Genomic DNA, 57,671 nt, shown 5'->3' with positions numbered 1-57,671 from the left:
AATGACTGCTAATCCAGAAATACATTACACGATGGAAGAATTGTCTGGGCAGTTTGACATATCTGTGTCTGCGTTAAAACATTGCTTTAAGGGTGTCTATGGAACTGCCATCTTTACATATATGAGAAATTATCGTATGGACATGGCTGCCACACTTCTTACCCAAACGGATGAATCCATCACGTCTATTGCCGGTAAGGTAGGGTATGCCAATAGCAGCAAATTTTCGGAAGCATTTAAGAGCATAAAGGGAAAAACACCGCTGGAATATCGAAAAATCAAAATCTAATTAGAGTGAAACGAAACTGCGTGGAGTGGCAGAGCATCAAAAAAAATTTTAGAATAGAGAGTGTCAGGAAATGACATTCTCTATTCTTTTTTTAGGAGGAAATGCACCAATGAAGCAAAAAAGCTGGATTAGTATTGTGTTTTCTTTTGCTGCCCAGTGTAGGCTGAAAATAATATTATCTGTTCTATGTGCCATTATCTCTGTAATAGCAGGGCTGGTTCCATATTTGAGCGTATATCAGATCATTACGCAATTTATAGGCGGTGCGCCAATAATGGAAACCGTCTGGATGTGGTGCTGGATTGGTTTGGGCGCTTATGCCTTGCGCTTTGTGTTCTATGGAATTTCCACAACACTTTCGCATATCTCGGCTTATACGATTTTAGAAAATATTCGTTTAAGTCTGGCTCAGCGCTTGATGAAAGCACCTCTGGGAACGGTCTTGGGGGAATCTGTCGGAAAGCTGAAAAATGTATTGGTAGACCGCGTTGAAACGATTGAACTTCCGCTGGCCCACATGATACCGGAATGTATTTCAAATCTTTTGCTCCCCATTGCAGTATTCATTTATTTGGTCTGTGTTGATTGGCGTATGGCGCTATCTATGCTGATTACCGTTCCGATTGCCTTTGTTGCTTACGCGATGATGATGAAAAACTTTAATCAGCAATACGCCGACTATATGGAATCCAACAATTATGTCAATGGCGTAATTGTTGAATATGTGGAGGGAATCGAAGTCATTAAAGCGTTCAATCAGTCCTCCACTTCCTATGAAAAATTTGCACACGCTGTCGAGTCTTTTAAGGACTACACGTTGAAATGGTATCAAAGCACTTGGAAACTGATGAATTTTGGAAGTGCGGTTTTGCCATCCACATTTTTAGGCACACTTCCCGTTGGCCTATTGCTTTATTACAACGGCACTCTTACGCCGCAGGATTTAGTAATCTGTTTGATTCTGTCCCTTGGCATTGTTGGCCCACTTATGAACTTTACTACCTATGTGAATGAAATGAAAACTGTGGAGTATGCCGTACATGATGTTGACAAGCTGTTAAGCGTATCAGAACTGCCCGATGAAAAAACAGATGTAAGGTTGACCCACTATGACATTCATTTACAAGAGGTGGCCTTTTCTTACGATCAGACACAGGAAAATAACGTCCTGTCACATATCAGTTTGGATATTCCAGAGGGTAAATTTACGGCTTTGGTTGGCCCCTCTGGAGGCGGCAAATCTACGATTGCGCGTTTGATTGCCCGCTTTTGGGATGTATCGGACGGGAGCATTACGATTGGAGGAACAGACATCCGCAAAATTCCCCTGTCGCAGTTGGCAGATACCGTCAGCTTTGTTACACAGGATAATTTCCTGTTTAACTGCTCTATCAAAGAGAATATCCGCCTTGGGAATCCGCAGGCCAGTGACGAAGAAGTATTCGCTGCCGCTAAAGCCGCCTGCTGTGACGAGTTTATTTTGAATCTGGAACACGGATATGACACAATGGCCGGTGATGCCGGAAACCGCCTGTCCGGGGGCGAGAAACAGCGAATTTCTATTGCACGAATGATCTTAAAAAATTCGCCTATCGTAATTTTGGACGAAGCCACAGCATTTACCGATCAGGAGAATGAAGAAAAAATTCAGAGGTCAATCGCGGCACTGACAAAGGGGAAAACCCTGCTTGTGATTGCTCACCGCCTTTCTACAATCAAAAATGCTGACCAGATTATTGTGTTGAAAGAGGGCGAAGTGCAGGCCAGCGGAACACACCAGGAATTGCTTGCGGAAAATAGCTTGTATCGGGATATGTGGAACGCGCATATTGGTGCAAAGAATTGGTCTGCCGGGTCAAAGGAAGGGAGGTAACAGATATGTTCAAGATTGTAAAACGTCTGATTGATTGGACTGGACAATACAAGAAGCGTATTTATATAGGCTTCATCTATGCTTTCCTGCATAGCATTTTCACCGCTATTCCGATTATGCTGGCGACCTATGGTTTAAGTGCTGTTTTGGATGATTTTAATGGGAAGTCAGAATTAAATCCCGCTACAATATGGCTCCTGCTCATTGCTATGATTGTTTCCGTACTTGGGCGGTTTCTGTTTTCCTACTTACGGGCCATTACACAAGACAGCGTAGGATATGAAGCAACCGCAGCAGAACGAATCCGATTGGGGGATATTCTGAAACGTGTGTCCCTCGGCTTTTTCAGTCAGAATAATATGGGCAAATTATCCTCTGCCGTGACTACCGATCTGTCATTTATGGAGATGTTTGCCACGAACATGATAAATACAGTTGTCAATGGCTATATAACGGTGATTGTTCTGATTTTGTGTCTGGCGTTTTACTGCCCCCTTGCGGGCTTCATTTCGCTGATCGGTGTGCTGCTGTCTGCGCTCTTTCTAAATCTTCTGGAAAAACACAGCCACAAAAACGCACCTGTTCATCAAAAGGCACAAGATGATATGGTGGAAAGCTCGATTGAGTATTTGCGTGGTATGCAGGTAGTAAAGGCATTTAAGCAGGATGGCGTTGCCATCGAGGGTATTCGCAAGGCTTATAGCGACAGCAAAAAAATCAATATAAAAATCGAAAAGGAATATATGCCATATAACTGTCTGCACCTCTTTTCTCTGAAAGCCGTTTCCATTGCCGTTGTTGCAGTATCTGCATGGCTGACCTATTGTGGCAGTATGGATTTGCCGGTCATGTTGATGATGGATATGTTTTCTTTTATGATTTTCAGTAGCGTAGAGGCCATGAACAATGCTGCTCATGTGCTGGAGATTATTGACGCAACACTCTCAAAACTGAAACGAATTGAAAATGCCAATGTCATTGATAAAGATGGGCAGGATATTAAGCTGAAAAACGCTGATATTCAATTTGATAATGTGTCCTTTGCGTATGACGAAAAGCCCGTACTGAAAAATGTCAGCTTTCAAATTCCACAAGGTAGTACAACCGCGATTGTCGGGCCGTCGGGCAGCGGCAAGACTACAATCTGCAATTTGATTGCAAGATTTTATGATGTAAACGCAGGAACTGTATCTGTTGGAACCGTGGATGTCCGTAGAATGACCTGTGATAGCTTGTTGTCAAATATCTCTATGGTATTTCAAAAGGTTTATTTGTTCCATGATACAGTTGAAAATAATATCCGGTTTGGTAATCCTGCGGCCACTCATGAGGAAATTGTAGAAGCTGCAAAAAAAGCCAGATGCCATGATTTCATTGAACAGCTTCCGGATGGATATAACACGGTCATTGGCGAAGGCGGTTCAACCCTTTCCGGCGGCGAGAAGCAGCGTATTTCCATTGCCAGGGCTATCTTAAAAAATGCGTCTATTGTTATCTTGGACGAGGCTACGGCAAGTATCGACCCGGAAAATGAGCATTTAATTCAGCAGGCTATCAGTGAACTTACAGTCGGTAAAACTGTTATTGTAATTGCACATCGGCTGGCAACGATAGAACACGCAGATCAGATTTTAGTCGTAGATGCAGGGCAAATCGTACAGCAAGGAACACACACTGAACTGATTCAGCAAAACGGCTTGTATCGTCGGTTCATTGACATCCGTGAACAGGCCGAGGGTTGGAGTATTGCATAGCACCTACACAGGAGAAACAAAATAAAACTTCGTGCGTCGGGCGAGGATTATCTGGAGGCTATTCTCATGCTCCAAAAAACAAAGGTATGGTGCGCTCCGTTGATCTTGCCCGACATATGGGGTTCTCCAAACCGAGTATTAGCCACGCAGTGAAGGTTTTGCGGGAAGGCGGCTTTTTAACAATGGATGAAGAATTTTTCATTTTCGGGCAATGGACCTGAAAATCCGAAAAATCGCAAGCGGGTACTCGCTTGCTATCGAAACCCTACCTTCTATTTCTCCCTCTACTAATACTACAATTAGAAGGTGGAAAAATGGCTGTATCCGCAAAGAAAAACAGAAAAAGGCCACGGCTGAACCTCCATTCATGGTGTGATCCATCATGGCCCTGGCTACACAAGGAATACAAATTGACTTTTCCGGGTTGGTGTTGTAAACTATGATTAGTTTTGACTAACTATACTATAAGGAGGGCGCTCATACATGACAGATATGGAAAAAGTAAAGATTCATGGCGTCCCGGAAACCATGATGCAGACTCTGTTTGCCCGGGCGGCCCATTCTCAGAAGAAGGAACATAAATTTTATGATGCGAAGGCTATAGAGATCGTGAAGCAGCTGGACTATGACTTTTCCAAGGCGGAGAAGGATGCTGCCATGAGCAGCGGTGTGATTGCCCGCACCATTCTGTTGGATCAGATGGTGGGTGCCTTTTTAGAGGAACATCCGGATGCAACTGTTGTTAATATCGCCTGTGGCCTGGATACACGGGTCTACCGGCTGGATAATGGACAGGTTCGCTGGTACAATCTGGACCTGCCGGAGGTGATCGACATCCGGCGGCGTTTTCTGAACGAACATGGGCGTATCTCCATGATCGCCAAGTCCGCTATGGATGAGAGCTGGGCAGCGGAAATCGAAGATCCGACGGGCGAAGTGCTTGTTGTGATCGAAGGGCTAGTCATGTACTTAACCGAGGCGGATATAAAGAAAATTCTATTCATTATCTGTAGCCGGTTCGAACATACGGAGATCATTATGGAGATTATGAATCCTTTTATCATGCGGCACATGAAGGAGAAATCGATTGAGGCCAGTAAGGCTCGTTTTACCTGGGGTCTGAAAAGCGGGAAGGAACTGGAGAACATGGTGTCGGGGCTTACATGGGCCGAGGATGTGAGTTTGGTCGAAGGGATGAAGGAACTGTATCCTGTCTATAAGTTGCTTGGATGGATACAGCCTGTTAAAAACCTTTCTAACAAGCTGGTAATACTGAGAAAATAGGATAGATATAAACTGCCATTCAGCTTTGTCATAGGAGATGCGTCAGCCATGGAGAAATTGAATTATTTAAGACAGGACAAAAAAATACCGGGGAAGGAATCCTTTGTGACCTATGTGGATTTTCAGGTAAAGGATGGCACCGCCGATATGTGGCTGTATGACATTTTTCCGGGAGTACAGCTCATGGTTGTAGATTTTTCTTCTGAGAGCTGTTTCCGAAGCGGTGAAAAGCAGAATGTAATCGGGATCAATCATTGCCGGAAGGGGCGGTTTGAATGTGCGTTTGACAGCCGGAATTATCTCTATTTGGGAGAAGGCGATATTACCCTGAACAGCCAGATGCACCCGCCAATCGCGTCTTCCTTCCCCTTGAACTACTTTTATGGGTCCACTATTATTTTGTTTCCGGAGGTCATGAAGGATGTACCGGAGCTTCAGGCCTTTCAAATCAGTGCGGAGGCAATCACAGAGAAATATTCTCTTGAATCAAGATCCCCGGTATTTCGCCGCAATGCGGAAATAGAGCATGTATATCAGGAACTGTATACACATCTGGATCGTCCGTCTCTGCCCTTTTTGCGGCTGAAGATTTTGGAGCTCCTTTATCATTTCCAATTCAGACAAACTCTTTTTGAGGAGAACCAGCACTATATTTCGGGAGTGACCGTGAAGCGGATCAAGCATGTCAGGGAGCATCTGGTACAGGATATGGAACACCGGACCAATCTGAAGGAACTGGCATTGGAGCACAATTTAAGTCTGACACAGTTAAAAGATGGATTCAGGCAAATTTATGGCGAATCACCTTATGCATATTTGCGTAGTTACAAAATGCATCGGGCGGCACAGCTTTTGCGCCAGTCAGATAAAAAAATCAGCGAAATTGCGCTGGAAATGGGTTATCAGAATCCAAGCAAATTTTCAGAGGCATTCCATGCGGTGATAGGCTGCAGACCAAGTGCCTATCGAAAGGAAAAAAAGTAGAAGAAAATCATAGTGACACCTTCCGAATGGAGGTGTCATTTTTTGGCTTTTTGGAGCATTTTGCAGAAGGCATGGCTTTTCGGAGTGGCAAAAGAATCTTTCACATGGTAATATGTACGAGTTAGTAAAGACTAACAAAAGATGCAGAAAGGAAAGAAATACATATGAAAACAAAACTTACAACAAAGGATTTAATTACCGCAGGCGCCTTTGGTGCAATTTATTTAGTGCTGCTCACGGTGTTGTCTTCAGTCCTGACCATTGTTCCAATCCTCTTTCTGGCAACGCCGTTGATTGCCGGCATCATACTGGGAACTGTGTATATGCTGTATGCCACCAAGGTGCCGCGCACCGGTGCAATCCTGGTGCTGGCGCTCCTGGTGGGGCTGATTACGTCCATGGCAACCATTTATCCGCTGATTTTTGCAGTTGTATGGGGATTAATCGCTGAACTCATTACCGCAAAAAGACGCAAATCTGCAGGTGCTCTGGCAGTCAGCTACTGTGTGTTCAACCTGACTTCTATGGGTCCCTTCTTTGCCCTTATTCTGGCAAAGGATGCCTTCTTAGAAAGTTGTGCAGGGTACTATGGAGAAGAATATATCGCAACGCTGGATAAGCTGACGCCTAGCTGGATTGTTCTTGTGCTGATTGCTTTGGCTTTGGTGGGCGGATTGCTTGGCGGTCTGTTTGGAAGAAAGATCCTGAAAAAACATTTTGTGAAAGCCGGTATTACAGCGTGAACCGCGAAAAGATTTCCAGTGGTCTTTTGGATCCGAGAAGTAAGCTGGCGGTATTTATTGCCGCCTGCCTTTCGGCATTTTCCGGGTTGACACATCCGCAGGAATTTGTCCTTCTTGCCCTGTGTGTGGGGATAACGCTTCTGTGCCAGAAATGGAAGAGGGCTTTTTATACCGGTCTTATCTTTGCAGTTATGTTTTTTTGCGATCTGTTTCTAGCACCGCGATTGTCAGGGATACTGCAGAATATCATCATGCTGGCATGTCATTTCTGCCGGTTTATTTTACCGATGTTTGCAGCCTTTTATATTGTGACACAGACTTCCAGGATTGGGGAATATATCAGTGCATTTACTCAGATGCATCTGCCAAACGAGGTCATCATTCCTCTGGCGGTGATGCTCCGTTTTGTCCCGACTATCCAGGAAGAATGGCAGATGGTGAATCAGGCGCTCCGATTAAGAGGGATGGCGCTGACATGGAAAAATGTTTTTCGTCGTCCGCTGCAGATGATGGAATATATGCTGGTTCCCTTTTTGCTGCAGTGCTCGGTTATCGTGGATGAGATGTCAGCTGCTGTTATGGCGCGGGGGTTTGACAAAAATATGCCGCGAACCAGTTATGCGGAGGTTCAGATGAAGGCTCTGGATTGGTGTATAATAGCTGTTTCTGCCGGACTGCTGTTCTGGAATCTTTGTTTCTGAGGAAGGGAGGAGATGTTTTGATCAAACTGAATCATGTTTCCTTTTCTTACCAGAACGGGGAAGCAAATGAAATGCAGGTGCTGTCTGATGTAAGCTTTCAGGCATCACGCGGAGAATGTGTGGTACTTTGTGGGAAAAGCGGATGTGGGAAGACGACCATGCTTCGCCTGGTAAACGGTCTTATCCCACATTTTTATGCCGGGAAACTGGAGGGGAATGTCCTTGTAGGCGGACAGGAAATGCAGCAGACACCGTTGCCCCAAACGTCCCGGATTGTGGGAAGTGTCTTCCAGAATCCCCGTACCCAGTTTTTCCATCTGGATACGACCGGAGAGATGGCTTTTAATCTGGAAAATCAGAATCTCCCCCGCCCGCAGATGAAGAAGCGTCTGGAGGAGGTGTCCTATCGTCTGAACCTGCAGGAGCTGATGGACCGGAATATTTTTGAACTGTCAGGCGGCGAGAAACAGCAGATCGCCTGTGGCTCCGTTTATGCGGCTTTACCGTCGGTCATCGTTATGGATGAGCCTTCTTCTAATCTGGATATGGAGAGCATCCGAAAACTGCAGAAGTTGATCCGCATGATGAAGGATGAAGGAAGAACTGTGCTGATTTCAGAGCATCGGCTGTGGTATCTGGAGGGAATCGCTGACCGTTATGTGCTGCTGGAGGATGGCCGGATCAGGCAGGAATTTACGCCGGAAGCAGCGGCCGATCTTTCGCTGGAGAAGCGCAAAGCGTTGGGACTCAGGGCCGTAAAGCGGGAGCAGCTTTATGAGCTGAGGCCCGATATGGGGCTGATAAAACAAAAGAGTACCGGGCTGGAAATAGATGGGCTTCAGTTTAGCCGCCAGATGCGCCAGGTACTGAATGTGCCGCATTTAGAAATACCGTCAGGGGCAATCGTAGCGGTGATCGGAGAAAACGGTGCCGGGAAATCCACTTTCAGTCTTTGCCTGGCAGGTCTTTTGAAGCATACGGGTACAGTACGGATCGACGGCAAGAAGATCGCGCATAAAAAGCTGCCGGAGCAGGTCTACCTGGTCATGCAGGAGGCAGGACATCAACTGTTCAGCGATACGGTATTGGGTGAATTGACCTTGAATAATCCGGCACTGTCAGAAGAAAAGGGCAAAGAGGTTTTGACAACGCTGGGCTTAAATGGTATGGAGAACCGTCACCCTGGCTCCCTCTCCGGAGGTCAGCAACAAAGGCTTTCTCTGGGAACAGCTCTTTGCATGAAGCGAAAACTGATGCTCTATGATGAGCCGACCAGCGGTCAGGATGGAGAAAATCTGCTGCGGACAGCGGAACTGATCCGTGCAGCCAATAAACAGGCAGCCAGTACCCTGATCGTGACACATGATCCGGAGCTGATCTTGCGCTGTGCGACCCATATTCTGCATATCCACGCAGGGGAAGTAAAGAAATTTATACCGCTTGATGAGAGAGGAGTGATTTATATGAAGAAGGTATTTGGAGAGGATGCGCAGACAAAGAAGCCGCAGAAAACCGGTATTCCGCGCCTGTTAGAGTTTACAGGACGGCATCGTCCCCTACTGGGCGCTGCGCAGTTGTTGTCCGGCATCAGCGCCTTGTTCCTTCTGGGACCGTTTGTGTGTGTTTATTTTGCGGCCCGTGTGCTTTTAACAGGACTGACCGGAGGAGGTTTTGCTATCTCGTCCCTGGTGCAGTGGGGCGTGTGGGCATTGGCGCTGGAACTGGCCGGGCTGATCATTAATTTTGCGGCACTTATGTGCTCCCATACCGCAGCTTTTCATACAGAAAAGAATTTAAAAATGGCAGCGCTCCGTCATTTGTCCAGGATGCCAATGGGGTATTTTGAGGAAAATCCCAGCGGAAAGCTAAGAAAAATCATTGATGAAAACAGCGCCCAAATGGAGACTTACCTTGCCCATCAGCTGCCGGATCTGGTGAGCGCTCAGGTCACGACGGTTGCCAGCCTTGTGCTGATGCTGGCTATGGACTGGCGCATTGGCCTTCCACTGATCGTTCTGATGCTTGCAAGCTTTGCCTGCCAGATGACAATGATGGGCGAAAAAACCATGAATTTCATGAAGCGCTATCAGGACGCTCAGGAGGAAATGAACCACGAGGCGGTGGAGTATGTCCGGGGAATCTCCGTGATAAAGGTATTTGGACAGTCGGTACATTCGATACGGCGCTTCAAGGAAGCGATCAATGCTTATCGGGATGACGCACTGGCCTTTACTATGGCCTGCAAGCCCGGATATGTGGGCTTCAATACTGTGGTCAATGCCGCTTTTCTTGTGCTGATCCCTGCCGCACTCATCGGCATGACTTCGGCGGGAGATTTGACTGCCTTTATAGAGAATTTCCTGTTTTATCTGATTTTTGCACCTGCATGCGCATCTGTTCTCAACAAGATCATGTACATGAGCAACTATAAGATGCAGGCTATGGAATCTATGCGGCGGATTGACACAATTCTGCTTGCCAGAGAGCAGTCAGAGGCACAGGAGCCGCAAATGGCACAGGGCAGCGACATTTGCTTTGAGCATGTGACCTTTACCTATCCCACAGGAGAACAGCCTGCGGTTTCAGATGTCAGTTTTACAGCAAAAGCCGGAACCGTTACGGCACTGGTGGGACATTCCGGCTCCGGCAAGACCACCATCGGGACCCTGGTCCCCCGCTTTTATGATGTGCAGGAGGGGCGTATTACGCTGGGCGGCGTGGAACTTTCTGAGATTTCCCGACAGGAAGTCATGGGAAAGATTGCTTTTGTCTTCCAGAATCCCAAATTACTGAAAACAACACTGGAGGAAAATATCCGCGGCGGCTGCAAAAATGCCAGCCGGGAAGATATCCTGCGGGCAGCCCGTCTGGCACAGTGTGATGATATTCTGGCAAAGCTGCCGGAGGGCATTGACAGCATCGTGGGCGGGAAAGGCGTCTATCTTTCCGGAGGGGAAGTACAGCGGGTGGCTATTGCCAGAGCAATTCTGAAGGACGCACCGGTCATCATTCTGGATGAAGTCACGGCATTTGCCGACCCCGAAAATGAGGTACAGATTCAGGCAGCCCTGAAGGAACTGACAAAGGGAAAAACAGTCATTATGATTGCGCACCGGCTGTCCACCATTCAGGATGCGGATCAGATCCTGGTAATGAAAGCAGGGAGTCTGGTAGAACAGGGAACGCATCAGGAACTGCTTGGTAAGAATGGCGAGTATGCCCATATGTGGGCAGATTACAATCAGGCAATCGCCTGGAAGATTGACCGGAAAGAGGAGGTGAAACCATGCTGAAGAAATTATTCGCATTAAGCGATCAGGGGGAACGGGAATTAAAGCACGGGATTGTGGCAACTACGATAGGACATTTGTGCATCATGGCTCCCATTTCCCTCTTGATGCTGGTGACCATGGGACTTCTGAACAGGCTCTGCGGGGAGACTGGACTGACAATGCAGCCAGGAGTGATAGTTCTGATGGCGGCGGTTCTCTTACTTTTGATCTTCATAACCCAATGGGTTCAGTATAACCTGACTTATAAAGTGGCTTACGAAGAAAGCGCTAACCGGAGAATTACCCTGGCGGAAAAGCTGCGGCGGCTCCCACTGGCATTTTTCGATCAGCGTGATCTGTCTGATCTGACAACAACCATGATGGGTGACTGCTCTAAACTGGAAAGAATTTTTTCCAATGCGGTTCCCAGTCTCTTTGGAACAGTCATTATGTTTGTGATTGTGTCCGTGGGGCTTTTGATCATGGATTGGCGCATGGGGCTGTGCATTGTTCTGCCGGTACCGGTAGCTGCGCTTATTTTGATAGTGGCCAGAAAGGCCCAGACAAAAGCGGAAAGCCGCAATTATGACGCTCACCGTGCCGCTTATGATGGGGTGCAGGAATATCTGGATACCATACAGGAGCTTCGCTCCGCCGGTCTGGAACAGGAATACCTGGATGGAGTTGAGAAAAAACTGGATTATGTGGTAAAGTGTGCGTTTCGTAATGAGCTGGCTCCAGGTACTGCTGTGACGTTGGCGCAGCTGACAGTACGCTTTGGGCTGGTGGCAGTTCTGCTGGTTGGAGGTCTGTTGGTAGCTCAAAATATGCTGTCCGTCAATATGTTTATTCTTTATCTGTTGGTAGCAGGCCGTGTTTATGAACCCTTTGGTTCCTGCTTTATGCTGATGGCGGAACTGTTTTCTGCATTTGTCAGCATTGAGCGGACGAAGAAGATGGAAGCGACAGTGGAGCAGACTGGTCAGCCTGTTTGTAAGAACAATGGGTACGACATTGAGTTTAAGGATGTTTCTTTTTCGTACAATGATGAGCTTGTACTCAATGGGATTTCCTTTGTAGCGAAACAGGAGCAGATCACTGCGCTTGTAGGCCCTTCCGGCAGCGGAAAATCTACTGTTTCCCGTCTGGCAGCCCGGTTCTGGGATGCAGATGCCGGTCAGGTACTGCTGGGTGGCGTGGACGTGACGACTGTGGAGCCGGAAACGCTGTTTAAGAATTATGCCATCGTCTTTCAGGATGTGACCCTTTTTGACGATTCCGTTATGGAGAACATCCGCCTTGGTCGGGCGGGGGCGACAGATGAGGAAGTGCTGGCGGCAGCCAGGGCAGCTCAGTGCGAGGAGTTTGTTTCCCGTCTGCCTGGCGGCTATTACAGCAATATCGGTGAGAATGGCTGCGCCCTTTCAGGAGGCGAGCGGCAGCGTATCTCTATCGCCCGGGCGATCCTGAAGGATGCGCCGGTAGTTATTTTGGACGAAGCCACAGCTTCCATGGATGCGGAGAATGAGAACTTGGTTCAGCAGGCACTGTCCGTGTTGCTGCAGGGGAAAACTGTACTGGTTATTGCGCACCGTATGCGGACGATTGCAAACGTCGATAAGGTTGTTGTCCTGGAACAGGGCCGCGTCGCAGAGACGGGAACGCCGGAGGAACTTCTGAATAAAAAGGGAGTGTTCTATCGTTTGGCTGAAGCACAGACGGTACATCGATAGAGCTTCGGGAATCAGAAAACAATGCAGACAGGTATGACAAAGGGAGTCAATGAAAATGAATCAGATGAGTGTACTCGTAACAATATCTTTTGCGATTTATTGACGAGCCTCGGTGTGGATGAAAAAACCGCTATGGATGATGCCTGCCGTATGGAACATGCTGTTAGTAAAAAGAGTTTTTTGGCCCTTATGATGCTTGCTGAAAATCTCTCCAATGTTTGAACAGAACAGTTACAGACAGCTAATAAAAGAGTAAAAGATGGCCGCCTATGAGGAAATTATCCTTTTGAGCATCCTCCCCAAGAAGGAGGTCTACACAATCGAATACTCTTGCCCGATAAAGGGGCGTGGACAGTCAAAGCACTGTCCACGCCCCTTTTTGATTCGACAGCTTTCTTCAGCATTTGCTACGACATTTTGGCAAGTGTTGAATGAACTTGAACAGGACAACAATCAAGCAATCTATTACTTCAGATATCCTGTATATACAAAGAGAAGAAAAATAAGTGCTATAATATTAACTGTGTTGAAAATGTAGGAAAAAGGTGTGTGCAAGATGAAAAATGTGCTTTTTATATTGCGGCTACAGAGAAATTATCTGAATCAGAAAAGCATGAAATTGAAATGGATATAAAGAATGCAGAGATTTATCTTAGAAATAGTGAAAATGAAAAGCACAGAAAAATCACAACGACACAACCAGAATACTTTGATGGGATAAGAAGCATTCCTATAAATCAAATTGAAGTTCCACCATGTTTTAAAAAGAATAGGCCAGCAGAAAAGAAAATTGATTCTATGATTGAATATTATAAAGAACGTGGACATTTTGATAAGCCTGTCACGGTTGTATTTCGGAATGATAAGTATGTATTAAAAGACAAATTTTTACGATACTATAGAATGGTTCAGAATGGAAAGTCAGACCGACCAATGAAAAGAAAAAGAAACTGAAAAAGAAGCTGAGCGAATATCTGAAAAGAGGAAAAGCAGTAGCGAGACCACTTGCAGTTACAATTAAAAGGGTAAACGAGATTGTACGAGGGTGGATAAATTATTTCAGAATTGGAAAGATGAAACAGTTTGTGAAAGAACTCGGGGAATGGCTGAGACATAAAATCAGAGTAATTGTCATGAAGCAATGGAAGAGAACCAAAACCATTTATCGGAATCTAAGCTATCTGAACTGGAAACATAAGAACAGATTTAGCAATAAAGAAATATTTAAAGCTGCAAATTCGAGACTGGGTTGGTACAAAAGAAGCGGAATGAACGTGGTGAATTTCATTATCAGCAAGGATTTACTTGAAAACAGGATAAAAGATGGAGCTGGTCTGCTCAATCCCTTATCCTATTACTTAGTTAAAGTTGGAATATAAATTGTAGAGCCGTATACGAGACCCGTACGTACGGTTCAATGGGAGGGGCGAAAATATTTATTTTCCCTCTACCCTATTTACGATATAGTTTCTTTTACCGCGGCAACAGCGATTACCGGTTACCAGAATTCCAGCGTCTCTTTCTACAACACTGCACCCCCTTTTGATTAGCGTTTTTTTCTCCGCACCTCTTGCAAACCAGAAAGAAGCGCGGTATAATATGACCAGAAGAACCGAAATGGTCATATTTCAGGGAGGGTGCGACCTTGGCTTTTACCGATTACGAAACTGAGCAGCTCCGCAAGGCGTTGCTGAAGGAAACGAGACATTGTGCTGTCACGCTGGGGATGAAGAAAACCTCCGTAGAGCAGCTGACGAAGGCGGTCGGCATTTCAAAGGGCTCGTTCTATAAATTCTACGAATCCAAGGAAATGCTTTTCTTCGCGGTTTTGGAGAACGTTCACTCCGATCTTTACGGAGTGGCTGACCATGCACTGAGCGAAGCAAACGGCTTGCCGCCGTCGGAGCGTGCGGCAAAGGCGGTTCTTGCCGTCTGCCGGCGGCTGTCCGATACCGGCGACATGGTTTTCATTGAAAACGATGCGAAGCTGCTTTTGCAGAGACTGCCGGAGGACATCAAAAATGTCCATTACCACGATGACGAGACGCACATTCGTCTACTTTTGGAGAAATATGACCTTGCGCCGAATCGCGGCATCTCTTTGGCTGCCGCCACGGTACGGGGACTGATCTTGACTGTTTCCCACAAGGAGCAGTTTGGAGAACTGTACCCGCAGGTGCTGGAAACGCTGGTGTACGGCGCTTGCAGGGAGTTATTTAAATAAACGGAAGGCCGCAGAGATGCGGCTTTTCCGAAATACGGCGGTTAGCACTCTCTAACTACACGACTGTGCGTATCGGTTAGGCGAATCTAATATCGAAAGGAATGATAGCGATGCCGGAACACAAGAACTTCTGGGACAAAAATGCCGGTCGGTACGACCGCTTTATGCGAAAGGATCGGGCAGCGTATGAGGAGATGTGTGCGCACATCCGGCCGGTGGTGAAAGCAAAAACGGTGTTGGATCTGGCGACCGGCACGGGGCTAATCGCAAAACATATCGTAAACGCAGCGGCACACATCGAGGCGACGGACGCTTCTGCGGAAATGATTGCGGAAGCCAAGCGGGACAATCACTCGGCGAAGCTGCACTTTTCCGTGCAGGATATGTTCCGCCTGCCCTACGCGGATGAATCTTTTGATGTGGTGATCGTGTCAAACGCACTGCACATCGTGCCGCAGCCGGAGAAAGCCCTGCAAGAAATCAAGCGGGTTCTGAAGGATGACGGCGTGTTGATTGCGCCGACCTTCACCCATGCCGGAAACTCTTTTTCCGGCATGGTCAGGGCATTTTTTATGAGGATGGCAGGCTTTCCTCTCCGCAGCAAGTGGACGAGCGAGGAATATCTGACTTTTCTGCGGCAGAACGGCTGGACGGTGCGGAAAAGCGCTGTTTTGAAGGCATCCTTCCCGCTGACCTATGCGGAATGTGTGAAATCGGAGGTGTGATAAGATGTCATTTTTTGAGAACACCAGAAAGCCTGTGGGGCTTGGCGGGAAAATCATGGTCGCCATGATGAATCTGGGGCACAGTCCTGTGGCACGGTGGGGACTTCGCTTTTTGGAGCTTACTCTGGACGCCAAGGTGCTGGACTGCGGCTGCGGCGGAGGGGCGAACATCAAGAGACTTCTGAAAAAATGCCCGGAGGGTATTGTCAAGGGCATTGACTATTCCCCTGTCAGTGTGGAGAAATCCAAAAAGGTCAACGAGGCCGCCATAGCGGAGGGCCGCTGCACCGTTCTGCAAGGCAGCGTGGCGGATATGATCTTTGCAGGCGACTGGTTCGATGCGGTAACGGCCTTTGAAACCGTCTATTTCTGGCCCGATCTGCCGCAGTGCTTCCGGGAGGTTTACCGGGTGCTGAAGCCCGACGGGAAATTACTCATCTGCAACGAAAGCAACGGCGATACGGACAAGGACAAGAAGTGGACGGAGATCATCGGCGGCATGACCATCTACAAGGACGCCGAGCTGAAGGCGTATCTGGAGCAGGCGGGCTTTCACGATGTGCAGATACACAAAAAGAAAAGCTGGCTGTGCATCACGGCACGGAAATGAGGGGGGCTAAATCATGAGTATCTTTGCATCTATCTTACGCAGCGTATACAAGCTCTCCGGTGCGAAAAAGGCGTTCGCCTTGCCGGAGGATGCACTGCGAAAGGAAATTGAAAAGCAGAACCGGCATCGTGGCGTTTTTACGCCCACCGACCGCAAGGTATATTATGAAACGATCGCGGTAAACGGCTTTCCCTGCCTGATCGTGCGAGAGCATCCGAAGCCGTCCGAGCGCGCTATTCTCTATTTCTTTGGCGGCGGCATGGTGATCGGCCCCGATAAGGGCGACCTGCCTGTGATGCGCAAGCTCTGCCGCGAGACCGGCTGTGATGTGTGGTTTCCGTTTTACCCGCTCTGCATGGAACACTGCATTACTGAAACATACGCGATGGTGTACGAATGTTATCGAAAAATAATTACACTGTACGGCGGCGGAAATGTCAGCACCTGTGGTTTTTCCTCTGGCGGTGCGCTGGCTTTGGGGATCGCGGCGCACAACAACGCGCAGCCCGAGCCGCTGCCGCAGCCGAGACACATCGTCGTTGTATCCCCCGGTGAAGTGCCGTGGAACGATGCGGAAAAGGCGCGGATGCAGGCGCTCAATAAACGGGACGTTTCCATCGACTATGCCTTTATGGTGACAGTGGAAAAAATCATGCGGCATGGCTGCGAGAATGTGCCGGACTATATGCTCTCCGGCTCCCGGGGAGATTTTACCGGCGTAGGCGATATTCACTTCTTCTATTCTGCCGACGAGGTGCTCTACGGTGCTTTGCCGGACTTTGAGGAAGCCTGCAAACGAGCAAATGTCCCCTATACGGTGTCCGCCCGCCCGAAGATGGTGCATTGCTACTGTATGCTGCCGATCTTCAAGGAGGCAAAAGAGGACTTTGCGAAAATCGTGGACATTTTGAAAAAATGAAATCGGAAACGGTCGTGTGATGATTGAAACACGGAGGAAGAACCATGGAACGAAAAGAAGCCATTCGCAGTGCATACCGAATGACGGGCGGCAATAATTTTTATGATGGCATCATGATCACCTGCTCTACCCTGAGCGGGAAAGCGGTGTGCTGCTTGGTGTGGGCAATGAACAAGGCGGAAAACGATGCCTATCTGGAAAAGGCAATGTCCGGTATTCCGGAGCATTTCTCCGGCAAGCTGTTGGAAGTGCCGGTGGGAACAGGGATTCTGACCATGCCGGTTTATCGGACTATGCCGGAGGCGGACATTACCTGTCTCAATTATTCGCCCGATATGATGAGGCAGGCACGGGAAAAGGCTGACTGCCTGCACCTGAAAAATGTAACCTTCCGGCAGGGAGATGTGGGGGCGCTTCCCTATGAAGACGATACTTTCGACATCGTTTTGTCGCTGAACGGCTTTCATGCTTTTCCGGACAAGGAAGCCGCCTATCGGGAGGTTTTCCGGGTTTTGAGACCCGGCGAGACATTCTGCGGCTGCTTCTATGTGAAGAGCGAGCACAAGCGGACGGATTGGTTTGTCCGGCATGCTTATGAAAAGGCAGAGTTTTTCACACCGCCCTATGAAACGGTTTCCAGTCTGAAAGCACGGCTGGATGGAATGTATACGGATGTGGACATGGGAAACCTGAAAAGCATGGCATGGTTTGTCTGCCGAAAAGCGGGTTAAATCTGAGATGGTCTCATGCACGCAAGAAAGAACAAGGAGGGAGGCAATCAGATGAAGGACAACGAGCTTCTATTCGACCGCAAAAGCCATGTGCTGTATTCAAAGCCTTGCAAGAAAGAGATACGGGCGAAGATCGCCCTGCACTACCCGGAAGCAGAGCGGGAGGCGATATGGGAACAGGTACAGCGGCAGTACGTGGTCTTTCTCTCCGACTGGCGCACCGACTTGGGCGGCAAAAAGAACTTCCACAACGACGTAGGAGGCACCTACGACTGCATCGCCATCATGAGCTATTATTTGGTCTGCAAAGCAGTTACTTCGTTCCGTGAAATCGAAGAGATGGAGGAAAATCTGATTCTTCCGACTTTCCGCAAGCTGAAATTTGTGGACTGCAACAAGCCGTTCTGGCGGAAGCTGATGTACAAGGCGTTTGTTCGTGCGAAAAGCGGCTGCGATAAATGGCACGATTACGAGATGGCGGTTGCGCCTTATGAAACCGACAAGCCTATTTATTATGAATTTACGGCGTGCCCGGCAGCGGAGTTTGCTATCAAGCACGGTCTTACGGATATTATGCCCACCCTGTGTAATGTGGACTTTGCGTCCATAGAACTGCTGCACGCAAGGCTGGTGCGGACGACCACCTGCGTGGACGGCTGCCGGTGCGACTATACCATCTGCGGCGATAAAGACCCATACTTAAAGGAACATCCCGAATATCGGGATGAGGCGGGCTTCAGGAGGAATCGGTAATGCTTTTACAGGTGATTTTGGAAGGCATCGGGCTGGGCGTTCTGCTCATTTTGGTTTGCGCCATCGGTATCCGCAAGGGCGCGGTGGGCATGGTGCATCTTTACAGCCCGGAGGTGCAGGAGCGGTGCGTAACGCTAGGACTTACAACACACGCGAAAATTAAGCGAAATGCTTTGATTTTCAAAGCTGTCTGCGTTCCCGGTTACATCGCCTATGTGCTGGTGTGTGTCTATGCGCTCAACGGCGCAAAGGGCTTCGTTCAGGGCTTTTGGCAGCTGCTGGTCATACTGTCCGTTATGAATCTCATAGACCGATTTTGGGTTGACGGCTATTGGGTAGGACATACGAACGCATGGGAAGTTCCGGGAACGGAAGACCTGAAACCCTACATTACAGCCAAGGATAAGGGCAAAAAGTGGCTGTTCGGCACAGTTGGTATGGCGGTCATTTCGGCAGCACTGGCGGCGATTATGTCGGTATTTATTCACTGAAGGAGATACCTATATGAAATATAAAATCGAGAAAAACACCGTACAGGAGACGTTGATCATTCCGCTGTATGCGCGGAAGGTCTGCTCAGAACTATACCCGAATCTTTACCGGGACGAAACAGCGGTTCGCCTGATTGACGAGATCGACTACGACTTTTCAGAGGCGGAGAAAAAATCCCGCAGCCTGATGCAGCGTTTCGGTTCACTGGAGGTGGCCATGCGGCAGAATGACCTTGCTTTTGAGGTGCGGGATTATCTGAAATCTCACCCCAATGCGGCGGTGGTCAATCTGGGCTGCGGACTGGACAGCACAGGGAGAAGCTGCGACAACGGCAGTTGCAAGATTTATAATCTGGACTTTCCCGATGTGATCGCCCTGCGCAATGAACTGCTGCCCGCCGGAAAGCGGGAGGAAAGCATTTCTTGTGATTTGAACAATACCGAGTGGTTTAAGGAAATTGATGCCTCCGGCGGCGCGTTGTTCTTTGCCTCCGGCGTGTTTTACTACTTTTTGACCGAACAGGTCAAGGCTTTGGTTCAAAAAATGGCAGACGCTTTTCCCGGCGGCGTGCTGGTATTTGACGCAGCGAACCGGACGGCGGTAAAGATGATTGCCAAGACATGGCTCAAGAGCGCGAAGATCCAGGATGTGGGCGCGTATTTTGCGGTTTCGAACGCAAAAAGCGAGCTTTCCCTGTGGGACAGCCGTTTGCAGGTCACGAGTCGGGGCTATATGCTGGGCTACAACGATCTCCGCGACCCATCCGTCAGCGGCTTTTTCCGTTTTCTCGCAAAGGTCGGCAACGGCATGATGAAAATGCAGATCGTGAAGATCGGATTTGGAGGCAGGAAATGAAATCGAGTAAAGAAAAACGAGCGCTTATTGCGGGAATGATCGGGTGCTTGCTCTATGTGATCGGCGACTTTTTGTTTGCGGCGACCGGGAAAACCCAAAGCACGGAATCCATCGGACTGATGGTCAAAGTCGCCTATCTCGATATGGCCACATGGCGCATGGTGGTCAGCATTATCTGCGGTGTTCTCGGAACGGCACTCTATTACATCGGTTTTCACCAGATGTGGAAGCTCCTGAAGCGGCACCTCACCCAACCAAAGCAGCAGAAGTGGGTCAAGCTGTTTCAGATCGCCTATCTCACCGGCACGGTCTGCTGGGGCTATGTCCATGCTATGTTTACGAACATGGCGCTGTTCTTCAAGTTTACCTTTGAGAAATACGGCGATATGCAGGCGGCAGCAGAGATCGCCAATAAGGTTTTTTACTGCAACGCCGCGCCGCTGCTGGCAGCATATATCCTGTGTGATGTACTTCTTTCCGTCGTGATGCTCGTTATGATCTGGAAAAGGATGCTCCCGCTGAAAAACACAGCACAGCGGATATTGGCATCCTTCTGCAACCCCATCGTTTTTACGGGGATTGTGGGAAATCTCTTCACGCTTCTGCCGTGGCCGCTGGATCAGATCGATCACGGCACGGAATCCGCCGGACACCTGCTGGTTTTGGTATTGGGGCTGGTTTTGCTGCGGGAGAAGGCAAAATGCGGAGAATGTAAGGAGACAGTGCAATGAAATACATAGGTATGCCCATGGGAATGTGGGCGCTGTTTGCAGGCTCATTCCAAAAGCAGCTGACAGAGGTGCTCGGCTACGATACCGATACGGCAAAAGCGATCACGAAAAATGCAAAGCCGAAATACAAAGCAATCATCGCAGACCTGCCGGAGTTTGAAAAAGCGGATCGCTTCAAGATGAACATCGTCAACTGCGCAATGATCGGCGCGTTCGTTCTCTCCATGCCGGAGCGTCCGGATGTGGAGTGGCTGACGGAGTATTACGCAAAATCCATGATGACAAAGCCGATGAAATGGTTCTGCCGCAAGAGCGGAAAGAGCAAATTTGCCGAAAAGGACATTTCCGGCATGAAGGCGACCGCAGCCTTGAAAGCCGCCGACCGCAACCCGTATTCATGGAATATGGAGTTTTACGAATACCCCGACGGCAGCGGATACGAGGGACGCTTCACCAAATGCGGCATCTGTGTGCTGATGAAAAAGCTGGGGCTATATGACCTCACTCCGGCGCTGTGCCGCCTGGACTACACCATGAGCGAAGCGGGCGGCGTGACCGACTTCGTGCGGCAGTACACTCTCGCCTCCGGCGGCCCATACTGCGACTGCGGGTATAAAAAGAAGGGCTTCGTGAAGCCTGAGACGGAGGCCGGACGATGAAGGAAACCTATCTCTCCCGTGATTTTCGGGAGACTGCGGCACAGCGCTTTTCCTCGCACGCCAAGGAGCTGAAGGCCTTTTTTGATACACGGTTGAATGCGCTGCTGGCTGAAAATGCAGATGCAAGCAAGGAGAAGCAATACCACCTCAAGCGGCAGATCTTACCGGGCATTGCGGCCTACGAAACCTTGCAGCGGGTCATGCCGAAAGAGGAGGCGCTGCAAATCGTTCATGGCTATGTGGAGCGGCTGGCGAGAACGAGTCACAAACAGCTTGCCACCCTGCTGCTCATACCGGGGCTTTACCGCCTTGTTCCCAGCGTTTTCGTCAAATCCACGCGGAGCGTCTTCGGCCCGGCGGCGGGCTTTGACCCAAAGGAGTTGCAGGTCGGCAACGGTATATGGCGTGTGGATATGGTGAAATGTCCCTATCACGACACCTGCGCAGAATACGGCTACCCGGAGCTGTGCCGCTGCTTTTGCGACAGTGACGACATCAGCTACGTCGGGCTGCATCCGAAGCTGATCTGGGAGAGAAGCATGACGTTGGGGCGCGGCGATGACCGCTGCGACTTTTGCATGAAGATCATAAAATAGGGACGCAGGAATGAAGAAAATGAAGACGAAAGAAACAAAACAGTTCATCCACTGGTGCATTCTTGGCGCGATCGGATGTGGATTGATGGCTGCCGGGGACTGGCTGCTGGGGTGCGTTCCGCTTCAGAAAACCGACACCGGCCTTTTCAACAGAGCCTGTTATCTGTCTGGCTCTTATGGGCTGTGGAGGCCCGTGCTTACCGTTGGACTGGGAGCGATTGGGGGCTTTCTCTATTACTTTGTGGTAAAAGCACTGAATGCGGACATCGACGAAAAATATAGAAAGACCAGAACCATCCAGTTTCTGTGCGGGATATTCACCGTTGCGATCGCTCTGACCATCCATACATGGGTGGCCACCATGGCATGGTTTACCACCTATCTGGGGCCGCGTATCAGAGCGGAGGCCGCGCTTGCGGCGGTTACGGCCTATCAGGACGATATGCTCCCCGCGATCCTCCCCATGTATGTTCCGATGCTATTGGTTTTTGGTATCCATTTTGTGATGCTGCTTGCCGGAAAAACGCGCTATCCAAAGTGGATGCTTGCTTTCCATCCGGTCACATGGAACCTTCTGCTGGCTGCAGTACCGGATATTGCGCAGGCAATGCAGATGCCGGTGTCTACATGGATGTCCGTGATGAGCCAGAGCAGCACGAACAGTGCTATCATGATCTGGTGCATTGCGGCTGCGGTTTATGAGAGAAGTCACACTCAATAAAAAAGGAGTCTTGAACATGAAACCTGATTACAAAAACTGGATCCCCAAGGGAATGCTGGTTTCGCTCATCGCGGGAACGGTGCTGTCCCTTGCGCTGCTGCTCGTTTTCGGCGTATTCGGCATCGGTGTGAGAGGAAAGCTGCGCGTCGTGCTGGGAGTGGTGTTCGGCATTGCCTTTGTCGTTTGTGCAAAGTACACCCAGCGGTGCGCTGACCATTGCCTGCGCAAAGCGCAATCCCCAGGGGAAAATGGTCGGCATTGACCGCTGGGGCAAGGAATATGCCTCCTTCAGCCTGCCGCTGTGCGAAAAAAACGCCGCTGCGGAGGGCGTGAAAAACGCTTCGTTCCGGCGTGGAAACGCCGTGAAGCTGGATTTCCCCGACGAGAGCTTCGACGCAGTGACCAGCAACTATGTCTATCACAATATCACGGGGAAGGACAAGCAGGCGCTTCTGCTGGAAACGCTGCGCGTGCTGAAAAAGGGCGGAACGTTTGCCATCCATGACCTGATGTCGCCTCGCAGATACGGCGATATGCAGGAGTTTGTCCAAAAGCTCAGGGATATGGGCTATGAGCGCGTAGAGCTGATCGACACGACCGACGGCAGCTTTATGACGCCGAAGGAAGCCGGACGCCTGATGCTTTGCGGCTGAACATTGCTGGTGGGAAGAAAGTAATCGGCGCGGCATCATGGAAAGCTGATCTCCGCACAGTTTGACAGCTACCGCCGGAGCATGGCGGAATGTACCGACCGCAAGACTGCCGGGCTATATATGGACGCGACGATGGTCTATCACTTCGGCGGCTAGGCTACGTTTCTTAAGCCTGTAAATAAATCACGGGAGGAAAAGTGATATGAAATACAACGGCTTTTATTTCTGGATGTTCAAAAGCCCGATGAAAAAGGTTCTGGCAGAGAAGTACGGCAGGGAATATGCCGCCGACATTATGAAAAAGAGCAAAAAGGTCTATCGTGAGCTTGTCGAGAAAGCAGACGACATCGGTGACGATAACCCTATGGCATACAACGAGTTGTTCGCCCTTGCCTTCGTTGCGCCCTATGTGGCAAGCGAAAAGAAAATTCCGCCAACGGTCGTGCAGGAAATGATGCGCCGCTCACTCTATCATATCAAGTGGTATTTTGCAAAGACCGACTTGAATACCGACAAGGGCAAGGCGGAGAACAAAAAGAGCGTTGTCAAATACGCCAAATGGTACACGCCCGAAAAGGAAGCGAAATACCCGACCTCCTTCAAGGTGGATTTTGTCGGGCAGCCGTATGAGGGTGCCTGTTACTACCGCATTACCCGCTGCCCGATTTGCATTTACACGGAGAAACTCAGTGTTTCCGAACTCATGCCGTTGTTCTGCGAACTTGATGAAGTGATGATCACGCTTCAGCACGGCGTGCTGCACAGAAAACAGACGCTGGCGAATGGCGGAGAGTATTGCGACTACTTTATTACCGGAAACAGAGAATAAACGGAGAAGCTCGTATCGGTCAATAGCTGATACGAGCTTCTTTTCATATGTGCGCCTAGCGGCGCACGTTTCTAACGGGTTAAAGTCCCGAATCCGCCCGGTAGTGGGAAGGATATAGCCGAAAGCAAGGGTGTCCATCGTGAGATGGAATCTGAAGGAAGCTGGATGTGAGGAACATACTAACTCATGGGCAAATCTCTGGTCTGACGGACAGAAACCTTATATGAGGTTATGCATGAGGGTAAGGTTGCATATCAAATCGAAGCCCAATAACTACACGGAATCATGCATGATAAATGAGGCAGACGGATGGAGAGGAAGAAACGTGTGGTACCTAGGGAGGTCTGTGCGGTACGCCTTGAAAGAGGTAACCATTGCATAAAGCAATGCTGAACGCACAGAAGTCAGCAGAGGTCATAGTAGCCGAGAGGTGAAGGACCGAATCAGTAGGAGTCTTGAGTATGAACGAGAAAGGAGGAATGACCGTCTATGGCAGAAAACATTGAAAACAATGGCTGTTTGCAAAGAGATAATGCGGAACATGAAGGGTATGTGAAAGCGTCTAGGTCATTCAATCGGATATGGAAAGAAAGAGACAGTGCACAGCCGAGACTTTTGGAAGCGATACTGTATAAAGACAACTTTAACAGAGCGTATAAGAGAGTTAAGGCAAACAAGGGAGCGCCAGGAATTGATGGCATGACCATTGAGGAGGCTCTTCCATATCTAAAGGAACATCAACAAGAGTTTATAGCTTTTACTTTTTTCTCCAGTTGGCATACTGGTGGCAAGTCCATTTTCATGGCAGATACGATTACTGATTCTGCAGAGTTTATGGTAACTCCGCTTATTGGAAACATACTTGTGATGATCAACAAAGCTTGCGGCGTTAAAGATGATATGATTGTGAATATGATTTTTGTCAACGTGGGTGCTGATCACGAAGCTTTGAATTGGGTGATCCAAGTTATTGTGATAATAGCCTTGATTCCTATACAACATTTGGAATTTCCTATGACAAAATCTCTGATAACTGGATATATGATGGGAAAATTATTCATATTCTCTATGATGCAGACCCCAACATCAACTGTGATAACAATGCAAGTGATGGTATCAACCTCAAAGATGACTTCCTTTGCATACATAAAAACCGCTGTACAGGTCTCCCCATACAGCGGCAGACTGTTTATTTCCCGAACAAGTCGCTGTGTGTGCCGGTGCGAGCCAGCGTCAGCACCAGAACATCATCCTCAATGCGGTAGACAAGCAACCAGTCCGGAAGAATATGACATTCCCGATGACCTGCCCAATCGCCTGACAGGTCATGGTCACGGTTCTTATCCGGCAACTGTTCGCCCATCGCCAGCAATGTCACGACCTGCTCCAGCAGCTCGATCTTCAAGCCACGCTTTATGGCTCGTTTATAATCTTTTTTGAAACATGTGGTGTACTTGACGGTATATTTTGTTTCTTTCATCTTTTTAAATCAGCAAACAACTCGTCAAGGTCATTGTAGCCCTTTACAGACGGGTCTTTTGCAATCCTTTCCGCTTCCAGCATGGCAGCAACCGTTTCTTTGTTCGGCTGTTCTAGCCTTACCTCAAAGGGAATGCCGCCTTCACGAAGCGACTGGCGCACAAAGATGTTAAATGCCGTAGTCAGGTTCATGCCAAGTTCAGTAAACAGTGCGTCCGCCTGCGCTTTCAAATCTGCGTCCATGCGGATACTGATGTTTGTAGTATTTCCAGCCATACGATCAGCTCCTTTCTGCTGGCAATTATAGTATATGTCATTTGCACGAAGAAAACAATACTTTGCACGAATATTTAATGTTAAATTCATTTAAAGAGGAGTTGAAGATGAATTTTATAAAGAAAAAAGGGTGCTGGGTGTCAAAGAAACAGAATTATCTAATGCAAGGGATTGTATTTGCTTCCAGATTGTATCGCCGTATCAGTACCACGCTGGAGATATTTTGCGAAATTTTCTTTTATCGATACTGCTTGCCATCATGAGCGTGGCATATATTTCGAAAGCTTGTTAAGAAACGAGTAAAGCTTGTATGGAAGCTATTTGGAATACAAACTGTATCCAAGGAATCATAAAATTTCTGGAATAAATAGAGATTATTCTGGAAGTGATATGTGTTAAAATTGCATTCTTATTTCTACAAAAAAGAAATTGCTTCAAAATTTGAAATATTATAAAATAAAATTTGCAGAAAGAGTACAAAAAGTGAGTTCCCTTTTGGAAATTCCTTTTCGTACTCTTTTTCTATTAAAAAGTTTATTTTTTTCCAAAATCCTATTGAAACTAAAAGAACCAACTTGCTACACTCGCAGTAGAAACCAGAGGATAATCAAAAAATGGAGGGTTACCAATGAAAGAAAAACAGTTACAGCAAAAGAAAAGAAGAATCTTATGGGGATGGATCCTGGCAGTATTGTTACTTAGCATCAGTATGGGAACCGTCAATGTTCAGGCGGCAAAGCTAAAACTTAACAAAACAAAAGTTACCGTATATAAAGGTTGTACGGAAACATTAAAAGTAACTGGCAGCAAAAAGAAAGTAAAATGGAGTAGTTCCAAAAAGGCGGTCGCGTCTGTTTCTTCTTCTGGGAAGATAAAAGGGAAAAAGAAAGGAACGACAGTGATTTATGCAAAGGTTGGAAAACAAACTTTGAAATGCAAAGTTACAGTGAAGGAACCAAGTAATGCTCAGAGATTAAATCTAGCGAAAAAGGAAGCAAGGAAAATTGTAAAGAAATATGTAATTTCCAATCTGAATACGAAAGAACGTGCCTTTGTTCTATTTCAGTATCTGACTGAGCATTGTTGCTGGCAACTTAATCAGTCTACAGAAGCTTATAAAAAGAATTACGGAAATGAAGCTTATGCGGCATTAATTTTGAAAAAGGCGGCCTGTTCCGGCTATGCAAGGGCATACAAATTACTCTGTGAGGCAGCAGGTATTCCGGTAAGACATGTGAATGCAGGAAGCTGGACGCATCAGTGGAATGAAATAAAGGCAAATGGAAAATGGATTAAGGTGGATGCTTATGGGGGAACCTTCGCAGATACAACCGGAATTCGGAAATCACTTCTGAAAGAAAATAAAAATAAGGAGCAGCTGGTGTTTAAATTTGTGATGGAAGAAGAGGAATAAAAGATTCGGACATCAAAAAACAGACAGGATACAATTCTACAGAAGTGAAGAAATCTGGAAATGAAACCGACGCGTGTTAAATAATGAAGGAGAATGCAATTTACGACCAAAATGCGACTTTATTGCAACCTCTATAACATTGACTTCCGATTCCATCCATTATAGAATGGTATTTGTAAAAAGAAGGCACAATTAGCAGCTTGTTACGCACAGGCTGCTATTTTTGTGCCTTTTTAATCGTATTACTAATAGGAGGGTTTACATGGATAACACAAAAAGAGCACTTGCAGAGGAAGCCACAGAAAAAGAAATACCCCGGGCCGCTTACGAAGGGGTGCTTACCATTGATGTGGATGCACAGGTGGAAAGCATGGAAGAGCAGGAAGATGCCAGATGGCACCAACTGTTAAATGCACATCGTACCAGAAAGGTTCTGACCGGGCAGCTTGGCGGCATTGAAAAGCTGGAAAGCGGTTGGATGGTTGCGGTTACCTATTACAACGGTTTCCGTATCATCATCCCCATGAATGAAATGATGATTAACTTAAGCGGGGATGGTCGGGAAAACGCAGATACCTTAAACCGCCAGGTCCGGATTGCCAACAACATGCTTGGCTGTGACATTGATTTTATCATCAAGGATCTGGATGCCAAAAGCCGCAGCGTGGTGGCTTCCAGAAAAGATGCCATGCTCCGGAAAAGACAAACATTCTACTTTGGGGAAACAGGGGAAAAGCCTCTTTTGTATCCGGGCAGGATCGTAGAGGCAAGAGTCATTGCGGTTGCACCAAAGGCAGTCCGCCTGGAAGTGTTTGGCGTGGAAGTTTCCGTCCGCGCAAGGGATATGGCCTGGGAATGGATGGGGGATGCCGGAGAAAAATTCCAGGTGGAAGATCTGGTCCTTGTTATGGTAAACAAGGTGGAAGTGGATTCGGTAGACCAGATTCGCGTGGAAGTGGATGCCAAAAGCCCGACGGCCAATACCAACAAGGACAATTTGCGGAAATGCCACCGTCAGGGCAAGTATACAGGTATCATTACAGAAGTTTATAAAGGAACCTATTTTTTTTATGCGCCTGGATATCGGAGTTAATGCAGTGGCACATAGTTGCAACATGACCACCCTTCCATCCAAAGGAGACAAGATCGGGCTGGTGGTGACGCGTATCAATGACAATTATGAGGTGGCAGAGGGAATTATTACACGACTAATCAAACGCTGTGTCTGAAAAAGTTTAAAAAAGTAATGAAATCCTATTGACACAGAAAAAGCGATTTTTCTACAATCGGCTCAAACAGGAAAGGAGCTGGTGCAACATGAGAAAAAAGAAAAAACAGGACAACAGACTGTATTGTCCTTATTGTGGACGGCAGGCAGTACTCCGCCCTGCAATGTACGTGTATGGGGAGAGGAACCTGGATCCGGAAAATTATCTGTATGTCTGTGGCGGGTATCCAGCATGTGATTCCTACATAGGAGTTCACAAAAAGAGCCTGAGTCCTATGGGAACCTTGGCAGATGGGAATCTTCGCCACAAGCGGATCGAAGCACACCGGGCGTTAAACGAAGTGATAAACGCAGGGGTTATGACCAAACATGGGCTTTATATCTGGCTGCAGAACCGGCTCTGCCTTTCAGAAACAGAAATGCATATCGGAAAATTTTCTTATTTTCGATGTGAAGAAACCATTCGGGAATGCAAAAAACTTATGGAACAAAACAAAATAAAAATCGAAACGGTTTCCTATGAGGAAAATAAGTTTGCTGCATGAAAGAAAGGAGGTATCAGGTGCGTTTGCAGGCAAAAGAAGATGAAGTTTACCATTTAATGGATCTAAAAGAGTGGTTTTCAGTTCTGATTGGACTTGGCAGCTTTTTGGAGGGAATCGCGCTTTATTTTTTCATCTTTCGAATAAGGGCCTGGGATCTTGCCTATTTGTGTGTGGCACTGGCTCTTAGTATCATATTTCTTTTGCGGCAGACTGCCGGCATCAGCAGACGAATCATGGAATCGGAATACTGTTATATGGAACTGGAACCAGATAGCCTTGCCGTCTGCCAGCCGGAGAAAAATGGAAGATATGAGTCCTGCCGTATTTTTTATCCGGAAATAGACAAGATCGTGGAAGGGAGCCGTCGTGGAATCCCGGAGTTTTATGTTGTGTTAAGAGAAACGGATCAGGAACGGGAGAGCTTTTTTCTATTGGATGATGAAGAGCAAAAGCGAAATATCTTCTGTGTCCGATCTTTTGGGTTTGACCATGAGGATTTTATCCATTTTTACCGAAAGCTCCGGTGGAATGTTCCTGGCAGGGTGCGGATTATCGGAACCAAAAACCAGGAGGTCAGGAACCTTCGAAAGCCAAATACGGGAATGTGTCTGCTGGCAGCCCTTTTTCTTGGCTATGTGGTTCCAAAACTTCTGGAAGTGATGAAGCTGTTTTAAGGAGGAACTTTAAATGATTTTTTATACAGCAGTGGGAAACCGGGTGGAAGAAGACTCCGGAAGGTTTGTGGTACGGGTTGGGGAGCAGGAAAAGGTACTCTCTGAGATGGAGACCATGATTTGGGCCGCCCTTACCTGGTCGGTATGCGAAGAGGCAAATGTACACTCCCAGATGTACCGGCTTTTATGTATTGCCCTTGGAAAAGAAAAGGCGATGGAATGGGCGGATGAAGAGGATTTTCGTTTTTGCTTAAACCGTCTGGTACGGCGCGGCTTGGTAGCCAGATGCGAGGGAGAGACAAAAGAAGAAGCACTGTTTTTCCTTTTTCAAAGGGCAGTACTGAAGCCAATCTGTTATTCTTTTTCTGACCGGATGCGAAACTTTACCGACAGCCTGGCCATGGGAAAAGGAATAAAGTTTGCCCTTCGTGCATTTCAAAAGCCTACATTTTCTTATGAAGAACACAAGGTCTTTACCCAGATCGTGAAAAATGGAACCATTTCCGATCATTTATGCAGCCTACAAAAAGAAACTCAAAAGGTTCCGGTAGCAGAAAAACAAAAAGAGGAGATTTTAGAACAGGTCAGCCAGGAGTATTTACGCATTTTAGTTTCCCTGTACAAAAAGAAACAGCTTGTGATTAGCTGTATCAGAGAGGAAGGCGGACTTGAAGCAAAAGAAAGGATGGCAGCAGTTGTATGAGAACCTGGAAAAAATCCAGATCGGGTATGAAAGGATTCCTGGCTTTTTCAGAAACGGATTGTGAACACTGTTTTGATCTGCCTGGTTATTTTATATTGCGGATGTACATTTGGAATGGCGGAAAAATCCACCGGGTTTGTACTATGGACCATTTATCTGGTGCTATGTGGATTTGGATATGCCGGATATGTCTTTTACCTGGCAGCAACAGGTGCCTATGAAATCGTGGAACTGGAAAAGATCGAGATGACACGCCAGCTGGATAAGGTGTACCGGCTTGATCATGCAGTAACCAAAACCCAGAAAGTGATCTTAAGTGCTTTTGACATGGATTGGAATTATGTGAAATACCGTGCAGAAAATATCAGCAGAATCTTGAAGGGAGTACAGTGATGGCAAGAAACATGAACAGGGAAACACTTGAACAGAAAATAGCAAAAACAGAGAGGGCAATCAGCCGGAACCGTGAACAGAATGACCGCCTGACAGCGGAACTGGAAGACCTGCATAAAAAGAAAAAAGCGATTTTGAATGAAGAAATTTTAAAAGCTATTGCAGGAAGCGAAAAAAGCTATGAGGAGATCCTCAGTTTTATACAAGGAAAAACGGATACCGACAGTAGAGAGGAAGAATGACATGGAAAAACAGGAGCAGGAAGAAAGGAAACACATAGAAGCTCTGGACAGAAAAATAGAAAGACTTCAGGAAAAAGTAATTAAAAAACATAAGGAATATAGTGTTCTTGCTGAGGAGCTTTCCACACTGCTGGATGAACGACACCCGGAACGGAAAATCGAGAGGGCAAAACAGGCGTTGTATGATGTATACGTGGAAAGTGAGCGTTCATTGGATGAAATCATTGACTTGATTCGGAATGCCGATGAATGGATATAGGCTGGATTTAGTTGTAAAATTTCTGGAAGTTCACAATTTATTAAAAGGCTGTTTGAAAATAAAGAAATCCAATTTGACTAAGGGATATCTTTATAAGAAGCAGCCTTTTTATATTTTATAGGTTATTATGTAGTTTGAGACATTTTCGTGACGTTACGAAAATGATAAACTAGCTGAAAAAAATTATCATTAATTTCTAAGATGGTGAAAAATTTTTTATATATGTTGTGTCTTTTTTCTATACTGTAAAGGTGTCAGCCCATATTTTTTCTTAAAAACATTCTGAAAATAAGACTGGCTGGAAAAACAAAGATAGTTCGAAATCTCAGTCAGGCTTTTATCACTATAAGTCAACAGTCCCTTGGCATCTTCCAGCTTACAGCGGACAATGTATGCCCCTATATTAATTCCAAGTTCTTCTTTAAAATGCTTCATGGTGTAGGAACTGCTGCGATGAATCTGTTTTGCGATATCTTCAATACTTAGATTTTCGTTGGTGTGGCAGCGGATGTAGCTCATACAGTTGTATATTTCAGAGGAAATTCCTTCTGGAATATGAGTATTAGCTGTATGGTGGCAGAAATCCTGTATCATGGAATACTGGAGGGATTTTACATCACTGATCGTCTGCAGTCGTTCACATTCCTGAATATATAGATCCATAAGCTGATAGGTCTTTTCAATATCCAGACCGCCTGGAATGGCACCAAGCATTCCCACTTTTGTTGTTGTCGCGATAAATAGATTTTTTGCATGGCGCAAAGGCGTGTTGGCCATTTTTCCCTCTATGGATTGAAACTTGTTTGTGTTCAAAAAATGATCTAGTTTGACAGGGTTTCCTTCTTTTACTGCTTGATATAATTCCTGCTCAAAATAGTAGGAGTCGTGTAAATTATTATTCTCGATATTATTGGCAATTTCGTTGACGTTCTGTTCTTCACGTTTTCTCACGTGCTCATTGTCCTGTTGAAAAAGATCCTGGACACTTATTTCTTTTTGATTCAGACATAGGTGAATTAATGCGAGATGTCTGGAAAATTGCTGGTAAGTAATTCGCGGGATAGTACAGAGAAATTCTGCGACTGCCTCTTGGTATTCCAATGCAATGGCATTTTCATGCATATAAGTTCTGATAATTTCAGAAGTAACCGGAACACTAAAAGCTGGTCCGAGAACAATTGCGTAATCGGTTCCAAGGATATGGACAACTCCATATTCAATATCTGGTGAATATCGGTAAAAATTAGGGGTGTCATCAATCGGTGCCATTTCCCAATAACGCGCAGCCTTTACGGAACATACTTCACCAATAGAAGAATAAATGGCTTCGTTCTTTTTCATAAGACTGACTGGAATATGGGTAACAGAAAAATACATTCTGCAAAAAGATACATAATTCATATGAAAGCATCTCCTCAAGTTTTTCTAAATCTATATTTGACAGTATTTTTGGGGGCTTGTTAATGTTAAAAATCTGAAATTATATGTTGAATTTTACAATATAAAACCTTAAATTACAATACAGAAAAAACTAAGAATGATAAAGTTGAGGTATAAAAAGTTACTGATCCCTGGTAGCTATAAAAGTATTAGATACAAAAAGGAGAAGAAAACATGAGAAAAGAAAAACGCGGTCTGGGAGTTGACCGAAATGGTGTGCAGAAAATGATGCGCAAACGTGATTATCTTGCAGATATGTCAGGGCAGTTTGGCATGAATCTGGTAGCCAATCTGATTGGCCAGCTTACTTATTTCTATACGGATAAGGTGGGTTTGGCTGTTGGCGGCATTGGTATTGTAATGCTGATCGCAAAGATTGTAGATGCAGTGACGGATCTGTGGTTTGGAAATATAATCGATCACTCCAAAGGTGGAAATAGAAAATACTATCGTTGGATTTTAAGAATGATGGTTCCATATTCCATTCTGGCAGCATTACTGTTCTGCGTACCAATTAAGGCAGGACAGATTCCTGCACTGATATATGCATGTGTGACAAACATTCTTTTGTCAGCAGTATGCGGAACCCTGATGGGAACTCCAATGTCTGCTGTTATGGTTGTCAGAACAAACAGCCAGAGCGAACGTGAAAGTATGGGTGTATGCAGGGCTGTTGGTGCATATGGCTCTGGAATGGTAATCGCGATTCTTACAATTCCGATTACAAATGCCCTGGGCGGCAATCAGAATGCATGGATAAAATATGGTTTTATTATGGCGCTTCTGGTTCTGTTAATGCTTTCTATCTGTTATATGAACGGTCGCAAAGCGAAACTTGTAGATGAAGTTAGTGAAAATGATAGTCAGGATGAGGAAGAAGCAATTCCGTTAAAGAAATCTATTCCAATGTTGTTTAAAAATAAATATTGGGTTATTTTAATACTTTTTAATCTGATCACACAGATCACAAATTCAATTGCTGCTACATCTGGTACTTATTACTGTAAATGGATTTTCGGAAATGATAATCTGGTAGCACTTGCTGGAGCCCTGGGATTTTTTGCCACTCTTGTTGGTTTTGTCGTGTCGAAACCGATTATTGCAAAACTGGGAGTTCGTAAAACAATTGATTTCGGTGTACTGGGAGCTGCATTTACTGCTTTAATTCGTTGTATTATCCCGACTAATTTTAAGGTATATATTGCAGTCAGTGTAATCGGAAGCTTTGTTCAGATTCCGCTGATGTGTCTGTACGGAGTTCTTCTGGCTATGGTTATCGATTACAACGAATATACATACTACAACAAAATGGTAGGTGTTTCATCAGGTGCAATTGGAATTGGAACCAAGATCGGTTCCGGTGTAGGTTCTGTAATCCTTACAGCTTGTCTGGCATTGGGCGCTTACAATCCGGATCTGGAAGTGGCAACTACTTCTATGAGATATGCAATTTATGCATTTTCAAACTATCTTCCACTGATTATCAATCTTGGATTATTTGTATTGTTCCGGTTCTTTGATCTGGAAGAAAAGCTTCCGGCGATTCATGAAGAACTGGCGAGAAGACGCAGCCAGAAAAGCACTGAGCAGTAAAACAGCAGTTACTGTTCACTGGTAACAAACACCAATTAGCATAGCATCAGTCGTAAAGTATAAATCCATAATTTACAATTAGAATCTGGAGTGTTGGGCATGAAAAAAATTTACGCAGCAGTTTCGCCGGATGTAAGCCGACGCGAAATCGAAAACAGAAACAGAAGTCGCCTGATTGCAGCAGAAGGAATGGTTTTGCTGGAGAATAACGGTATTCTGCCGCTCAAGTTAAAAGAAGCAAAAATCGCTTTGTTTGGAAATGGTGCCAGACATACCGTCTCAGGTGGAACTGGCTCAGGAGAAGTGAATGCAAGAGAAGTCAGTTCTGTAGAACAAGGGCTGGAGCACGCAGGTGCTGTCATTACCACGAAAGCGTGGCTGGACAGATACGATGCTGCGGCAGTGCAGAAGAAAGAAGCTTATAAGGAAAAAATGCAGCAAAAATATGCCGATTCTCCGGAACTGGCATTCTGGGCGATGTTTGCCCATCGGAACCCTTTGACGATTCCTACAGAAGAAAATGATTTTTCCAAGGCAGACCAGGATATTGCAATTTATGTACTTGCAAGAAATTCCGGTGAAGGTGCAGACAGAAGAAATGAGCCTGGTGACTATCAGCTGCATCAGGAAGAGAAAGAGTTTTTGACTACTCTGTGCAGCCATTACAGTCACGTTATTGTTGTACTGAACATTGGCGGCGTGATTGATACTTCCTTTTTCCATGAGCTGTCCAATATTTCAGCTGTTGTTCTGATGGGACAGGCTGGCAGCTCAGGGGGAGATGCACTTGCAGATGTTTTGAGTGGAAAAGTAAATCCCTGTGGACATCTGGCAGCGACCTGGGCAAAAGAATATGAAGATTATCCCAATGCAGATACATTTGGATATAGGAACGGAAACCGGGATGATGAATATTATACAGAAGGAATTTATGTGGGGTACCGTTGGTTTGATTCTTTTGGAAAAGTTCCGGCATATCCATTTGGATATGGAAAATCTTATACTACATTTTTGGTTGAAACAAAGGATATTTTACTTAAAAATTCTGAAATCGTATTAAATGTACAGGTTACGAATGCAGGAAAAGAATATTCTGGAAGGGAAGTAGTGCAGATTTATATATCAGAACCGGATGGACGGCTGGAAAAGCCTTATCAGGAACTGGCAGCTTATGCAAAAACAAAATGCCTACAGCCTGGTGAGAGTGAGAATATGACGATTTCCTTTCCGGTAAGCCGGATGGCTTCTTATGATGAGAAACAGGAAGCGTGGATCTGGGAGAAAGGCAGCTATATTATCCGTGTAGGAGAACATTCCAGAGCAACAAAGGTGACCGGAGTTATTCACCTGGAAAAAGAATGTATCTATCAGAAACTGGAAAAATTATTGCCGCTGGATTGTGAAATGGAATGCATCCATGGGGATAAAACGCTGTTTTATTCATATCCGGAAGAAGAAAAAGAAATCAAGAATGCTCCAGATTTGTTTGTAGAAAGTTTTCTGACAAAAAAGAAAAATGACAATTGTCTGGAAAAACAAATAAAAAAATCAGAACAGGTTCCTGACAAGAAAACGGAAATTCAAGCATCTCAAATCTACAGAATGGAAGATGTGCTCTCTGGAAAATGCAGTCTGTACGATCTGGTACAGCAGTTAACAAAAGAAGAACTGACTGCATTATGTGTTGGAACAGCAAGAGGCGGTGAAGAAGAAACTTCGACAATAGGGGCGGCAAGCAGAGCCTGCCCTGGAGCTGCAGGAGAAACGACTTCAAGTCTTATTAAAAGCAGAAATATACATAATATTATTCTGGCTGACGGACCTGCTGGTTTGCGGTTGTCACCAATCTTTACAGTGGATGACGGTCAGAATGTGACTTGGCAGAAACCAGCCCTTGGAAATGATTTTATGGATATTTTTATGAAACAGGATAATCGGCCTTTGAAAGAGAAGGAAGTTACTTATTATCAGTATTGCACTGGAATTCCTACAGCAACTTTGCTGGCACAGACCTGGGATAAAGAGGCTCTTTACGAAGCAGGAGATATTGTCGGTTCCGAAATGAAAGAATTTGGAATCATGCTTTGGCTGGCACCGGGAATGAATATCCAGAGAAATCCTTTGTGTGGAAGAAACTTCGAATATTATTCTGAAGATCCGCTTATTTCCGGTATTTGTGCAGCTGCTGAGACCCAAGGCGTTCAGTCTCACCCTGGAGCTGGTACTACAATTAAACATTTCGCATGTAACAATCTGGAAGATAACAGGGCATACAATAATAGTCACGTGACAGAACGCACTCTGCGTGAAATTTACTTGAAAGGATTTGAAATCGCAATCAGAAAAGCACAGCCGTTGGCCTTGATGTCATCTTACAATATGTTGAATGGAATTCATACTGCGAATTCGGTAGATCTTTTAACAAAAGCTGCACGTCAGGAGTGGGGCTTTGAAGGGCTGATTATGACTGACTGGGGTACTACCGCAGAGCCCAAACCGGATCTGGAAGGCAGAATGCCTTTATATGGACCTTCCAACGCGGCAGCCTGCATCAAGGCAGGAAATGACCTGCTTATGCCGGGAAGCAAAGAGGACGTAGAGGAAATACTTGCATCTGTTGATGCAGAAGAGGGAACTGTAAAATATCCGATTACACTGGAAGAATTACGTGGATGTGCAGAAAGAATTTTACGGATCATAGCAAAAAGCAATACCTACACTGAGGAGTCATAATGATAAAAGCAACGGATTTGAAAATTGAATACTTAACAGGTAATCCAACTATAGATATTGTTTCACCAAAATTGTTATGGAAAGTACAAGAAGCAAAGACACAGACGGCCTATCAGGTAAAAGCCAGTGTGGATGGTCAGGAGATATATGACACTGGAAAAGTCAGATCTTCTGTAATGGATCATAAATATCAAGGAAAATTAAAAAGCCGCAGTCAGGTGACCTGGAAAGTCCGTTTATGGGATGAAAAGGATATCTGTGGAGAATGGAGCGAAAAAAGCAGCTTTGAAATAGGACTTCTGGATGAAAAAGACTGGGTGGCAGAATGGATTGATCCGGAACTTTTTCATGAACCAGAGGAAAGACAGCCTGCCAGTTATCTGAAAAAAGAATTTCTGGTAGAGAATTCCGGAAATGCCAGACTCTATATAACTGCCCATGGTATTTATAATGCGTATATAAATGGGAAAAAAGCCAGTGATTTTATTCTTGCCCCTGGTACAAGTCAGTATAATGCCAGACTTCAATATCAGACATACGATGTGAGTGGGCTTTTAAACGTCGGAAAAAATGAAATTCTTGTTACAGTTGGAGATGGCTGGTGGCGAGGCGATACTGGATACGGTGGAGTACGAAATAGCTTTGGGACAGATCTGGCAATTCTGTGTCAGCTGGAAATTGATAGAAAAACAGTTCTGATAAGTGATAAAAGCTGGAGTGCATCCCAGGAGGGACCGCTTGGGTTAAATGATCTGATGCAGGGCGAGTGTTATGATGCAAGAAAAGAAAACATCTGTGAATGGCATCCGGTAACAGAAAAACAATTCGGCTATGAAAACCTGGTTTGTTCCAATAGCTTTGATGTAGTTGAAAAAGAAAACTATACAGGCAAGCAGATTCATACACCTAATGGAGAGGTTGTTATTGATTTTGGTCAGAACATAGCTGGTTACGTGAAGTTTGGATTTTATGCACAGGCAGGACAGTGCATTACGCTTTATCATGGAGAGTGTCTGGATCAGAATGGCAATTTTACGCAGGAAAATTTCCAGGCACCAGAGCACCGGGTAGAGCAATGTGTAAAATACATTTGTAAAGAAGGCTGGAATGAGTATAAGCCGGAAAAATCCATATTTGGTTTCCGCTATATTAAGGCTATAACAGATGTAAAAGTGACAGAAAAGAATTTTACCGCAATTGCTGTTTATTCAGATATGCCACAGACAGGAAAATTTGAATGTGGACATCCGGGAATCAATCAGCTGTTTTCAAATGCAGTGTGGAGCATGAAAGGGAATTTCCTTGAAATTCCTACTGATTGTCCTACAAGGGAGAGAACCGGCTTCACAGGCGATGCCCAGGTATTTGTAAACACAGGAATGTACCTGATGGAATGCTATCCGGTATATCGGAAATTTTTAAGTGAATTAAGGGAAGTACAACTGGAAGGTGGTTGTATCAGCCAGACAGCTCCGGCATCACAGGGACATTTGTTTGACGGTGCGGCTGGATGGAGTGATGCCATAGATCTGATTCCATGGAGAATGTATCTTCGTTACAATAATCCAGAAATACTTGCAGAAAATTATGAAAAAGTAAAGGAATGGTTGGCTTATTGTCTGGAACGTGCAAAAAAGGACAATCCTGGAAGAAAAAAAGGGAAAAACGAAAAGTATAGTTCTTATCTGCTGGATACAGGCTGGCATTGGGGAGAATGGATCGAACCGGACTGGAACGGATTTATAAACACAGAAGATCCAGGTGGAACTTACCTGAGAGATATTTATGAACATGGTGCACCGGAAGTCTGCACTTCACATTTATCTTACGGCTGCTATATCGCCTCAGAAATGGCAAAAGCTCTTGGATACCAGAAAGAAGCAGAATTCTATAGTGAAATGAGAAAGTTTACCAAACTGGCCTACCGGGAAGTTTGTATGGAAAATGGACATATGAAGCAGAAAAGACAGTGCGATTATGTTCACGCGATCATGTTTGACATGCTTTCAGAGGAAGAAAAAAAGATTGCCTGTGATGAGCTGAATGAAATGATCGTGAAAAACGGATTTCATCTGAATACCGGATTTTTAAGCACATATGAACTGCTTCATGTGCTGACTGATTATGGTCATGGAGATACGGCATGGAAGCTTATGCTTCAGGACACATATCCGGGGTGGCTGTATCAGCTGAAGTATGATGCAACTACAGTCTGGGAAAACTGGAAAGGTATGGAAGCAGGAAGAGAACCGAAAGATTCCATGAATCACTATTCTTTCGGAACTTTTGCCGGCTGGCTGATGGATCGTGTTGCCGGAATACGGGTGGAAAAAGGAAAAATCAGGATTCAGCCCTATCCTGACAGGCAGATTGGATATGTGAAAGCATCTTACGATTCACCTTTTGGAAAAATTAAATCTTCCTGGGAGTATGAGGGAGAAAACTGCAGAATAAAAGTAGAAATCCCGGCGAATGCCCATGCAGAAATTTTACTGCCAGATGGCAGCTGTCATGAAGCAGACTACGGTAAATATGAATATGTGATAATGGAGAACAAGCATGAGTAAAGAATACTTAAACGCATCACTGGCACCTGAGAAAAGAGCTAAGGCACTGCTGGAAGAAATGAGTCTGGAAGAAAAAGCAGCACAGCTGACCGGTGTTTTTCCTTTTGACGAAGAATATAAAGATTTTGACGGAATTTCAAAAAGAGTACCGCATGGTATTGGAGAAGTAAGCACATTGGAAATGCGGCGGATGGAGACATTGGAAGAAGTTGCGGCGTGGCAGAAAAAAGTCCAGGAAATTGTAATGGAAAACAGTGAACATCACATTCCTGCAATTTTTCACATGGAAGGCTTATGCGGCCCATTTATTCAGGATTCCACCAGCTTTCCGGCAGGTATCGGACGTGGTGCCGGATTTGATCCGGAAGTGGAAGAAAAGATCGCAGAAATTGTAAGCCGGCAGGAAGCTGCCTGCGGAATTACCCACATATTAGCGCCTGTTCTGGATATCTCCAGAGATTCCCGTATGGGACGCCAGGGAGAAACCTATGGGGAAGATCCGGCCCTTGCTTCTGCAATGGGAGCTGCATATACAAAAGGAATACAGAAAAAGGAAACAGCAGGAAGAAAAACAGAAAGTGTTGCCAAACATTTTCTGGCCTTCCATAATTCCAATGGAGGAATCCACGGAGCTGTCAGTGATACACCGCCAAGACTTCTGGAAGAAATTTATGGAAAACCATTTCAGGCTGCAATCCAGGAGTCTGACCTTCTGGGAATCATGCCTTGTTACTGCACTGTGAATGGGGAACCGGTATCTGCATCTTATGGACTTCTGACAAAGCTTCTTAGAGATGAAATGGGATTTCAGGGACTTTGCATCAGTGACTATGGTGCAGTTGGTAATACCCATGGCTCCCAGCATGTTGGAGAGACGCTGGAAGATGCCGGACTGCTTTGCCTGAAAGCCGGAATGGATATGGAACTTCCGAATCCAAGTGGATTTGGAGAGAAGTTTCTGGAAAAGTTCCGGACTGGAAAAGCCGATATCAGTGCACTTAACCGGGCTGTATTGCGTGTGCTGACTGCAAAGTTCCGTATGGGCTTATTTGAACATCCGTTTTCTTTGCAGGGAGAGGAGTTAAAAGGTGTATTTTCCCAGAAGACAGACAGAGAAGTATCCCTGCAGTCCGCGAAAGAATCGCTGGTCCTTCTGAAGAATAACGGAGTATTGCCAATTGGCTCCGACGTAAAAAAAATAGCAGTAATCGGTCCTCATGCAGACTGTGCAAGAAAGTTTTTTGGTGGATATACCCATATGTGCATGATGGAATCCACTTATGCCATAGCGAATTCCATTGCAGGAGTCAGTGGGGTAAAAGTTGCAAAACCAGAGGAAATCAAAACAGTTCCAGGAACGAATATCCAGTCAGATGAAACAGAGGAGTTTGATCAGATCCTGAGAAGGCAGAAGCCGGATTGCAGAAGCCTTTTAGAAGAACTGCGGGAAAAGCTGCCAGATGTAGAGGTAAGCTATTCTTATGGTTATTATATTGCAGGAGAAGATGAATCCCATTTTGAGGAAGCCTTGGAAAAGATAAAAGAGGCAGATCTGGTAATCCTTACATTAGGAGGCAAACACGGAACCTGCTCCATGTCTTCTATGGGAGAAGGTGTAGATGGAAGCAATATTAATCTGCCAAAAGGACAGGACGAATTTATAAAACGTGCAGCTGCATTTGGCAAGCCAATGGTCGGAGTACATTTTGACGGAAGACCGATCTCAAGTGATATTGCGGATAAGTATCTGGATGGAATCCTGGAGGCATGGAGCCCGGCAGAAACCGGAGCAGAGGCTGTTGTAAGCGTATTGCTTGGAGAATATAACCCAGGAGGTAAAATGCCTGTTACAACTGCTTATCATGCAGGACAGATTCCTGTTTATTACAATCATCAGTACAATTCCTGCTGGGATCAGGTTGGAAGCATCGGATTTGCCAATTATGTGGATTTGCCACACACACCAAGATATTGTTTCGGCCACGGACTTTCCTATACACAGTTTTCCTATTCCGACCTGAAACTTTCCAAAAAGGAAATTGGCCCTTTTGAAACAATTGAGATCAGAGTGGATGTAGAGAACGTGGGCAGCAGGGTCGGCGATGAAGTGGTACAGCTGTATTTGAGAGATCTTTATGCAAGTATGGCAAGACCGGTAAAAGAATTGGCAGGATTTAAGCGAATCACTTTAGAGCCAGGAGAAAAGCAGACAGTTATATTCGAAGTAAAGGCTAGTCAGATGGCATTTTTGGACATGAATATGCAGTGGAAAGTGGAAAAAGGAACATTTCTTGTGGAAGTGGGAAGTTCATCCCAGGATATTCGCTTGAAAGATGAGTATAAGGTTACAGAAGACGGCTGGTTGGAAGGAACAGACAGGGGATTCTATGCAAAAGCTTACAAGGAGGCAGACAGAACATGAGACAACACTTAAGAATACATAAAGCAGAACCTAATAAGGGAATTCTGGATTACTCTCACCTTTTAGACGCACCTGCCGGAAAACACGGATTTGTGGAGACAAGAAACGGACATCTGTATTTCGAAGATGGAAAAAGAGCCCGTTTTCTTGGCTTTAATGTGGCAGCACGTTCCAATACGCCTGATCATGAAACTGCGAAAAAAATGGCAGAGCGTTTTGCAAGCATGGGAGTAAACCTGATTCGTCTTCATGCAGCAGATGCGCCTGTAGGTGAGCAACCTGGAAGCTGGAGCAGCTGTGTAAATAACCCACTTCTGGATTATGCAGACGGAAACAGCAGGAAATTCAATCCAGAAGGGCTGGACCGTTTTGATTACTTTATTGCGAAATTAAAAGAAAAAGGAATTTATCTGCATGTTGACCTGATTGTTGCAAGAGAATTTCAGCCAGGTGACGAAATGGATTATCCAGGGGGAGCACCGTCCTGTATTAAACGTTATGCCATTTATAATGCGCGCATGATAGAGCTGCAGAAGGAATATGCAAAAGAGCTGCTTTGTCATGTAAATCCCTATACAGGACTCTCACTTGCAGATGATCCGGCTGTTGTGACAGTTCAGATCAACAACGAGGATTCTGCAATCAAATGGGCCATGGGAGCTGATGCCGATGAGCAGATGAAGCCATACAGGGATGAAGTGCAGTCTCGTTTCAACCATTTTCTGTTAATGAAATATCATACAAGAAAAAGACTTGCAGAAGCATGGACTTGTGAAGGCTGCTGTGCGCTAGGAGAAGAGGAAGATCCGGCAGCAGGAACGGTACGTGGTATTGCAGGCGGTTTTTATCAGCCGGTTAACGATCCTAATGGTTCTTGGGATACAGAAGAAAGTCCGGCCAGATATGCAGATTTTATGGAGTTTGGTATTTATATGAACCGGAAATTTTACCGGGATATGAAGGATTATCTTATTTCTTTGGGAGTTAAGGTTCCGATCGTTACAAGTAATCTGATCGCAGGGGCGGCTGATGTGTATGGACATACAGATGGAGATCTGATGGAAAACAACAGCTATTTCAATCATCCGCTTTTATTGCCTGATATGAACAATACTTATATGGTAAATGGACCGGTAGAATATGTATCCACCAATCCTCTGACCTGGCAGAGAGGCGTTGGTTCCATGGCAACTACCCTGTTGAGTCTGGCATCTGTAGCAATCGTAAAAGGAAAGCCTTTTATGTTAAGCGAATGGAACGAATATGGTGAGCATATGTTCCATTCCACTGCACTTGTTCAGACAGTTGCCTATGCATGCCTGAATGACTGGGATGGATTGATTCTTTACAATCATCATACCTCAGAGAACTGGGATGATCAGCCGGCAGATGAAATCCGGAATATCTTTGATGTGTATAATGACCCGGCGGTGATCTGTCAGTGGGGATTTATGGCATCGATGTTTCTGAAAGGTCTGGTATCTGAGGCTAAGCATTGTGTTGATATTGTGTATACCCAGAATGATCTGAAAACACTGCCTGAGTTTCATGCTATGCCGACTATGTTTTTCCCATATATAACAGGAATGCGCAACGTATTTCTGGATTCTGGTGACACCTACCAGGGAAATGGAGATATTGCAGTAAATGCAGGATTTTTAAACGGAGCCAGATTATCTGAGGCAAAACACAGTGTTTATTATGCGTGGTCAAAGTACCGGGATATTGGAAGAAGATATGAAGATAAAAACCGGCTGGAAAGAGCTGCTAAGGGAACAAAGCTGATTGAGCAGGGCGTTCATCTTGGGGAGCAGGCGCTTGTGTTTAATGATATTGCAAAGATTGCAGGAGAGGGAGATTACAGAAATTTTGCGCGCATCATGGATCAGGCGATGAAGGAGTGGGATGTAATTCCAAAGGAAACTGGCTATGTTGATGGAAAATTAATATCTGAGACCGGGGAAATTATATTTGATCCGGAAAATGCCTGCTATGCGGTTCAGACTCCTTATTGTGGATATTACAGCGGGGCACCGAAAGAATTGATTTCGTTATCTGATATGGTAAAGGTAAAAGCAGAAAACAAACGGATCACGTTGGCTTTTATCGCAAAAGAAGAAAACAATCTTGATCAGGCGCAGGAATATATTCTTACTGCAATGGGAGAGACTGGGATGGATGAAACCGGATACTATCCTGGACAGAAAATACCCGGAATGCCATATGAATTTACAGCTGTAGAATTTAAAGGAAAGCTGTTTGCAGAAACACTGGAAGGCTGTATTTATGTACAGGCAAAAGAAGCCAAGCTTGAGGTACTAAGTCCGGTTGGAGAAGTAATCGCACAGCTTGAAGGAATAGAGGAAAATGGGGAGATACAGTTTGCGGTAAATGGCACGATTCCAGGAATTCAGTATCATCTCACTGTAAAAAGATAAGAAATACGAGGAGAAATTGCTATGAAGACATCAGTAGAAATGCTGGAAAACACTGATCTGTATCAGTTTACGGATGAAGGAAACAGCTGTCAGATACTAGATCCGGCAACGCCAAGACACTGGTATAATTATTTATGGAATGAAGACCGGTATTGTGCCCAGATTTCCCAGACCGGTCATGGCCGGAGCTATTTCCTCAGCGAAAAAGCAGATATGTGCATGATTAATCAAAATGATGCCAGATATGTATATTTAAGAGATGATGAAAGTGGAAGCTGCTGGAACATTGGAAAAGGACCATTAAATGCGGAAGTTGAAAATTACAGCTGTACACACAACATCAGCTACTCAGAAATACGATCAGAAAAAGATGAAATAGAAGGCTCCTGGAGAATTTTTGTTCCCCAAAAGGGACTTTATGAAATGTGGACAGTGACGCTTTGTAATAAGGGAGAACAGGAACGTAATCTCAGTATGTTTTCGGCTGTCAGCTTTTCGCTGGAAGGATTTTCTTATCCAAGATACTACGAAATGTACCGTTGTATGAATACTGGTTTTCAGTCAGAATTAAATGGAATTTACTGTGATTCCGCACATCCGTTTGCCCCACATGAGTATTATCACGGATTTCTGGCTTCTACGGAACCAGTATATGCTTATGATGGAGATTTGACGAAATTCTGTGGCTCGTTATCGACCTTAACAATGCCGGATGCATCTGCATGTGCGTTATTTCAGCGGCCAGATGTAGTGGTACAGGGAAGAGACTGCACGAATTCAGAAGCTGCACTTTTTATCCTTGGAGGAGTGCTTCAGCATAAAATTCAGTTACAGCCAGGTGAGAAAAAAGAAATTCATGTGCTGTTCGGAATCAGCCAGTCATGTGAAAAGGCGATTGAAGTAGTAGAACAGTACGGATCAAACCCGGAAAAAGTACAGCAGGAATTTGAAAAAGCAGCAGCATACAATTATGAAAAAATCAGTTCTCTGTCAATTAAGACACCGGATGAAAAAATAAACCATATTATGAATAACTGGGTGAAAAAGCAGGCTGATTTTTGTATTGTCGGGAAAAAAGGAGTCCGGGATAATCTGCAGATCGCAGTCGGACTTTTGAACTACAGACAGGAAAAAGCAGAAGAAGAGATTATAGAGTGTCTGAGACATCAGTTCCGTGATGGGCATGCGGTACTGACCTGGTATCCTTATGATGATACCCGTTACTCAGATCAGCCATTCTGGATCATCTGGGCAGTATGTGAACTGATCAAAGAAACTGGTAATCTGGCATTGCTGGAAAAAAAGACAGCCTGGCAGGATGGTGGGGAAGCTACAGTGCTGGAGCATGTGAAAGCAGCTGTTGACCGACTGATTGCAGATAAAGGTGAAAACGGTCTGGTTAAAATATTTTTCGCAGACTGGAACGACGCACTGAATGTTACAGATGATGAAGAGGCAGAATCTGTGATGCTTTCCCATCAGTTCTGTCTGGCACTTCGGGAACTGAAAAATCTGATGGAATATGCAGGTGATCATACATATGCACAGTTCCTGGAAGAAGAGTACAAAAAAATGAAATGCAGTATCAATCAGGCGGCATGGAATGGAAACTGGTATGCTAGAGCTTTGAGTAGAAAAGGAGATATAGGTACCAAGGACAGTAAAGGCAGTAAAATCTATTTGAATGCCCAGACCTGGGCTGTGTTGGCAGATGTAGCAGATGATGAAAAGCTGCCAGAACTGCTTCGGTCCGTTGATGAAATGGAGCGGGATTTTGGATTTCCATTGAACGATCCGCCTTACCAGATTTACGATGCCCATGTAGGAAGAATGTCAGGAATGCTTCCCGGATTGTTTGAAAATGGCGGTGTTTATTGTCACGCAACAGGATTTAAGATTCTGATGGATTGTAAGGTGGGAAGAGCATCAAAAGCATTGCAGACATTAAAGAAAATAATGCCTGACAGTGAGAAAAATCCTTCTTCACGTTCCGGTGCTGAACCTTATGTCTTTACCAATTGCTACTCTACACATCCAGGATATTACGGAAAGTCTTATCAGTCCTGGACTACAGGAACATCTGTCTGGTGCCTGATGGGAATATACGAAGGAATCATGGGTGTGAAGAGGGATTATGAAGGCTTAAAAATTGTTCCTTGTTTTCCGGCAGAATGGGAAAATGCAGAGATGACAAGACATTTCAGAGGAGCCGATTATCACATTGTGATTCAAAATCCACAGCATGTGGAGAACGGAAAAGGAAGTCTTTTTGTAGATGGAAAGCCGTGCCTGGAATCTGTATTGCCAGATTTCAGAGATGGAAAGATGCATGAGGTCGAAGTGAAAATTTCACAGCAGTAACCAGTAAGGAGCAATAGAGAGAATGAATCAAAAAAAAGTTGCAGAAAAAATAGTAGAAGAATCTGTGGTACTGCTAAAAAACGAAGATAATCTTCTTCCATTTGTCGGACAGAAAGATGTGGCATTCTTCGGAAGAGCACAGATTGGAATGCTGTATTCCGGAAACGGTTCAGGTGGGGCTCATATTGCCGGCTGTCCTACGATTCTTGACGAGTGTGAAAAAAACAGTATTATTCCGGAAGCTTTATTAAAGGGATTCTACACATATAAGCTGAAAGAGGAAAAGGTTTCTGAAGAGGATACTTTTGACTGGACGAAAGTAAATGAGGCTATGAACTGTGGAATCATGTATGAAATATTTGGAAAGTACCGTGCTCCGCTTAAAGAATATGAAGTGCCAGAGTATCTGCTTCAACAGGCAGCGGAAAAAACAGATACCGCAGTGATCGTTCTGGGAAGAAATTCCGGTGGTGAGGAATGTGACCGGCATTTGACAGAAGACTATTACCTGACAAGGGAAGAAGAAAAACTGGTAGACATAGTATGCAGTCAGTTTACCAAAGTTGTGGTTATATTAAATGTAAATGGTCTGATCGATCTGGCATGGCTGAAAAAGTATGACAGCATCAAAAGTGTATTGTTTCTTGGAATTCCCGGGGAAAGAGGTGCGGTTGCCCTGGGCAGAATTCTTTCTGGAAAAGTGAACCCATCTGGAAAAATGACAGTGACTATTGCAGAAGATTATAACGACTATCCTTCATCTGCACATTTTTCATGGGATAAGGAACATCCGGATCAGATCATGACGTATGAGGATTATGGATTATCCGCAGAGGAAAATGGCAGCAGGGGATTTGAGAAAAGTCCTGTAACGGTTTACTGGGAGAACATTTATGCAGGTTACCGGTATTTTGATACTTTTCAGAAAAATGTGTTATTCCCATTTGGATACGGATTATCATACACGACATTTGAAATTACAGAAACAGGTACCCAAAAGAAAAAAGACGGTATAAAAGTTGTTGTCCGTGTGAAAAATACAGGAGCTGTGCCGGGAAAAGAAGTAGCCCAGGTCTATTGGTCAAAAATGGATCAGGAAGGATGTGAGCATCCGATGCAGGCTCTGGGAGGTTTTGAAAAAACCTCTCAGCTGGCTCCTGGTGAAGAGGAAGTGCTTAGCATTACAATTCCATGGAAAGAACTGGCGGTATATGAAGAAGAGCGAGCCGCATGGGTGCTGGAAAAAGGGGAGTATGCACTGCGTGTGGGAAACTCTTCCAGAAATACGGTCTGTGGAAAATTTATGCAAACAGAACAGGATTATGTTCTGGAGCAATGTGAGAATTGCCTGATGTTAGCATCCTGTAACTGTGGAAAGCTTAAATTTTTAACAAAGGATAAAAAACCTGATGGAACGACGAAAATAGCGGACGTAATAGAGAGAACAGAGAGAGTAGATACAGTTAAAAAAGGAAATCAACAGAAAAAAGCAGCAGAAGTACATAACTGTAAAGTGCAAACAAGAAATTTTTCTGGATTTTCCATAGAAGAACTGGCTGCCCTTTGTGTGGGATACGGACCTGGAATTCCTTTTGCAGCAGCAGGAGATCTGAGTAAACCTTCTACAATTTTAGATGAAAACGGGACACCTCTGACCACGAACAGCCATCCGGTTGGATATGCCGGATATGTTTCTCCTGCGATTGAGGAAAAGGGTATCAAGTCTGTTTTTTATAAAGACGGACCAGCTGGAATCGGAGAGACAGCATGGCCAACGGAAATGCTGATCGCCTGCGCATTTGACAAAAAACTCTGGTATGAATTTGGAAATGCTATAGGGGAAGAATGCGAGAGAAAGCAAGTGGATATATGGCTTGCACCAGCTGTAAACTTACACAGGAATCCTCTTTGCGGAAGAAATTTTGAATATTTTTCAGAAGATCCTTATTTAACTGGAATATGTGCCTGTGAGATAACCAAGGGTGTACAGGAGAATCATCCGGTGCTGGTATGTCCGAAGCATTTTGCAGTAAATGAGCAGGAAACATTCCGCAGGGGAAGCAGCAGAAAAAATTATGATGCAGTAGATTCGATCCTGACAGAGCGCACAGCCCGGGAAATTTATTTAAAGCCCTTTGAGATGCTGGTTCGTGATGCTAAGGTTGCGTGTATTATGACATCTTTTAATAAGATAAATGGTATTTTTGCAGGAGCAAATAAAGATCTGTGCACCCATATTCTTCGTGAAGAATGGGGATTTGAGGGAGCTGTGGTAACCGACTGGGGGGATATGGATATTGTAACAGACGGAGCAGATGCTGTTGCTGCTGGAAACGATATTGTCATGCCAGGAGGCCCTCCTGTAATTGCCCAGATATTAAAGGGGGTACAGGAAAAGCGTGTGACTCGCAGAGAGCTTGAGAATGCAGTCAGCCATCTTCTGGATATGACCAGCAAGGTAACCCCATAATTTGGAATCCTCACGAAAGAAAAAGTGGGAACCGGAAAGGAGGAGATTATTATGAAACAAAATCCGAAGACAATTAAACAGATTCTCAATATTTCTTTTCTTTCTGTATCTATCCCGGCTCTTATCCTGCTTCTTGTGCTGACCTGCTATACTATCAGCAGGCAGATTCATGCGGATCAGTCAGATACGGAAATCCAGCTGTCGCAGGTTACAACTCATATGGAAGAAGTTTTGAAACGATCGGAAACTCAGCTTAATAATCTTGTTGTACCCGGCTCTCCTTTTCATTCGTTCCATTATAGTAACACGCAACTGGAAAAGTACCAGAATGCCTATACAATCTTACAGATCCTGCGTCCGATTCTGACGCAGGATTCCTGCCTTGGAGGATTTTTTCTGTACAGCAAAGAAAAAAGTGATAATTGTTATTATCCTTCCTTCCAGCAACATTATTCCTATGAAGACCAGAAACTGCTCAAGGATTACTTTATGCAGCCGATTCATCTGTCAGAAGAACGCAATCGCTGGATTCCATTTATGCTTTCAGACCGGGTGGTACTGATCCGGATGATCGGGTATGACACTACTATTTGTGCTGTTATGGTGGATCCGTCTCTGGATAATTTCTCATTGTTCGCGGGTATGTCTGATTCGGATATGCATCTTTTTTATGCATCTTTGGAAGGAACACCTTATACCTCAGAATTTGTCACCAGGAAACTGCTATTTCCATATGAAGATAATCCTGTCAGAAAAATAACCCTTGATAAAAAAACATATCAGTTTATCAGTTCACCAGTGGGAGAATATAATCTACAGCTTTGCTGCATTTTTCCATACAAGGGAATCTGGTCACATATGAATTTATTCCAGAAAGTATTGATTTCTTGTATGATCGCATTGCTTTTTTCAATATCCCTGATCGGAATGTATCTGTACAGAAAATTGATTTATCCAATTAATACGCTTATGGAAACTATGCAAAAAGTTGGAAACGGAAACTTATCGCTGCGTGTAAATGACAATTATGATCTGCTGGAACTGCAGCGCTTTGGTCAGACCTTTAATGAAATGTTGACTAAAATCAATGATTTAAAACTGGAAGCATATGAAAAGAAACTGGATTTAAAGCAGGCACAGCTGCAGTATCTTCAGTTGCAGATCCGTCCTCATTTTTATCTCAACTGTCTGAAAAGCCTGTATGGCATGGCAGAAAAGAAACAATACGGCGAGATCCAGGAAAGCATTCTGGCTCTTTCAGAATATTTCCGTTATATCTTTCGAAATAACATTGAACTGGTCAGTCTGGAAGAAGAAATTCACTCTGTATCCAGCTATATTAAATTGCAACAGCTATATTTTTCTTGTTGGCCGGAGCTTGGAATTGATATCTCGGCAGATACAACAGATGTTTTGGTTCCTCCTCTGTCAATTCTTACTTTTGTAGAAAATAGTATCAAGCATTGTCAGGATCGATCTCATATTAAGATACAATTGAAGACTGCTCATGTATCTATAGAGCAGCAGGATTATCTGAATATTACAATTTCAGACAATTGCGGAGGTTTTCCTTTAGAGGCTCTGAATACACTGAACCATCTGGAAGAACATGATTTTTTGTATAAAGACTACAATGTAGGAATTTATAACATATATTATCGCATGAAGATGATTTACGAAAATCAAAGCACTCTGGCATTTTATAACATAGAAAACCAGGGATGTGTGGAACTTCTGATACCTTTTCGGGAAAGGAAGATAGAATCATGAATATTTTATTAGTAGATGATCAGCCAAGTGTACTCTCTTCATTAAAATCAGGTCTGAATTGGAGTGCTCTTTTGGTACATAATGTTTATACGGCGTTAAATGCATCCGAAGCCAGGGAAATTATTCTTTCCCACCCTATTGATATTCTGTTAACAGATATTGAGATGCCAAAGGAAAGTGGATTATCCCTTCTTCGCTGGTGCAGGGAGAATCATTACCAGTTTGAATGTATTTTTCTGACTTCCCATGCTGATTTTTTCTATGCGCAGGAAGCAATTCAATTAGAAAGCTTTGATTATATTCTTCAGCCGGCAAGATATGAAGACATTGAATCTGCTATTAAACGGAGCATAAAAAGAATTCAGGAAAAAGAACAGCAGCAGACCTGGCTGAATTTTGGAAAAGCAGCTTTACCCCAGAAAAATGCTTTGTTGAAAGGTCTTTTAAATGACTGGTTTATGGGAAAGGAAACGGATCTTGACCAGGTGCTTCACTTTCTTCAGGAAATGAAGATTCCGGTTTCAGCTGGTTCAGACGTTTATCTCTTGTGGGTTCAGATACAACAATGGCATTCCTTTCCAGTAGCTTTTGAAGAATGGCGCCAAAGTACAGAAGAAATATTCAGAGATTTTTTCTCTCCGTTTCAACATCAGATATTGTCTTATTTTCCAGATAAAACGTCTATTGGAATACTTATTTACAGCCTGGAAAATAAGTTAATGGATGCAGACGTGTATTATGCTCGGTTAAATATGATCTATTCCAGAATTACCAGGCAATTTTCCTGTTCCTGCGCGTTTTATACACGTCCCTCTTTCCAGGTAAGCGAGTTGTCCAGGACAGCTGCCGCTTTGCAGGAAGAAAGGAAAAATAATATCTGTCAAAGTTCTGGTATCTTTTTTTCTGATTCGGCAAGTGTTCCACAAACTATTACATACTGTGAACCGGAGTTATTGTCGCAATTCGAAATGTATCTTTCTGGCAATCAGGCGGGCAAAGCAGAGCAGGAAGCATTGTTGTATCTTCAATCCTTAAACATAAATAATAAACTGAATCACGATACTCTGGTTGAATTTTGCAAAAATTATTATCACTGCGCTTACAGTGCCGCGCGGAAACTGGAACTTCCGGCACATTCCTTACCGGCTTTTGAAGATGTGGCTGGAATCAGCAGTGCTGTTACACTGGAATCAGCTGCCGCTTATTTGAAAAAAATTACTTCTTTTTTTGTTTCGGCATGTTCAGAAACTGAAACATCCGATAACAGCCTGGCTATAATCGAAAAATATATCCGTGAAAATCTGGACTCTCCTTTACAGTGTGCACAGATTGCAAAAGCTGTCTATCTAAGCCCGGACTATATTTCGAGACTGTTTCACAAAGAAAAAGGAATGCCTTTGAAGGAGTATATTACATTAACCAAAATGAAGGCTGCAAAAAATCTGTTGATTACCACATCTTTGCCTGTCAGTCTGATCGCAGCTAAAGTTGGTTATGACAATTTTTCTCATTTCAGTAAAGTTTATAAAAAGGTTATGGGTACGACACCATCCTCGGAACGGAACGCGTAGAACGGAAAAAGAACAAAAATGTGCGGAAAAAGAACAAAAAATAATCAATAAAAAATAAGTAAACGTAAACAGAACAATACTGGATGCTTCTTTGATAGATTTAAATATGGCAGGGCGATAAAATAAAGAACAGAAAGAGGCAAAAGCATATGAGCACAGACAATGCATGGAAGCCTGCGAACATAAAATCTATTTCTGTGCAGAAGAGAGGAAAAAATGAAAAGAAAAAAGATGATGGCAGCAGTTCTTGCAGCACTAATGACATGCTCTGCATTTACACCGGCAGTAGCAGTAAAAGCAGATGATGATGTTGTAAAACTTAAAATCTGGGTGTTTGGCGAAGGCTCAACAGAAGAGTGCGAAAAAGTATCTGAGGCTCTTAGCGAAATCACCAGAGAGAAAATTGGAGCAGAAGTAGAAATCTATCAGACAATTGATACGGAAAAACTGAATCTTGCAATGACAAGTGGCGAAAAACTTGACCTGGTGTGTGCACATAATCTTGACCGTAGCGGACTGGTATCCTCTGGAATGCTTCTTCCGCTGGATGATCTGTATACAGAATATGCACCAGACGCAGCTGCCATGGTAAAAGAAGAAGATACCAAAGCATTGTATTTCGATGACCAGATGTATTTCCTTCCAAGCAATGGAGACAAAGCAAGAGCTTCAGGTGTCATGATGAGAAAAGATATTCTGGATGAGTTGGGAATCAATGCAGATGATATCAAAGGAATGGACGATTTTCATGATGTACTTGTAAAAGTAAAAGAGAATTATCCGGATTTATATCCGCTTGTTCCATCATGGGTTGGTGGCGGAATGCAGAAAACCTTCCACATTGATGATATTTATAATGGACTAGTTGTACTTGAAAATGGATTTGATCCAAGTGATACCACTATCACAAGCCAGTATGAGACACAGGAATGGAAGGATTTCTGTAATTATATGTACCAGTGGAACCAGGAAGGACTTCTGATGCCAGATGCTGCTACTTCCACAGATAACAGTCCGATGAGCACAGTTGGATTTGCTGATTATGAAAACCTGATTCCTGGTAAAGAAGCAGATTTCTCAAAAGGCAATGGACATGAATTTGTTTCAGCCCAGTTTGTAGAGCCTCTTAAAGATACAGAGCGTAATAAAGGTATCTGGTGTATTCCTGCAGGCTGTGAATATCCGGAAAAAGCAATGGAATTGTGGAACCTGCTTTATTCCGATAAGGAAGTAGCTACAATGGCTGCATATGGTATTGAAGGCGTTAATTATGAATGGGTAGAAGAAGGATCTGTTGTAAAGATTCCGGATGGTGTGAAAGACACTTATACTACATATGAGTGGGCATGGCCGAACTTAAATATTCTTCCAGTATTCGAAGGAAAAGATCCAGCTGTCCGTCAGGAACTTGAAGAGTTCAATGATAGTGCAGCACGTGCAACTTCTCTTGGTTTTGTTCTGGATACTTCTACAATTATGAACGAAATTACTGCATGTAATAACGTAAAGCAGAAGTATGAAACTCCTTTACAGTGGGGCGCATTAGATCCTGAAGAAGCAATTCCGGAATTCATTGAAGAACTGGAAGCTGCTGGTCTTAGAACCATTCATGAAGAGGCACAGAGACAGCTGGATGAATATCTGGCAAAACAGAAATAAGTAAAGGGAATAAAAAGGACAGGCCGGTTTCGTCCTGTCCTTTTTAAATGCACTTAGCAGTGCATGTGTTTGAATAGAAAAACGAGGAGGTTTGTTCATGAAAAGTAAAATGAGAAAAATCAGACGCTATTGGCCTTTGTATCTGATGATGCTTCCGGCTTGCATATATATTTTTATTAATAATTATGTGCCGCTGCCTGGCGTGTCACTGGCATTTCGTCAGTATAATTTCCAGAAAGGAATTTATGGAAGCCCATTTATCGGACTGAAAAACTTCAAATTTCTTTTTGCCAGCAAAGACGCATGGATCATTATGAGAAATACAATTGGCTATAATCTTATTTTTATTGTCTTAGGAACTGTGTGTGCAATTGCGGTAGCAATCCTTCTTTGCGAAATAAGATCAAAGATTTCGAAAAAAATATATCAGACCTGTATTCTGATTCCGTATCTGGTTTCGATGGTAATTATCAGTTATCTGGTATTTGCATTCCTCAGTGAAGGAAACGGCTATATTAATACACAGATTCTTGCAAAATTGGGAATGAACAAAATTTCCTGGTACAATGAGCCGAAATACTGGCCTGTGATACTGGTAATCGTTAATTTATGGAAAAATATCGGGTACAACAGTATTATGTACTATGCAATGATTATTGCAATTGATAAGACTTACTATGAAGCAGCAAGAGTTGACGGGGCAGGAAGATGGCAGCAGATCCTACATATCACTTTGCCTGCGATTAAACCGACGATTGTAATTCTGACACTGATGAGTGTGGGAAGAATCATGTATTCTGACTTTGGTCTGTTTTACCAGATTCCGATGAATTCCGGAACACTTCTTGATGTGACAAATACAATTGATACTTATGTATATCGTGGTTTGATGCAGACAAATAACATTGGAATGTCTGCAGCAGCAGGAGTATATCAATCTGTAGTCGGATTTATACTTGTTATTACAGCGAATCTGATCGTAAAGAAAGTCGATCCGGAAAGCGCGTTGTTTTAAAAGGAGGCACCTATGTATAAAAACGAAAAAATATTCCAGTTTTTTGCCAATTTAATTCTTGCATTGCTGACAATATGCTGTGTGGCTCCGTTTCTTTTGATGATTTCCGCGTCATTCAGTTCTGAATCGGCACTGTCAGTATATGGTTATACTTTTTGGCCGAAAGAGTTTGATCTTTCTGCATACAAATATTTATTTTCCAGCACTGGTGCACTGTTAAAAGCATACAGCGTTTCTATTGGTGTTACGGTTGTGGGAACGGTTCTTAATCTGATCATGACAATTTTGATGTCATATCCGTTATCCAGAAAAGATCTTCCGGGCAGAAATATATTTGCTTTTTATCTCTTTTTCACAATGCTGTTTAATGGTGGTCTGATTCCCTCCTATATTATGTGGACAAGAAATTTCCATATTCAGAACACAATATGGGCATTGCTGATTCCCAATCTTTTACTGAATGCTTACAATGTAATTATGATGAGAACATATTTTACATCCAGTATCCCTATGGAAATTATCGAAGCTGCAAAAATCGATGGGGCGCGTGAAGGGACAATTCTTGTGAAATGTGTACTTCCTATGGCGAAACCAATTATTGCAACTGTTGCACTTCTGGTTGGTCTCGGATATTGGAATGACTGGATGAATGGTCTGTATTATCTGTCAGACGACAGCCTTTACAGCATTCAGGTATTGTTAACAAAGATTATGAGAAATATTGATATGATCAAACAGACTTCCGCGTCTGGTGTCAGCGTAATGGCACAGATTCCTTCTACATCAGTGCGTATGGCAATTGCATTTCTGGGAGTTTTGCCAATTCTGATTGCATATCCGTTTTTCCAGAAATTCCTGGTAAAAGGAATTACGGTTGGTGCTGTGAAGGGGTGAGATCATTATAGTTTCCCAAATAGAAACTATGATGACAAAAATAGAATTGCAAAAAATATTTTAAATAGTGTTAAAATAATATCATTGACAAGATGCATGAAAAGAAGCAGTGAAGTACTTTGTAAACATGCTCTAATGTCGAAGAAAAAAAGAAATTCAAAAGAGTGAAAACCATGCGTGTAAAATCAATACAGAACATTGACGGCTTTTTCAGAGCACTTGAGAAATGCCATGGAAGAGTGGAACTGATTACAGACGTGAAAGACGTGTTAAATCTTGCCTCCAAGCTGACACAGTATATTGGGCTTACCAGAGTATTCAGCAACCCGGACATAGAATCCTATGAGATCGTATGCTATGATGCAGAGGATTATGCTTTGTTGAAGGAATTCCTGGTTCCGGTTAAATAAAAGTGTTGGAGCCTGTTTGAAAAATTACATACGATTCAAAGTTAAAGGAAAGGCTGCGTTGTATAAAGAAGTTTCGTTTTACGAAGGAAATCTTTATACAATGCAGTTCTATTATGGTCTGTTTAGAGTTTGGTTTTCTTCCATATATCAATGCCCTCCAATCGTATGTTTTTATAATATAATAGCCGGTTGCTTTTCCAGCTGTCTCCGAATTATACGTTATTGGAAGGAAAGTATCAACGCAAAATTGCGCGGAAACATAAAGCGTCTATTAACTGCACAAATTTCTGGATTGTTTTTATAAAAAATATATCGTATGATACAACTAGAAGTTCAAAAATGTATACAGAAGGAGCAAAATAATATGGAGAATGTTTTTCACAGGGTGCGTATCAGAAAATATGAGGATAAGGCAGTAGAGAAAGAAAAAATCATACAGATATTGAAGGCGGGAATGCAGGCACTGAGTGCATGTAATCAGCAGCCATGGGAATTTTATGTAGTGACAGACAAAGAGAAAATACAGGAATTGTCAAAGGCAACCCCATATTCCGGATGTGCAGCAGAAGCCCCGGTTGTCATTGTACCGGTGTATCGCACGAAAGGTCTGGTTGTACAGGATATGGCTCAGATTGATATGGCTATTGCCCAGGAAAATATCTGGCTGGAAACGGATGCACTGGGACTTGGCGGTGTGTGGATTGGGATTGCACCGATGCAGGACAGAATGAACCTGGTTCATGAAATACTGAATCTTCCGAAAAATCTGGAAGTATTTTCTCTGTTTGCACTGGGGTATCCGGCAGAAATACGAGAACAGCAGAATCGTTTTGATGAAACAAGGATTCATTTTGTTGAATAACTTTGAACAGTCTTGTTTTTGGTATAGTAGGGACTAACTACAGATATTTCCCCTTGACAACCAGGCATATATCCTGACTTTTGCAGCTAAATGGATATAAAACACCCGTCAAACCCAGTAAA

At 44.4% G+C, this 57,671-nt stretch carries 53 protein-coding genes and 3 pseudogenes (1 of these 56 running past the window's edge); 52 read left to right on the top strand and 4 right to left on the bottom strand.

Annotated features, from left to right (window positions below; genetic code table 11):
• The 29 genes and pseudogenes from DWZ38_RS16830 to DWZ38_RS16690 all read left to right on the top strand — a co-directional run.
• Positions 1 to 289: the end of an AraC family transcriptional regulator gene (locus DWZ38_RS16830; protein ID WP_021925322.1), read on the top strand. It extends 347 nt beyond the left edge of the window; the window shows 289 of its 636 coding nt (coding positions 348-636); its start codon lies off the left edge, out of view; it ends in the stop codon at positions 287 to 289.
• A 109-nt stretch (positions 290 to 398) separates the two neighbouring features.
• On the top strand, positions 399 to 2,162 hold the full coding sequence (locus DWZ38_RS16825) for an ABC transporter ATP-binding protein (protein WP_021925323.1): 1,764 nt from the start codon (positions 399 to 401) through the stop codon (positions 2,160 to 2,162).
• Between the two features lie 5 nt (positions 2,163 to 2,167).
• Complete coding sequence (locus DWZ38_RS16820) at positions 2,168 to 3,916, top strand: ABC transporter ATP-binding protein (RefSeq protein WP_117854267.1); 1,749 nt, start codon at positions 2,168 to 2,170, stop codon at positions 3,914 to 3,916.
• Between the two features lie 21 nt (positions 3,917 to 3,937).
• A pseudogene (locus tag DWZ38_RS22915) lies at positions 3,938 to 4,119 on the top strand (metal-dependent transcriptional regulator); the annotation flags it as partial.
• A gap of 280 nt (positions 4,120 to 4,399) precedes the next feature.
• Positions 4,400 to 5,200, top strand: a complete 801-nt coding sequence (locus DWZ38_RS16810; RefSeq protein ID WP_021926385.1) for a class I SAM-dependent methyltransferase — start codon at positions 4,400 to 4,402, stop codon at positions 5,198 to 5,200.
• A 48-nt stretch (positions 5,201 to 5,248) separates the two neighbouring features.
• Positions 5,249 to 6,184 (top strand): AraC family transcriptional regulator, encoded by a 936-nt coding sequence (locus DWZ38_RS16805; protein ID WP_021926386.1) that lies wholly within the window; start codon positions 5,249 to 5,251, stop codon positions 6,182 to 6,184.
• A gap of 164 nt (positions 6,185 to 6,348) precedes the next feature.
• Positions 6,349 to 6,927, top strand: a complete 579-nt coding sequence (locus tag DWZ38_RS16800) for an MptD family putative ECF transporter S component (RefSeq protein WP_117854266.1) — start codon at positions 6,349 to 6,351, stop codon at positions 6,925 to 6,927.
• Positions 6,924 to 7,628 carry an energy-coupling factor transporter transmembrane component T gene (locus DWZ38_RS16795; RefSeq protein ID WP_117854265.1) on the top strand — a complete coding sequence of 235 codons (705 nt, stop codon included), beginning with the start codon at positions 6,924 to 6,926 and terminating at the stop codon, positions 7,626 to 7,628. Before DWZ38_RS16800 ends, DWZ38_RS16795 begins: the two co-directional genes overlap by 4 nt.
• 17 nt (positions 7,629 to 7,645) lie before the next feature.
• A complete protein-coding gene (locus DWZ38_RS16790; RefSeq protein WP_117854264.1) occupies positions 7,646 to 10,921 on the top strand; it encodes an energy-coupling factor transporter ATPase in 3,276 nt (1,091 codons plus the stop codon).
• Positions 10,915 to 12,633 carry an ABC transporter ATP-binding protein gene (locus DWZ38_RS16785; RefSeq protein WP_117854263.1) on the top strand — a complete coding sequence of 573 codons (1,719 nt, stop codon included), beginning with the start codon at positions 10,915 to 10,917 and terminating at the stop codon, positions 12,631 to 12,633. The genes DWZ38_RS16790 and DWZ38_RS16785 overlap by 7 nt, the downstream gene beginning before the upstream one ends.
• Before the next feature lie 21 nt (positions 12,634 to 12,654).
• Entirely contained in the window at positions 12,655 to 12,855 is a 201-nt protein-coding gene (locus DWZ38_RS16780) for an iron dependent repressor, metal binding and dimerization domain protein (protein WP_021926391.1), read from the top strand.
• Positions 12,856 to 13,182: 327 nt separating this feature from the next.
• Positions 13,183 to 13,587, top strand: coding sequence for a hypothetical protein (locus DWZ38_RS22320; RefSeq protein WP_021926392.1), 405 nt, complete (start codon positions 13,183 to 13,185; stop codon positions 13,585 to 13,587).
• Positions 13,584 to 14,012: a group II intron maturase-specific domain-containing protein gene (locus tag DWZ38_RS16770; RefSeq protein WP_347520056.1), complete on the top strand. Its 429-nt coding sequence runs from the start codon at positions 13,584 to 13,586 to the stop codon at positions 14,010 to 14,012. Before DWZ38_RS22320 ends, DWZ38_RS16770 begins: the two co-directional genes overlap by 4 nt.
• A gap of 266 nt (positions 14,013 to 14,278) precedes the next feature.
• Entirely contained in the window at positions 14,279 to 14,857 is a 579-nt protein-coding gene (locus tag DWZ38_RS16765; protein ID WP_117854261.1) for a TetR/AcrR family transcriptional regulator, read from the top strand.
• 101 nt (positions 14,858 to 14,958) lie between these two features.
• Positions 14,959 to 15,582 (top strand): class I SAM-dependent methyltransferase, encoded by a 624-nt coding sequence (locus tag DWZ38_RS16760; protein ID WP_243000320.1) that lies wholly within the window; start codon positions 14,959 to 14,961, stop codon positions 15,580 to 15,582.
• Between the two features lie 4 nt (positions 15,583 to 15,586).
• Complete coding sequence (locus tag DWZ38_RS16755) at positions 15,587 to 16,192, top strand: class I SAM-dependent methyltransferase (protein ID WP_117854259.1); 606 nt, start codon at positions 15,587 to 15,589, stop codon at positions 16,190 to 16,192.
• A 13-nt stretch (positions 16,193 to 16,205) separates the two neighbouring features.
• Positions 16,206 to 17,111, top strand: coding sequence for an alpha/beta hydrolase (locus tag DWZ38_RS16750; protein ID WP_117854258.1), 906 nt, complete (start codon positions 16,206 to 16,208; stop codon positions 17,109 to 17,111).
• A gap of 44 nt (positions 17,112 to 17,155) precedes the next feature.
• Entirely contained in the window at positions 17,156 to 17,842 is a 687-nt protein-coding gene (locus tag DWZ38_RS16745) for a class I SAM-dependent methyltransferase (RefSeq protein WP_117854257.1), read from the top strand.
• A gap of 51 nt (positions 17,843 to 17,893) precedes the next feature.
• A complete protein-coding gene (locus DWZ38_RS16740; RefSeq protein WP_117854256.1) occupies positions 17,894 to 18,595 on the top strand; it encodes an L-2-amino-thiazoline-4-carboxylic acid hydrolase in 702 nt (233 codons plus the stop codon).
• Positions 18,595 to 19,086: a hypothetical protein gene (locus DWZ38_RS16735; RefSeq protein WP_117854255.1), complete on the top strand. Its 492-nt coding sequence runs from the start codon at positions 18,595 to 18,597 to the stop codon at positions 19,084 to 19,086. Before DWZ38_RS16740 ends, DWZ38_RS16735 begins: the two co-directional genes overlap by 1 nt.
• Positions 19,087 to 19,099: 13 nt before the next feature.
• Positions 19,100 to 19,942: a class I SAM-dependent methyltransferase gene (locus DWZ38_RS16730; RefSeq protein ID WP_117854254.1), complete on the top strand. Its 843-nt coding sequence runs from the start codon at positions 19,100 to 19,102 to the stop codon at positions 19,940 to 19,942.
• Positions 19,939 to 20,673, top strand: a complete 735-nt coding sequence (locus tag DWZ38_RS16725; protein ID WP_117854253.1) for a DUF6796 family protein — start codon at positions 19,939 to 19,941, stop codon at positions 20,671 to 20,673. Before DWZ38_RS16730 ends, DWZ38_RS16725 begins: the two co-directional genes overlap by 4 nt.
• Entirely contained in the window at positions 20,670 to 21,332 is a 663-nt protein-coding gene (locus tag DWZ38_RS16720; protein ID WP_117854252.1) for an L-2-amino-thiazoline-4-carboxylic acid hydrolase, read from the top strand. Before DWZ38_RS16725 ends, DWZ38_RS16720 begins: the two co-directional genes overlap by 4 nt.
• Positions 21,329 to 21,928 carry an L-2-amino-thiazoline-4-carboxylic acid hydrolase gene (locus DWZ38_RS16715; RefSeq protein WP_117854251.1) on the top strand — a complete coding sequence of 200 codons (600 nt, stop codon included), beginning with the start codon at positions 21,329 to 21,331 and terminating at the stop codon, positions 21,926 to 21,928. The genes DWZ38_RS16720 and DWZ38_RS16715 overlap by 4 nt, the downstream gene beginning before the upstream one ends.
• A 10-nt stretch (positions 21,929 to 21,938) precedes the next feature.
• Positions 21,939 to 22,649, top strand: a complete 711-nt coding sequence (locus tag DWZ38_RS16710) for a DUF6796 family protein (protein WP_243000318.1) — start codon at positions 21,939 to 21,941, stop codon at positions 22,647 to 22,649.
• A gap of 16 nt (positions 22,650 to 22,665) precedes the next feature.
• Positions 22,666 to 22,911 carry a hypothetical protein gene (locus tag DWZ38_RS22510; RefSeq protein ID WP_202031095.1) on the top strand — a complete coding sequence of 82 codons (246 nt, stop codon included), beginning with the start codon at positions 22,666 to 22,668 and terminating at the stop codon, positions 22,909 to 22,911.
• Positions 22,898 to 23,302: a class I SAM-dependent methyltransferase gene (locus DWZ38_RS16705; RefSeq protein ID WP_243000316.1), complete on the top strand. Its 405-nt coding sequence runs from the start codon at positions 22,898 to 22,900 to the stop codon at positions 23,300 to 23,302. The genes DWZ38_RS22510 and DWZ38_RS16705 overlap by 14 nt, the downstream gene beginning before the upstream one ends.
• Positions 23,303 to 23,504: 202 nt before the next feature.
• Positions 23,505 to 24,131 carry an L-2-amino-thiazoline-4-carboxylic acid hydrolase gene (locus tag DWZ38_RS16700; RefSeq protein WP_117854249.1) on the top strand — a complete coding sequence of 209 codons (627 nt, stop codon included), beginning with the start codon at positions 23,505 to 23,507 and terminating at the stop codon, positions 24,129 to 24,131.
• Positions 24,132 to 24,620: 489 nt separating this feature from the next.
• Positions 24,621 to 24,878, top strand: a pseudogene (locus DWZ38_RS16690) (group II intron reverse transcriptase/maturase); the annotation flags it as partial.
• Here DWZ38_RS16690 and DWZ38_RS16685 read toward each other — a convergent pair.
• The 3 genes and pseudogenes from DWZ38_RS16685 to DWZ38_RS16675 form a co-directional block, all read right to left on the bottom strand.
• A pseudogene (locus DWZ38_RS16685) lies at positions 24,879 to 25,076 on the bottom strand (relaxase/mobilization nuclease domain-containing protein); the annotation flags it as partial. It lies immediately after the preceding pseudogene.
• A 244-nt stretch (positions 25,077 to 25,320) separates the two neighbouring features.
• Positions 25,321 to 25,611 carry a type II toxin-antitoxin system YafQ family toxin gene (locus DWZ38_RS16680; RefSeq protein WP_117854248.1) on the bottom strand — a complete coding sequence of 97 codons (291 nt, stop codon included), beginning with the start codon at positions 25,609 to 25,611 and terminating at the stop codon, positions 25,321 to 25,323.
• Positions 25,608 to 25,886, bottom strand: coding sequence for a type II toxin-antitoxin system RelB/DinJ family antitoxin (locus DWZ38_RS16675; RefSeq protein WP_005924829.1), 279 nt, complete (start codon positions 25,884 to 25,886; stop codon positions 25,608 to 25,610). Before DWZ38_RS16675 ends, DWZ38_RS16680 begins: the two co-directional genes overlap by 4 nt.
• A gap of 628 nt (positions 25,887 to 26,514) precedes the next feature.
• Between DWZ38_RS16675 and DWZ38_RS16670 the strand changes: the two genes are divergently transcribed.
• The 9 genes from DWZ38_RS16670 (at position 26,515) to DWZ38_RS16635 (ending at position 31,344) form a co-directional block, all read left to right on the top strand.
• A complete protein-coding gene (locus DWZ38_RS16670; protein WP_117854247.1) occupies positions 26,515 to 27,300 on the top strand; it encodes a transglutaminase-like domain-containing protein in 786 nt (261 codons plus the stop codon).
• Positions 27,301 to 27,562: 262 nt separating this feature from the next.
• Complete coding sequence (locus DWZ38_RS16665; RefSeq protein WP_301331858.1) at positions 27,563 to 28,393, top strand: S1 RNA-binding domain-containing protein; 831 nt, start codon at positions 27,563 to 27,565, stop codon at positions 28,391 to 28,393.
• A gap of 4 nt (positions 28,394 to 28,397) precedes the next feature.
• The gene (locus DWZ38_RS23650; RefSeq protein WP_301331857.1) at positions 28,398 to 28,529 is read left to right on the top strand and encodes a hypothetical protein; all 132 of its coding nucleotides are present in this window, start codon (positions 28,398 to 28,400) and stop codon (positions 28,527 to 28,529) included.
• 88 nt (positions 28,530 to 28,617) lie between these two features.
• Complete coding sequence (locus DWZ38_RS16660) at positions 28,618 to 29,073, top strand: zinc-finger-containing protein (protein ID WP_117854246.1); 456 nt, start codon at positions 28,618 to 28,620, stop codon at positions 29,071 to 29,073.
• A complete protein-coding gene (locus DWZ38_RS16655; RefSeq protein WP_147422335.1) occupies positions 29,070 to 29,747 on the top strand; it encodes a hypothetical protein in 678 nt (225 codons plus the stop codon). The genes DWZ38_RS16660 and DWZ38_RS16655 overlap by 4 nt, the downstream gene beginning before the upstream one ends.
• A 13-nt stretch (positions 29,748 to 29,760) precedes the next feature.
• Positions 29,761 to 30,450 (top strand): hypothetical protein, encoded by a 690-nt coding sequence (locus DWZ38_RS16650; protein WP_117854244.1) that lies wholly within the window; start codon positions 29,761 to 29,763, stop codon positions 30,448 to 30,450.
• Between the two features lie 60 nt (positions 30,451 to 30,510).
• The gene (locus tag DWZ38_RS16645) at positions 30,511 to 30,843 is read left to right on the top strand and encodes a hypothetical protein (RefSeq protein ID WP_178105358.1); all 333 of its coding nucleotides are present in this window, start codon (positions 30,511 to 30,513) and stop codon (positions 30,841 to 30,843) included.
• Positions 30,843 to 31,085 carry a hypothetical protein gene (locus DWZ38_RS16640; protein WP_117854242.1) on the top strand — a complete coding sequence of 81 codons (243 nt, stop codon included), beginning with the start codon at positions 30,843 to 30,845 and terminating at the stop codon, positions 31,083 to 31,085. Before DWZ38_RS16645 ends, DWZ38_RS16640 begins: the two co-directional genes overlap by 1 nt.
• A 1-nt stretch (position 31,086) precedes the next feature.
• A complete protein-coding gene (locus DWZ38_RS16635) occupies positions 31,087 to 31,344 on the top strand; it encodes a hypothetical protein (RefSeq protein ID WP_117854241.1) in 258 nt (85 codons plus the stop codon).
• A 216-nt stretch (positions 31,345 to 31,560) separates the two neighbouring features.
• Here the strand turns inward: DWZ38_RS16635 and DWZ38_RS16630 are convergent, their stop codons facing one another.
• Entirely contained in the window at positions 31,561 to 32,745 is a 1,185-nt protein-coding gene (locus tag DWZ38_RS16630; RefSeq protein ID WP_117854240.1) for a helix-turn-helix domain-containing protein, read from the bottom strand.
• A 213-nt stretch (positions 32,746 to 32,958) separates the two neighbouring features.
• Between DWZ38_RS16630 and DWZ38_RS16625 the strand changes: the two genes are divergently transcribed.
• The 14 genes from DWZ38_RS16625 to DWZ38_RS16560 all read left to right on the top strand — a co-directional run bounded on the left by DWZ38_RS16625 (position 32,959) and on the right by DWZ38_RS16560 (position 57,549).
• Complete coding sequence (locus DWZ38_RS16625; protein WP_226838046.1) at positions 32,959 to 34,377, top strand: MFS transporter; 1,419 nt, start codon at positions 32,959 to 32,961, stop codon at positions 34,375 to 34,377.
• A gap of 99 nt (positions 34,378 to 34,476) precedes the next feature.
• Entirely contained in the window at positions 34,477 to 37,110 is a 2,634-nt protein-coding gene (locus DWZ38_RS16620) for a glycoside hydrolase family 3 protein (RefSeq protein WP_117854239.1), read from the top strand.
• Positions 37,110 to 39,677, top strand: a complete 2,568-nt coding sequence (locus DWZ38_RS16615) for a family 78 glycoside hydrolase catalytic domain (protein ID WP_117854238.1) — start codon at positions 37,110 to 37,112, stop codon at positions 39,675 to 39,677. The genes DWZ38_RS16620 and DWZ38_RS16615 overlap by 1 nt, the downstream gene beginning before the upstream one ends.
• Positions 39,670 to 42,099, top strand: a complete 2,430-nt coding sequence (locus tag DWZ38_RS16610; RefSeq protein ID WP_117854237.1) for a glycoside hydrolase family 3 N-terminal domain-containing protein — start codon at positions 39,670 to 39,672, stop codon at positions 42,097 to 42,099. Before DWZ38_RS16615 ends, DWZ38_RS16610 begins: the two co-directional genes overlap by 8 nt.
• Positions 42,096 to 44,537: a hypothetical protein gene (locus tag DWZ38_RS16605; protein ID WP_117854236.1), complete on the top strand. Its 2,442-nt coding sequence runs from the start codon at positions 42,096 to 42,098 to the stop codon at positions 44,535 to 44,537. The genes DWZ38_RS16610 and DWZ38_RS16605 overlap by 4 nt, the downstream gene beginning before the upstream one ends.
• Positions 44,538 to 44,558: 21 nt before the next feature.
• Positions 44,559 to 46,898, top strand: coding sequence for a cellobiose phosphorylase (locus DWZ38_RS16600; protein ID WP_117854235.1), 2,340 nt, complete (start codon positions 44,559 to 44,561; stop codon positions 46,896 to 46,898).
• Between the two features lie 22 nt (positions 46,899 to 46,920).
• The gene (locus tag DWZ38_RS16595) at positions 46,921 to 49,368 is read left to right on the top strand and encodes a glycoside hydrolase family 3 protein (protein WP_117854234.1); all 2,448 of its coding nucleotides are present in this window, start codon (positions 46,921 to 46,923) and stop codon (positions 49,366 to 49,368) included.
• A 51-nt stretch (positions 49,369 to 49,419) separates the two neighbouring features.
• The gene (locus DWZ38_RS16590; protein ID WP_117854233.1) at positions 49,420 to 51,138 is read left to right on the top strand and encodes a histidine kinase; all 1,719 of its coding nucleotides are present in this window, start codon (positions 49,420 to 49,422) and stop codon (positions 51,136 to 51,138) included.
• Positions 51,135 to 52,709: a helix-turn-helix domain-containing protein gene (locus tag DWZ38_RS16585; RefSeq protein WP_173767633.1), complete on the top strand. Its 1,575-nt coding sequence runs from the start codon at positions 51,135 to 51,137 to the stop codon at positions 52,707 to 52,709. Before DWZ38_RS16590 ends, DWZ38_RS16585 begins: the two co-directional genes overlap by 4 nt.
• A gap of 216 nt (positions 52,710 to 52,925) precedes the next feature.
• A complete protein-coding gene (locus DWZ38_RS16580) occupies positions 52,926 to 54,368 on the top strand; it encodes an ABC transporter substrate-binding protein (RefSeq protein ID WP_117854231.1) in 1,443 nt (480 codons plus the stop codon).
• 97 nt (positions 54,369 to 54,465) lie between these two features.
• Positions 54,466 to 55,383: an ABC transporter permease subunit gene (locus DWZ38_RS16575; protein WP_117854230.1), complete on the top strand. Its 918-nt coding sequence runs from the start codon at positions 54,466 to 54,468 to the stop codon at positions 55,381 to 55,383.
• A gap of 12 nt (positions 55,384 to 55,395) precedes the next feature.
• On the top strand, positions 55,396 to 56,277 hold the full coding sequence (locus tag DWZ38_RS16570; RefSeq protein ID WP_117854229.1) for a carbohydrate ABC transporter permease: 882 nt from the start codon (positions 55,396 to 55,398) through the stop codon (positions 56,275 to 56,277).
• 173 nt (positions 56,278 to 56,450) lie between these two features.
• A complete protein-coding gene (locus tag DWZ38_RS16565) occupies positions 56,451 to 56,687 on the top strand; it encodes a polya polymerase (protein ID WP_117854228.1) in 237 nt (78 codons plus the stop codon).
• 364 nt (positions 56,688 to 57,051) lie between these two features.
• Positions 57,052 to 57,549 (top strand): nitroreductase family protein, encoded by a 498-nt coding sequence (locus DWZ38_RS16560; protein WP_117854227.1) that lies wholly within the window; start codon positions 57,052 to 57,054, stop codon positions 57,547 to 57,549.
• Positions 57,550 to 57,671 lie beyond the last annotated feature (122 nt).

This window comes from Ruminococcus sp. AF31-8BH, from assembly GCF_003460605.1.
Lineage (GTDB): Bacteria > Bacillota > Clostridia > Lachnospirales > Lachnospiraceae > Blautia_A > Blautia_A acetigignens.
This window is presented reverse-complemented; position numbering and strand designations above follow the sequence as displayed.

What these genes read in the sequence shown, in the direction of transcription:
- DWZ38_RS16825 (WP_021925323.1), top strand. Translation starts at nt 399, where the DNA reads ATGAAGCAAAAAAGCTGGATTAGTATTGTGTTTTCTTTTGCTGCCCAG.
- DWZ38_RS16820 (WP_117854267.1), top strand. Translation starts at nt 2,168, where the DNA reads ATGTTCAAGATTGTAAAACGTCTGATTGATTGGACTGGACAATACAAG.
- DWZ38_RS16810 (WP_021926385.1), top strand. Translation starts at nt 4,400, where the DNA reads ATGACAGATATGGAAAAAGTAAAGATTCATGGCGTCCCGGAAACCATG.
- DWZ38_RS16805 (WP_021926386.1), top strand. Translation starts at nt 5,249, where the DNA reads ATGGAGAAATTGAATTATTTAAGACAGGACAAAAAAATACCGGGGAAG.
- DWZ38_RS16800 (WP_117854266.1), top strand. Translation starts at nt 6,349, where the DNA reads ATGAAAACAAAACTTACAACAAAGGATTTAATTACCGCAGGCGCCTTT.
- DWZ38_RS16785 (WP_117854263.1), top strand. Translation starts at nt 10,915, where the DNA reads ATGCTGAAGAAATTATTCGCATTAAGCGATCAGGGGGAACGGGAATTA.
- DWZ38_RS16780 (WP_021926391.1), top strand. Translation starts at nt 12,655, where the DNA reads ATGCAGACAGGTATGACAAAGGGAGTCAATGAAAATGAATCAGATGAG.
- DWZ38_RS16760 (WP_243000320.1), top strand. Translation starts at nt 14,959, where the DNA reads ATGATAGCGATGCCGGAACACAAGAACTTCTGGGACAAAAATGCCGGT.
- DWZ38_RS16755 (WP_117854259.1), top strand. Translation starts at nt 15,587, where the DNA reads ATGTCATTTTTTGAGAACACCAGAAAGCCTGTGGGGCTTGGCGGGAAA.
- DWZ38_RS16750 (WP_117854258.1), top strand. Translation starts at nt 16,206, where the DNA reads ATGAGTATCTTTGCATCTATCTTACGCAGCGTATACAAGCTCTCCGGT.
- DWZ38_RS16745 (WP_117854257.1), top strand. Translation starts at nt 17,156, where the DNA reads ATGGAACGAAAAGAAGCCATTCGCAGTGCATACCGAATGACGGGCGGC.
- DWZ38_RS16740 (WP_117854256.1), top strand. Translation starts at nt 17,894, where the DNA reads ATGAAGGACAACGAGCTTCTATTCGACCGCAAAAGCCATGTGCTGTAT.
- DWZ38_RS16735 (WP_117854255.1), top strand. Translation starts at nt 18,595, where the DNA reads ATGCTTTTACAGGTGATTTTGGAAGGCATCGGGCTGGGCGTTCTGCTC.
- DWZ38_RS16730 (WP_117854254.1), top strand. Translation starts at nt 19,100, where the DNA reads ATGAAATATAAAATCGAGAAAAACACCGTACAGGAGACGTTGATCATT.
- DWZ38_RS16725 (WP_117854253.1), top strand. Translation starts at nt 19,939, where the DNA reads ATGAAATCGAGTAAAGAAAAACGAGCGCTTATTGCGGGAATGATCGGG.
- DWZ38_RS16720 (WP_117854252.1), top strand. Translation starts at nt 20,670, where the DNA reads ATGAAATACATAGGTATGCCCATGGGAATGTGGGCGCTGTTTGCAGGC.
- DWZ38_RS16715 (WP_117854251.1), top strand. Translation starts at nt 21,329, where the DNA reads ATGAAGGAAACCTATCTCTCCCGTGATTTTCGGGAGACTGCGGCACAG.
- DWZ38_RS16710 (WP_243000318.1), top strand. Translation starts at nt 21,939, where the DNA reads ATGAAGAAAATGAAGACGAAAGAAACAAAACAGTTCATCCACTGGTGC.
- DWZ38_RS22510 (WP_202031095.1), top strand. Translation starts at nt 22,666, where the DNA reads ATGAAACCTGATTACAAAAACTGGATCCCCAAGGGAATGCTGGTTTCG.
- DWZ38_RS16705 (WP_243000316.1), top strand. Translation starts at nt 22,898, where the DNA reads ATGGTCGGCATTGACCGCTGGGGCAAGGAATATGCCTCCTTCAGCCTG.
- DWZ38_RS16700 (WP_117854249.1), top strand. Translation starts at nt 23,505, where the DNA reads ATGAAATACAACGGCTTTTATTTCTGGATGTTCAAAAGCCCGATGAAA.
- DWZ38_RS16680 (WP_117854248.1), bottom strand. Translation starts at nt 25,611, where the DNA reads ATGAAAGAAACAAAATATACCGTCAAGTACACCACATGTTTCAAAAAA.
- DWZ38_RS16675 (WP_005924829.1), bottom strand. Translation starts at nt 25,886, where the DNA reads ATGGCTGGAAATACTACAAACATCAGTATCCGCATGGACGCAGATTTG.
- DWZ38_RS16670 (WP_117854247.1), top strand. Translation starts at nt 26,515, where the DNA reads ATGAAAGAAAAACAGTTACAGCAAAAGAAAAGAAGAATCTTATGGGGA.
- DWZ38_RS16665 (WP_301331858.1), top strand. Translation starts at nt 27,563, where the DNA reads ATGGATAACACAAAAAGAGCACTTGCAGAGGAAGCCACAGAAAAAGAA.
- DWZ38_RS16660 (WP_117854246.1), top strand. Translation starts at nt 28,618, where the DNA reads ATGAGAAAAAAGAAAAAACAGGACAACAGACTGTATTGTCCTTATTGT.
- DWZ38_RS16655 (WP_147422335.1), top strand. Translation starts at nt 29,070, where the DNA reads ATGAAAGAAAGGAGGTATCAGGTGCGTTTGCAGGCAAAAGAAGATGAA.
- DWZ38_RS16650 (WP_117854244.1), top strand. Translation starts at nt 29,761, where the DNA reads ATGATTTTTTATACAGCAGTGGGAAACCGGGTGGAAGAAGACTCCGGA.
- DWZ38_RS16640 (WP_117854242.1), top strand. Translation starts at nt 30,843, where the DNA reads ATGGCAAGAAACATGAACAGGGAAACACTTGAACAGAAAATAGCAAAA.
- DWZ38_RS16635 (WP_117854241.1), top strand. Translation starts at nt 31,087, where the DNA reads ATGGAAAAACAGGAGCAGGAAGAAAGGAAACACATAGAAGCTCTGGAC.
- DWZ38_RS16630 (WP_117854240.1), bottom strand. Translation starts at nt 32,745, where the DNA reads ATGAATTATGTATCTTTTTGCAGAATGTATTTTTCTGTTACCCATATT.
- DWZ38_RS16625 (WP_226838046.1), top strand. Translation starts at nt 32,959, where the DNA reads ATGAGAAAAGAAAAACGCGGTCTGGGAGTTGACCGAAATGGTGTGCAG.
- DWZ38_RS16620 (WP_117854239.1), top strand. Translation starts at nt 34,477, where the DNA reads ATGAAAAAAATTTACGCAGCAGTTTCGCCGGATGTAAGCCGACGCGAA.
- DWZ38_RS16615 (WP_117854238.1), top strand. Translation starts at nt 37,110, where the DNA reads ATGATAAAAGCAACGGATTTGAAAATTGAATACTTAACAGGTAATCCA.
- DWZ38_RS16610 (WP_117854237.1), top strand. Translation starts at nt 39,670, where the DNA reads ATGAGTAAAGAATACTTAAACGCATCACTGGCACCTGAGAAAAGAGCT.
- DWZ38_RS16605 (WP_117854236.1), top strand. Translation starts at nt 42,096, where the DNA reads ATGAGACAACACTTAAGAATACATAAAGCAGAACCTAATAAGGGAATT.
- DWZ38_RS16600 (WP_117854235.1), top strand. Translation starts at nt 44,559, where the DNA reads ATGAAGACATCAGTAGAAATGCTGGAAAACACTGATCTGTATCAGTTT.
- DWZ38_RS16595 (WP_117854234.1), top strand. Translation starts at nt 46,921, where the DNA reads ATGAATCAAAAAAAAGTTGCAGAAAAAATAGTAGAAGAATCTGTGGTA.
- DWZ38_RS16590 (WP_117854233.1), top strand. Translation starts at nt 49,420, where the DNA reads ATGAAACAAAATCCGAAGACAATTAAACAGATTCTCAATATTTCTTTT.
- DWZ38_RS16585 (WP_173767633.1), top strand. Translation starts at nt 51,135, where the DNA reads ATGAATATTTTATTAGTAGATGATCAGCCAAGTGTACTCTCTTCATTA.
- DWZ38_RS16580 (WP_117854231.1), top strand. Translation starts at nt 52,926, where the DNA reads ATGAAAAGAAAAAAGATGATGGCAGCAGTTCTTGCAGCACTAATGACA.
- DWZ38_RS16575 (WP_117854230.1), top strand. Translation starts at nt 54,466, where the DNA reads ATGAAAAGTAAAATGAGAAAAATCAGACGCTATTGGCCTTTGTATCTG.
- DWZ38_RS16570 (WP_117854229.1), top strand. Translation starts at nt 55,396, where the DNA reads ATGTATAAAAACGAAAAAATATTCCAGTTTTTTGCCAATTTAATTCTT.
- DWZ38_RS16565 (WP_117854228.1), top strand. Translation starts at nt 56,451, where the DNA reads ATGCGTGTAAAATCAATACAGAACATTGACGGCTTTTTCAGAGCACTT.
- DWZ38_RS16560 (WP_117854227.1), top strand. Translation starts at nt 57,052, where the DNA reads ATGGAGAATGTTTTTCACAGGGTGCGTATCAGAAAATATGAGGATAAG.